Origin of the sequence: Chryseobacterium aahli, from assembly GCF_022699665.1 — a bacterium.
GTDB classification, from domain to species: Bacteria; Bacteroidota; Bacteroidia; order Flavobacteriales; family Weeksellaceae; genus Chryseobacterium; species Chryseobacterium aahli.
The window spans coordinates 1-57,671 of record NZ_JALDNB010000017.1 but is presented as its reverse complement, the minus strand read 5'-3'; the positions used below and the strand labels follow the sequence as shown (position 1 = coordinate 57,671).

Below are 57,671 nucleotides of genomic sequence, written 5' to 3'. Positions count from 1 at the left end.
TGATATCAGATCAGTCACTCAATTTAGGAATTATTTCAATGTTCCAAAAACAAAAGAATATTGATGAAGTTGTAGTAACCGGATCCTTGAAAAACAGTGAAGCCCGTGCATTAAATATGCAGAAAAACGCAATCAATATTTCAAATATCATCGCTTCAGACGGTATCGGAAAATTACCGGACAGAAATGCAGCGGAAACTGTACAGAGAGTTCAGGGTGTTTCGATCGAGCGTGATCAGGGAGAAGGAAGATTCGTTTCATTAAGAGGGCTTCCGCCATTCTGGGCTTCAACAACCATCAATGGAAACAAACTTCCGACTGCTGAAGAAGAAACCACCTCAAGAGCTACAGCATTTGACTTTTTCCCGACAGAATTGATTTCTTACGTTCACGTCAACAAATCGTTTACTCCAGATATGGAAGCAGACGGAATTGGCGGCGGTGTTAATTTTATCACCAAAACTCCTCCGATGAAAACCGAGTTCAGAGGGACTTTCGGAACAGGTTACAACGCAAAGTCAGATAAAGGAGTTTACAATTTGGGATTGCTTTACGGAGGAAGAACAAAAGATAAGAAATTCGGATACCTTTTTAATTTTTCGCATTTCATAAGAAACTGGTCAACGGATAATTTTGAAGCACGAAGAAGCGGTGACGAAGGGGTTTTCAGAATGGAACTACGTGATTACAATGGGGTAAGAAAAACCACTGGAGCGAATGCTGCTTTAGAATATGTTTTATCTCCAAAAAGCACCTTATATCTTAAAGGAATGTACGGAACTCTTTCTGACGATGAAACTCATTACAAACACAGAGTGAGATTCGATAAATTCAGTGCGGCGAACAACACGGCAAGAGTTGAGCTTCAGAATATTCACAATCTACTGATCACAGAACTGACTTCGGTTTCTTTAGGCGGAGTTCATCAGCTGAACAAAAGCAAAATCGACTGGGATCTTTCTTACTACAACAATCTTTTCAAATACGGAAACATTCCTGATAAGCAGAATAATTCTTATTATGTGATTAAATATACTCAAAGCGGTGTAGGAATCAATCCTGATTATATTTCAGATAAAGGAAACGGCCCGAGAGCCTACTGGAAAGCAGATGGCGGAAAACTAGATTTAAAAGATCCAGATGCATTATTTGGGTTTTACAGCAACCCGAATTTTAAGATGGATGCTTCTCAGATGAGGTTTACAGATTTGGAATTTTATAAAGTGTACGTTCAGGAAAAAGATAAAATCGTAGCAGGGTTCAACCACGAAATCAATGCTTCGGACAAATTAACTTTAAAGTATGGTTTAAAATACCGTGATAAAGAACGTAACGCCCGTTTCTCTGATATTTTCTACAACTGGTCAAGCGGAACTGCACCATTGCTGTCAGATTTCAATCAGCATATCACAACTCAACCTGGTGCCACAAAATACCTGAGCGAAATGAATGCAAATATCGGAAATACTTTTGGTCCGGTACTTTCAACAGGCGGAATGGATCAGTTCTGGTTTCAGAATCAGGGAAATTTAACCATCAACAAAACCGATTCGGAAGCGCTTGAATACAACAAAGCTTTGGGAAGAAATTTCGATGTTTTCGAAAAACATACCGACGCTTACGGTATGGGAACATATAAAATCAATGACAAAATAACCGTTTTAGGAGGTTTGAGATTATCCAACACGCATACCAAAGTAAAAGGTTATAACGTTGTTGAAGACGTTCTGACGCCAGTGGAAAATACCAAAAACTATCTTGCGGTTTTACCGATGTTGCACTTGAAATACATGATCAACGACAAGACCAATTTACGATTTGCAGCGACACGTACTTTTTCAAGACCCAATTTCGGAGACCTTACTCCGGGAGGGACATACAGTGAAGCCGATAATGAGTTTAAAGGTGGAAATCCAAACCTGAACCCGACCTACTCTATCAACCTTGATTTAATGGGTGAATATTACTTTTCCAATGTTGGGATTTTAAGCGGAGGTGTTTTCTATAAATCAATCACAGATCCTATTTTTCAGGACTCTTTTATTGGAAATTATAACGGAATCAATGGTGTGCAATTCAGTGCTCCGAACAACGGAAAAGCAGCATGGTTAGGCGGAATCGAATTGGGAATCAACAGAAGATTTGACTTCCTGCCAGGATTTCTTCAGTATTTCGGAACACAGCTGAATGCAACATTCATGACCTCTGAAATGGAAAAACCAAGCGGAAGAATGGTAAAACTTCCTTACCAAGCGAAAGAACTGTATAACATCCAGCTATTCTTCGAGAAAAAAGGATTCAATGCAAGACTGGCTTACAATCATAAAGGAAAATTTGCAGTAGAATATGCCGAAGAAGATCTTTACGATTCTTACTACGGAAAATACAGCAATCTTGACTTCGGAACTTCGTACCAGATCAACAAGCATATCACCATCTTTGCAGATGTCAACAACATTCTGAACAAACCTTTGATCTATCATTTCGGAAAAGATGAGCAAAGACCAGAGCAGGTAGAATATTACGGTGTGAGAGGAAATATAGGAGTTAAACTTAATTTCTAAAATGATGATGACCTCTCCATCAAAAAACAACACACTGAATGTAACTCTGAAAGCGGCCATCGCTGCTTTCGGGGTCTACTTCTGCATGTATGCTTTCAGAAAACCTTTTGCTGTAGCCTCATTCAGCAATTTAGAGTTTTTTGGTTTTGATTATAAAATCTTAATCATCATCGCACAAGCGGTTGGTTATTTTATTTCAAAATTTATCGGAATTAAATTCATTTCAGAACTGAAACCTCAGAAAAGAATTCTTTTTCTTTTGGTTTTTATCGGAATTGCCGAGCTTGCTTTGTTGGGTTTTGCAGTCGTTCCTGCGCCATACAATATTTTGTTCATGTTCATCAATGGAATTCCTTTGGGAATGATCTGGGGAATTGTTTTCTCTTACATTGAAGGACGAAAAACTACAGAAATAATTGGCTTATTTCTTTGTTCAAGCTTTGTAGTTTCTTCAGGAGTGGTAAAATCTGCCGGAAAATTTTTAATGGACAGTTTCGGAATTTCGGAATTCTGGATGCCATTTACAACAGGTTTGATTTTCATTATTCCATTAATCATTTTTGCCGTTTTATTGAATAAAATTCCAGCTCCGAATGAAGAAGATATTGCTTTGAAAAAAGAAAGAAAACCTTTGAGTGAAGAAGAAAGAATGTCTCTGGTGAAAAAGTTTTTCCTTCCTTTGGTTAGCATCACGATTCTTTACATTTGTCTGACAGTTTTAAGGGATTTCCGGGACAATTTCAGCCGTGAGATCTGGGATGAGATGAGCGGTAATGCAGATAGTTCGGTTTTCACTTTGACAGAAGTACCGATTTCAATTATGGTTTTACTGATTCTTGGCTTTATGGTCAAAGTAAAAAATAACAGGAAAGCCTTTGCTTACTATCATTACATTCTTTTTGGCGGAATTATTTTAGTGGTATTCTCCACGATTTTATTTCAAGGTAACATCATTTCTCCATTTTTATGGATGACGATTTCAGGTTTCGGAATGTATCTCTGCTATATTCCTTTTAACGGAATTTATTTTGACCGAATGATTGCCGCTTTCAAAATTAAAGGAAATGTCGGATTTTTCATCTATTTCGTCGACGCCTTTGGATATTTGGGAAGCGTTTCGGTACTGTTTCTGAAAAACTTAGGCTCGCAAGACCGCTCTTGGCTTCATTTTTATATTAATCTCAATTATATCATCGCAGCCACAGTTTTAATTTTTTCAATTATTGCTTTTTTAGCATTCCAAAAAAAATCAAGGTCAAAATCAAATGCTGAAGACGAAGAAACATCACAGGCAATTCGTTTTGATGCTTTTAAAATTTAAAATAATACATATGAATACTCAATATGATTTAATCGTTGTAGGTGGTGGAATCTTAGGAACCTTCCACGCTTATCACGCATTACAAAAAAACTTGAAAGTCGCTATTCTGGAAAGAAATTCTGTTCCACAGGGCGCAACCGTAAGAAATTTCGGACAGGTCGTTCCATCCGGAATGGACATCAAATGGCAGAATTTCGGAAAAGAAAGTTTAAATATTTATAAAGATTTACAGTCTAAAACTGATCTTACCGTAAGACAGAATGGTTCGGTATATATCGCTTCCAATGATGAAGAGCTTCAGCTGATTGAAGAATTGGCTCAAATCAATAAAAACAACGATTACGAATCGGTCATTCTTTCTAAAAGTGAATGCATTCAGAAGTTTGACGGTCTGAGATCTGATTACTGCAAAGGCGGATTGTTTTTCCCACAGGAAATCTCAGTTGACTCCAGTGAGATGATTGTAAAACTTCATCAATATCTGAAAACTCAGGAAGGTCTGGATATTTTCTACGATACCACTGTGGTAGAAACCACTGAAAATAATTCTCAATGTACTGTTGTGACTGCAGAAGGAAAGAAATTTCATTCTTCAAAAATCATCATTTGCGGCGGACACGAGTTTAAAACTTTGTACCCTGAAATTTTTAATGAAAGTGATCTGGAAGTCAGCAAACTGCAAATGCTTCAGACTAAACCGCAAGGAATTTATTCACTGCCAGGAAATATTCTCACCGGACTTTCCATCAGAAGATACGAGTCATTTACTGAATGTGAATCTTTTGCCAAAATAAAGGAAGGTGAAGACAAAAACTCATTTGAAAAGAAATTCGGAATTCACATTTTATTCAAACAGGCTTTGGACGGATCGGTTATTATCGGTGATTCTCATGAATATGCAGATGCAAAAAATGCAGATGATCTTGGTTATGATTTAAATATGGACATCGATGAATTTATGATCAATGAAGCTAAAAAAATAATCGATTTGCCAACCTACGAAATTCAGAGAAGATGGTTTGGCATTTATTCTCAGTGCAAAACCAAAGATATTTTCGAGCACAATGTATCACCCAACATTCATATAGTGACAGGTATCGGCGGAAAAGGAATGACCGGAAGCGGCGGTTATTCAAAATTTAATATCAATACAATTTTTTCTTAAAAAATGAACATACAATTATTGGTTCTGGATATGGCCGGAACAACGATCGATGAAGACAATGTAGTGTATAAAACACTTACAAAAGCCGTTAATGACTATGGTTACAAGGTAACTTTAGATAAAGTGCTTGAAATCTGTGCCGGAATGGAAAAAGCTGAGGCTATTAAAAATTTACTCGAAAATATCGGCGGAAATACGGAAGATACTGAAGCCATATTCGAAAACTTTTCTGATGAATTGGCTCTTGCTTATAACAATCTCAACGTAAAACCCATCGCTGGAGTTGAAGAATTTTTGTTAAAAGTAAAATCTAAAGACAAAAAAGTAGTTCTAAATACCGGTTATACTCAGAAAATTGCTCAACAATTGCTTACAAAACTCAACTGGAAAATTGATGTTCATTATGATGCGCTGATTACTGCCGACGATGTTTCTGAAAGCAGACCAAGTCCTGAAATGATCATCCTTGCAATGAAAAAATTCGGAATTACGGATCCAAAAGAGGTTTTGAAAGCCGGAGATTCAGCCATAGATATTCATGAGGGAAAAAACGCAGGTTGTGGAATGACCATTGCTGTTCTGAGCGGTGCACAAACCAGAGCACAACTTGAATTGGCATTACCCGATCATATTTTAAACAATCTTTCAGAAGCTGAACATATCCTTTTTTAATTCCTTCAAAGAACTGGTTACAGAGGTATTTCTGTAATCAGTTTCATTCAATTTAAATTAAATCTTTAAAATAGTTATTATGAAAACAAAACTTCTTTCTATTTTGGTGATGACCGGCGCATTAATGACCGCACAGACTAAAAAAGTTCTTTTTATCGGAATAGACGGCTGCAGGCCAGACGTGATGATGTCGTCCAACACTCCTAACATTCAGGGATTATTGCCGACTGCAGTTTATTCTTTAGATGCCATTACATTAGCACCAACCATCAGCGGAAACGGCTGGAGTTCTATGCTGACAGGAGTGGGTCTAGATAAGCACAACGTACCGGACAACAATTTCACCAATCCCAACTATGCTAATTATCGTGATTTTTTAACCAGAATTGAAACATACAATTCTAATTTGAGAACTATGTCTTTAGCTCACTGGGCACCGATTAACAACAATATCATCAATACTGCTGATGTAAAAACAAACTTTTCAACAGATCTTGCAGTAAAAAATGCAGCAGTTAATGCACTTCAAAATGACAATCCGGATGTACTTTTCGTTGATTTTGACGATGTGGATGGTGCAGGACATTCATACGGTTTTACTTCAGCTTCATCGCAATATGTGAATTCTATTCAGCTTACAGATACTTATATCGGTGAAATTCTTACCGCAATGAAAAACAGAAGCACTTATAATAACGAAAACTGGCTAGTGGTAGTCACTACCGATCACGGTGGAGAAGGTGCTTCACATGGAGGTGGAAATCTTACAGAAAGAGATATTTTTTCAATCTATTCCAATCCATCTTTCACCGCTCAGCAAATCAGCAAAACTCAAAGCCAAAACACCCCAACATATAACCGTCTGAATTTCCCTGCTGGGACGTATGCAAAGCCTTCAGTTCAAAGCGGTTTTAATTTCGGTGCCAGTCAGGATTTCACCATTGAATTTTGGGTGAAACCAAACGCCAACTACAGCAGCGACCCAGTATTGATTGGAAATAAAAACTGGAATAGTGGAAATAACAAAGGTTTTGTAATTTCAGGATATTCAGGACAGACCTTTAAAATGAATATTGGCGATGGAAGTAACAGACTCGATCTGACTGGAGGAAAATTGGTAACAAACCAGTGGAAACATATCGCTGTAACGTTCGACAGAGACGGTCTTGCGACAATGTATGACGATGGCGTTCCTGTAACTGTTGGGAAAATGAATAATATCGGTGACATCACTTCAAATTTACCATTAACCATCAATCAGGACGGAACCAATACTTATGGTGTTAATTTGGCTGCTTCTTACAAAGATGTAAGAATCTGGAATGCAAAATTATCGAATGAAGCTATAGTTCAATGGGCAAACCAGGATGTTACAAGCTCGCATCCTTTTTACTCTAATCTTTTGGCAAATTATAAAATGACTGAAGCGTCAGGAAATACTTTGACAGATTCAGGACCATTAGGTAATAATGCAACCATTACCGGATCTCCGACAAGAAATCTTCAGACATCAGAAACATTTACCATTCAAAACTACCTGAATACACCAAGACAGACTGACCACTTCCCTACTGTGCTCAATTGGTTATGTATTCCGGTGCAATCTTCTTGGGGAATTGATGGGGTAAACAGAATCCCTGTGTGCAATACAGCAGTACTTTCTGTTAATGATGCTGAGAAAAAACAAAACGAATTGGTTATTTACCCAAATCCGGCGAGTAATGAAATCAATATAAGATTTAGTTCACCTGATAAAAAACTGACATTAAATATTATTGATGCAAAAGGAAGTATTGTTTCTGTAAAGGAATTATCATCTTCAAATTCTCAGTACAATCAAAAAATAAATACTGAATTTTTATCTGCCGGAGTTTACTTTGTTCAGATAAAAGGTGACAAAACTTCTTTTTCAAAATCTTTTATAAAGAAGTAAGTAAAATCTGATTTTAAAAAAAATTGTTACAAATAACACCGCCAATAGAATCTATTGGCGGTGTTTTAATTAATTTCCAGAGGCTTTTTATTTTAAAATAATTTTTTTTAATATCGTTATTTTGATACCATTCAAAAATTAGTAAAATATTTTTATCTATAAATTTTATTTAAAAATTAGAGAATTATGCAGAAGCAGGACGGCCAACCGATGTATTTATTCCATGAAAATTATTGTAAGTACAATATAAATCTGTAAAATAAACATCAGCTTCCATTTCAGAATTTTCTGTGCTCATGATTAATTTATGCTCTTTGGGTTCAGATTTTAAGGTAACAGTTTTTCTTTGTTCAATATCTTTAACACAGTTACAATGCTGATGATCGTTTGCCTGATGATCAGATAATTTTAAAATACGAACCTCTGTATTTGATAATTGAGTATTTGATTCGAAGGAACACTGATTCAAAGTAAAATATGGTTCGCCGTGATAAAAATAATGGTCGATAATTTCCGGGTGATGACAATCTTCTTTTTTCACCGGAGTTGCTGCATAATATCCGTTACATTCTGTACAAAAAGCCACTTTAACATTGATCGATTCCATATTTTTTTATTTTTTTGATGTGCTTTTACTATAACAGAATTTGTGCCATACAAACCGTATTCAGAAGAAAAAATTCTAATATTTGTGAAAATATTTTTATGAAATATTTAGAGTCAATAAACATGTATGGGATTGGGGAAAAAGCAGCAACCACGCTCCCACTTAGATTGACCTGAAATAAAAATCTGACTTGATATAAAACGAAATAAGTCACGCAAAATGCATGACTTATTTCGTTTATTGTAGTTTGAAAATCTACTTATTTAGCTTCAAAATACACTCTTCTGTTGGCTCTGTTTTTCCATTCAGGGCACTTTGTTGCAGGATCGCACTCAGGATATTTCAAATCTTTTTTACCTCTTCCTTGTGCATCTAGTTTTGTAGATTCTACTCCATTTTTAATCAGATAATCTTTCACACTATTGGCTCTTTTTTCAGATAAATTCTGATTGTAGTTTTCAGAACCTCTTGTATCTGTAGTACCGATTACAGTGTAAGCACCATTTGAAGAATTAATGTAGTTCACCGCATTATTCAAAATTGGAGTGTTTGATGGTAAAATTCTGTCTGAATTTAAATCAAATTCAATTCCGTCTAATTTTGTTTCTGCCTCCGTCACAGCACCTGAAGTTGTTGTAGGACATCCGTTGTTTTCTACAGGGCCAGGAACCGTTACACATTTGTCATACAGGTCGATTACTCCATCTAAATCAACATCTAAAGCAACACCAGATCCGTCAACTCTTGCACCTGCAGGAGTATCTAGCTGTCTGTCCCAATCATCACAAACTCCGTCATTATCATTGTCACCACTCTTACAAACTTCTACATCTTCGTTTTTAGCAGCTAACACATCAAGTTTGTAATAAATTTCCTGTAAAGGATCGTGCCACATCAAATGTGAATCGTGTTTTCCTAATTTCAAAGACAAACCTAAGGTTGCATTGAAGAAATTATCCGAAACCTGATCTTCTCTTTTGTTGATAGTACTGTACTGCGCACCACCACCGTCAAACTGGTCATCAGTAGTTACCACATACATTACTCTCCCTTCAAGATCTAATCTGTTGTTGATTTTATATTTTAAACCTGCACCAGCCTGTCCGAAGAAAGAATTTAATTTAAATGGCTTTACTTCAGTCATTAATCTTTGTCCGAACTCATCTTTCTGATATGCTTTGTATGCTAAAGTTCCAACACCTGCATAACCGTGTAGAGCCCATCTGTAAGGAGATTTATTATCAACACGTCTCATTAAATTAGAAAAATTAATATCTCCTAAAATAGAAATCGCATCATATTGAGTTCTCGCACCAACCTGTCCAGTCACTGAAGCATTGGCAGGAGCTGCATCTTTCGTATTGAACCAGCCCTGTCTTGTTTCTCCTCTGTCATATTGAAGATTAATTCCAAAAGCATGCGTGATCGCCTTATCAATACTCACATAAGCAGAGTAACCAAATAGGTTTTTACCGTTTCCGTTTTTAATAGACGTCAAATCTGCAGACTGCATCAAAGGTACACCGGCACCGAAAGATACTGCCCAGTCATTGAATCTTTTCGACTGTTGAGTAAAAGGACTTACATTGGAAGAACCGGATGTAAATGTATTAGGATATTCTCCGTTTGATACTTTCAGGCTGTCTTGCGCCATCATTGAAGCAGGCATAGCTAACGCTAATGAAAAAATTGCTAAACTTAGTTTCATATTATTTTTAATCGTTAAAATTTAATTATTAAAGTATTGCTACTTTTAAAGTTATTGGAATATCAACTATTCCAAAAGTGTCTGCTGCAGGACTTTTTTCGTACGTCCCTACTTACTTTCAACTTGCATGCCAAGAAATTAATTATGTTAAATTATTTTAACTAAAAAACGAAAACATTACTTTAGAAAAGTGTATATCATCAAGTTAATCTATCTGACTCTAAGAAGATTATATGACTAAAAACAATGCTATGTAATAAATATTAATATTTTATTAAATACAATATGAATTTTTACTGTTTTTAAAAAATTTCAATATCAATCAGGAATCACCTTCAAAATTTTCATTTAAATATAGAAAAGAATTACAATCTCACCGTAAAAAACTGATATTTCCCCCTGCTTTTTTCAGTGCTAAAAAACTTTCAGATGTTATTCTTTCTGCGAATACTACTCTGAAGTGATGACTGTAGGCATCGCTATGGGTAAATGTAAATCCGGAGTAAAAGCAATTCGCTCACGTTCACAGTAAGCCGTAAATTTTTCCATATCCACGTTCTCAGGAAGTTCACCCCAAATGCTGTAACCACCCATCGGCCTGTGAAAGTAGGAAGCTTCAGGAAAGTTTGCTTTTAAAGTATTCAATATTTCTACTGACTGAATTTCCAATTGTCTTCTCAAAGTACGAAGGTGCCTGTCATAAATATTTCCATCTAAAATTTTAATCATTAATTCCTGATAAATGGGAGCAACAGATCTTCCTAGAGAGAATTTTAATCGCTCCGCCTGCGTAAAAAACCGCCCTGCATTCAGCCAGCCTAAACGAATTCCGGGAGCTAAAGTTTTAGAAAAAGATGAATAGGTCATTACCCAACCGTTTTTATCAAATTGATGAATCGTAGAAGGTCTGTCCCCTTCAAAATAAAGATCTCCATAAATATCATTTTCAATAATCGGAATCTGATAAACATTCGCCATCAACGCAAGTTCTTTCTTAGCTTCATCAGACATCAAAATCCCGGTCGGATTATGAAAATTGGGAGTGAGTACGACGGCACGAACATTATTTTTATTTAAAATATCCTTCAAATAATCTACATCAAATCCCGTTTTATAGTGCACAGGAATTTCAATTATTTTCAGTTTTAAATTCGATATTACTTCTAAAGCAGAGAAAACACATGGACTTTCCACAGCGATCACATCTCCCAACTGCGTAACTGAAGCCAACGCAATATAAAGTGCCTGCAATGCACCATCGGTAATAATAAGTTCTTCAGCATTCATTGAAGAGCCATACTTTGAAGCACGAGAAGCAATCTGTTGTTTTAAAATTTCCGATCCGTTTGTGGGATAATATCTTAAAATTGATGCACCTTTTTCCCGAATTACTTCCTGCATTTTCCTTAAAATCAATTTTTGAGGAATAAGCAAATCATTTGGAGCCGTTGCATTAAATGATGACTGTTCAGAAAGTTTACCCGCTTTTGAAGTCAGCTTTAGTTTTTTATTAAAATCTGAATCTCTTACAACTTTCGGAAATTTTGATAAATAATCAGGAATCGCATCATCATGTTTCAAACTTACAAAAAATCCGGAGCGAGGTCGATTTTCCACATATCCTTTCATGACAAGATAATCAAACCCACTTTGTACCGAGCTGGTACTCAGCTTAAATTTCTCTTTGATTTCCCGAACTGAAGGCAATCGATCACCTGAACTGAAAGTTCCGTTTTTAATCTGTTCTTCGATTACTGATGTGAAAATTTGATATTTATATTTCTGCATTTTTGAAAACCATCTGTTCTGAACAAATTTATGAAATTTAAACCTGTACCGATTCATTTACCCTCAACTGTACTGAAATAAACATCCGCAAATGCTTAGCTTTGAAAAAAAATAAAATGGAGATTGTTTCAAAATTTGTAATCGGGTCAGACCAGGGAATGGATGAATTTTTTGACGTTAAAAAAGCTTTCATCAGAGAATCATACAAAGACATCATCACTTCAGAAGAGATCGAAAACTACATCGCAGAAAATTTTGATCAAAGGAAAATGATTAATGTTCTCAATGATTTTTCCAATCAATTAATTATGGTTTTTGCAGATCAAAAACCCGTTGGATATTGCTTTTTCCAAGGTGGTTTTTCTTATCCCGATACGAAAGAAAATCAAAAAATGACAGCAATCACAGAATTTGCAATCCTTCCGGAATATGATTTACCAGACGTAAAAAATGCTCTTTGGAAGAAGGTAAAATCTGCCATTCAATTCACCGACAGCATTTGGATGAACATTAATGATAACGATGCTCAACTAGTTTTTTTTAAAGATCAGCAATTTGCATTTGTCAAAAAATCAATGTCAGAACCGTTCAATCTTCCATCATCAATTTATGAACTTGATTTAAAGAAATAAAAGATTATTCATTATAAATCCACATCAACACCGGTTTTTGAGATTTCTGAATGATAGGATCTAATTTCCGCATTGCATTATTAGAAATTGTAGGGCAGCCCCAACCTTCCGGTGAACCTTTAGGATATGTTTCATCATCACTCATCAGATTCCAGGAATGAAAAACAATAAACCGTTTTAAAGCATTATTATTGGTTTCTTCCAAACCGTGCATCAGATATTTGACGTTGATTCCCCAATCGCTGTGGCCTCTGCCTGACAATTTGTATTTTCCCAGAGATGAAAGATGACTTCCGTCTTCATTGCTGAATGTCGGATTGTCTTTCGATTCGTCACCGCTCCACGAATTGTTTCCACAACCATGACCAACCAAGTATTTTCCTGAAATTTTATTTTCTTTAAAATCCCAAACCACAAAACGCTTCACGCCAGAATGAAGACTCATATCAATCAATATGCAGAAATCTTCACTCATTTTCTTGTTTTTGCAAAATGCTGATGCTTCCTGTGCTTTCTTTTTTGTCTTTATGGAATCTAACTCAGGCTTTTGGATATCTTCAACTTTATCTCTTTGAAAAATATTAGTGACGACAGAATCTTTCGCCTCATTTTTACAAGCCGAAAAAACCATAACTAGGAAAATGAAATAAAAAATTCTCACTCGATTATTTATAATGTAAGAAAATTCCGTAATCTGTTGGCGTCCACCAGGCTGCTTTTTGTCCGGCAGCTTTCAGCGCATCATTTGCCCACGTATTGCAGGTGTTTAAAAAGCTATAACTTCCCTGCGCATCATAAAACGCATCGTTATCGCTGTACACTGCTTTTGTAGGAATCAGGAGATAATTTCCGCTGGCATCTTTATCAAATTTAGCATCGATGAATTTTACCAAATCTAAGTATTGCTTTTTACTGATCATTATTTTTTTGCAGTCGGAAGCTTCGGTCATTGTTTTGTAGAATGACGTATGCATGGCAGATTCGCTCATCCAAAATGCAGCTTTTACTGCCGTTGAAAATTTCAGGTCTGCCCAAGTGGGAGTGTCGAGATAAAAACCTTTGTCGCCCCAACCGATTCCTACATAATTATAATCAGTTCTCTTTGAGGTTGTATTTTCAAAAGGTATTTTAGAACTCCAATCGTACAAATCGTTCTTAACAGGCATCACAATATCCGTATGAACACCGTTGGTATAAATGTAAATGGGAATTTCTTTTTTCTCGCCGTCATCTTTTGCAGAAACTTCGATAAAAGGAAGCAAGTATCCCAAAAGACAGTATACAACAACGATTCCCAGGATAATTCCGATGGTTTTTAAAATATAAATCAATACAACTTTCGCACTCATGTCTTTTGAATATAATTTTAATAAAATTTAATTTTCAATTTTTCGTAAAAGTATTTGTTTTATTCCGAAATATCAGTAAATTTAAAGAACAAACACTTGGAAATATGAATAAAAACATGAAATCCCAGAAAAGATTTAAAGTAAGAGTAAAAACAGCTCCCAAAAGAACCCAAAAAAAACGTTGATTTTCTTAAAGATATTCTCTTTTTGAAAGTCATTTTTTCTTTTGTAGAAAGGGCTTTTTAAATTTTCACGAATTAAAATCTTCTGTTTCTTTAAAATTGAACTTTTAAGGAATGGTGAATTACCCACTTTATTTTTGGAAAGTAAAATTTCCAAACAGATATTTTCACCTTTAGATTTTATAAAATTAAAATATCGTGATCTTGATTTTTAACGCAAAGAGCGCTAAGATTTTTTAATTACTAACTGTTTTAAGGCTCGCAAAGGCGTTTCACTCAGCAAAAAACACAAAGGCATTTTAAATACAACAGATAAATAGAATTTCACTTTAGTTTCTCTGAAGACTGATTCAAAAACTCAATATTTCTTTTCAAACCTGCAAATTTCGTCCGCTTAACAGGTGATTTTCTGAAAATTTCGGAGAATATTTCTTGAGTCAACTCTTTCCATTCTCCTTTTTTGAAATTCTTTAAAGCATCATTAGGTTTAAATTTTGTCTGAAAATTCGGTGCAGAAAAACGGTTCCACGGACAAACATCCTGGCAAATATCGCAACCAAACATCCAGTCTTCCATTTTATCTTTAAATGAATCAGGAATTTCATTTTTTAGTTCGATAGTTGCGTAAGAGATACATTTGCTTCCGTCAACGATTTTTTCTGAAACAATTGCATCTGTGGGACAAGCATCAATACATTTCCTGCAGCTACCGCAATGATCAGTTGTCTCATGATCCGGAATTAAATCTAAATCACAAATAATTTCGGCCAAAAAATAAAATGATCCGCTTTGTTTCGTAATAAGATTGGCATTTTTCCCAACCCAGCCAATTCCTGATTTTTTCGCCCAGCTTCTTTCTAAAACAGGCGCAGAATCTACGAAAACCCGGAAACCAAAATCACCGATTTCATTCTGCAATTCAGCAACCATATCGCGAAGGATTTCTTTTACCACTTCATGATAATCTTCGGCATACGCATATTTCGAGATTTTAAAATTCTCCAGCGTTGAAATTTTCTCTTCAGGAAAGTAGTTGTAAGAAAGTGAAATTACAGATTTTGAACCTTCTACCAACAATCTCGGATCAAGCCTTTTGTCGAAGTGATTTTCCATGTATTTCATTTCGCCATGGTAGTTATTCTTGAGCCATTTTTCAAGATGTCGAGCGTCTTCTTCCAGAAAATCTGCTTTGGAAATTCCACAATTTTGAAACCCAAAACTTTTAGCTTTAGACTTGATTAATCGTGAATATTTTTCGGCTGTTGAATTCATAGATTTCGCATTGCAAAACTAAGATTATTTTATAAATTTGTTGAAGTTTGGATGTGTGAAAAAAGTTCACCATCTTTTTTAAATTTAACTTAAAAGAAAGCAATATTATGTCATTAGCAGAAGTATTAAAATCAGGAAATTATGCATTAATCGACGTTCGTGAGCCAATGGAATTGGAAATGGACGGAAATATAGAGGGCGCTCAAAATATCCCGTTGGGTGAAGTAGAAGACAGAAAAGAAGAAATTTTATCAATCGACAAACCTGTTGTTTTATTCTGCAGAAGCGGAAACAGAAGTGGAAAAGCTTTAGATTTTCTACAGTCTCAAGGTTTAGAAGACGGCTACAACGGCGGCGGATGGGCTGATTTGAAAGCACATTTAGAAGCAAATCAAGGAACTTTTTAAGTTCCTTTTTTTATATCTTTAAGTATGAATTTAAGAGATTATTTTTTTCAACTTTGTTCACATTTCAATCAAGACAAAATGCTGATTGAGAATTTTTGGGTTGAAATTGAGAAAAAATATGCTAAGAAAGGAAGACATTATCACAATCTGAGTCATTTAGAAAATATGTTTTCTGAATTGGAATTGGTGAAAGATAGAATTGTAAACTTTACTAATATTTCGTTTTCAGTTCTTTATCATGATGTAATTTATGATGCAAGTTCAAAATTGAACGAAGAAAAAAGCGCAGAATTTGCAAAGTTAAGACTTGAAAAATTGGGTTTAAATAAAATTGATATTGAAGAAATTTCAAAGCAGATTTTAGCGACAAAATCTCATCATAAATCAAAAAGTAATGACACTAATTATTTGCTAGATGCTGATTTATCAATTCTTGGAAAGGATATTGAATCCTATGTAAAGTACACTGAGCAAATCAGAAAGGAATATTCTATTTATCCGGATTTTCTATACAAACCGGGAAGGAAAAAAGTTCTGCAGCATTTTTTGGAACTGGAAAGTATTTTTAAAACTGAATATTTCAAAGCTAAATATGAAAATCAGGCGAGGAAAAATATAGAATTTGAAATCGGGCAATTATAAATTTTGGCTAAAGCCCATTGATTTTAAACTAAGAAGGCGGACTAAAGTCCGCTCCTATTGATATTTTTAATCGTTTGAAAATAAGAACCACCCCGTCAAAAATTCCTTCAGAATTTTCGCCACCCCTCCAGAGGAGGGGAATTGGGACTTCCTAATTTTAAGTTTATTAAAACTTAGGCATTTTAACATCTTCAAACTCTTTCAAAAGATTCGCAAAAACAGTTTCCGCAGGCAAAACCTCATCAATCAAAGCTGAAACCTGGCCGATTTCCAATTCGCCTTCTTCCATATCACCTTCAAACATTCCTTTTTTTGCTCTGGCTCTTCCTAAAGCGGCAACCAGTGATTCAGAATTTCTTCCGACGTTATAAATCTCCTCCAGCTCGTTAAAGAATTTATTTTTAACCATTCTTACAGGCGCCAATTCTTTCAAAGTAAGATGTGTATCACCTTCATTCAGTTCTGTGATTTTCTTCTTCCAATTATCATGAGCACTTGCTTCCACTGTTGCAGCAAAACGGCTTCCAATCTGAACTCCGTCAGCGCCTAAAATCATGGCAGCTTTCATTTGAGAACCGAGAGCTATCCCACCGGCTGCAATTAACGGTTTAGAAATATGTTTTTTAACGTTGGGAATCAGGCAAAAAGTAGTCGTTTCATCTCTACCGTTATGACCGCCCGCTTCAAATCCTTCGGCTACGACAGCATCAACTCCTGCATCTTCGCACTTCATGGCAAATTTTGTTGATGAAACAACGTGAGCAACTTTCACTCCCTCCTTTTGTAATGTTTCTGTATACGTTTTAGGACTTCCGGCTGAGGTAAAAACTATTTTTACACCTTCCTCTAAAATGATATTGATAATTTCTTCTAAATTCGGATATAGCAAAGCGACATTTACTCCAAAAGGCTTATCGGTAGCTTTCTTACATTTCTGAATATTTTCACGCAAAATATCGGGATACATACTCGCAGAACCAATTAAACCCAATCCGCCACAGTTTGAAACTGCTGATGCTAATCTCCAGCCTGAATGCCAAATCATGCCGGCCTGAATGATAGGATATTGAATATTAAAAAGTTCGGTAATTCTATTTCTGCTTTCCTGCATCTCGTGAAGTTTTTTAGCTGAATTGAAATCTATAAAATTGCTCATATTGTAAAAATACTAAAAACTCTTGTTTTGAAAAATAAAAAACTAAACTGATTATTTAGATTTAAAACCACTTAAAGTTTCATCAATCAACGGACTTATTTTTAAAAAATCCCAAGCTAAATCAATGATATCACTTTGAATTTCTTCAAGATTCAAAGTGATCCAGCCTTCCATTAGAGTTAACGGACCAAAATTCACATCTACATTTTCCCAATCTCCCTGATATTCAATAAATTTATTTCTGAATTTCTCAGCAAACTTTCTACTTGAAATTTTATAACCTTTCAGTTCACGAAGTTTTAAAGCATGAATATTATAATATAGCTTTCCTTCTTTAATCGTTTTATCATTTACCCAAACCGAAAAAAATATTCTGCTTTTTGAGTTTAATGGAGAATTGAAATTATTTGACCATTCAGGTTTATAAATTTTCAATGTAACGGATTCTAAAACTTTTTCAACAGATAATTTCAAGCCCAGATCATTAAATTGCATGAAGAAAATATCTTCTACTGCTTCTTGAAATTTTTGCTGATAAAAATTATAATCCATCAATGTTACATTTTACTCAAAAATAAAAACTTTTAGAGAATTTCTGCATAAAAAAACCTTCAGATAATTCTGAAGGTTTTGATTTTATTTTTTCATTGCTTCTTTCTTCCAGTTTCCTTTAAAATTACAATTGTCATAACGACCGTCGATAGAAATAAAGGTTGTTGAAAGTTTTGAATTTACAAATTTTTCAACCATTTCGGCCTGTTTCTTACGCAAGGCCATCTGCTTGATTCGGTCATAATCGGTTTCTAAAGTAATCTGGTGAGAAGGAATAACATCTTCGATTTTCACAATCTTCACCACACTTCTGTCTCTGTCATCTTTATCATCGAAAGCCGTAGTGATATCTCCTTTATTTAAACCTGCCAATTCGTAGCTTATTGTTCCTGGAATACTTTCTCTTTCAATTTTGTTTGAACCATCGCCACCAGGAATTATACCTGCGTTGAATTTCGTTCTTTTATCGTCAGAAAATTTAAATGAAGCATCCTTAAAAGTAATTTTTTCAGCCAAGATTAAACCTCTGATGCTGTCTAATTTCTTTTTAGCGGTAGTAATTTCTTCAGCAGTAGGCGTCGACTTTAAAAGAATGTGTCTTGCGTCATACACTTTACCTGATTTTTTCACCAACTGAATGATGTGATATCCAAATTCAGATTCTATAGGATCAGAAATTTCACCTTCCTGTAAGTTTAAAGCAGCTGCTTCGAACGGTTTCACCATCTGACCTTTGAAAATATTCTTCATCAAACCACCATTCGCTGCAGAAACCGGATCTTCAGAATAGATTCTTGCCTGGCTTTCAAAACTTTCTCCACCAGCAATATCTGCTTTGATTTTCTTCAGCTTATTAATCAATTCATCCTTGTGAGCTTCAGTCAGTTTAGGATTCATTACGATTTGCGAAAGAGAAACCTCATCTTTAATCTCAGGCAATTGAGTCTTAAACATATTATAAAAATCTGTTACTTCGTTAGGAGTAACGTCAGCTTTTTCAGTAATTCTCTGATACTTTGCCTGACCGTAATACGTATCTGTATCTATCTTTTCGATAGCATTCTTCATCTCATATCCGGTTCTGAATTTATAAGCTGTCAACATCGCTTTTTCGTCAGGAAACTGAGAAAGCAATTGATTGTACTTCGCATTTGCACCCTCTTTCATTGCCGCAGAACGGTTTTCGATCAGCGTGTCTTTTTTAGCTTCAAAAACAAGAAATTTGTTATTGATCAGATTCTCCAAAAAGTCACATTTATCAGTGGTACCAGCACCTTGCTGTTTTCCGTAATTCATCTGCTCCTCAACATCAGATTCAAGCACAATTTCATTGCCTATCACAGCCGCAATACCGTCGATTAATTGACCCGGCTTTAGCTGAGCATTTACTTTTGTTGAAAACAACAAAGTAAAAATCCCAAAAAGAAAAGCAATTTTTAATTTATTTATCATTTTACTATTTTAAACGAGTTGCAAATTTATAATTCTTAACGAATTACACTCAATTTTTTATTATAAATATTTCTTAAAAAGAGTTGTTTTATTACAACTCAACAGTAAAAGTCGTCAATTCTTTGAATTGATTGATTCTTTCCAGCATATCAGCCTCATTTACTTCCTCTATTCTTTCTGTTCCGAATTTTTCTACGGTGAAAGATGCCATCGCAGAACCTACGATCAATGCAGACTTCATTGTTTCAAAATCGAACTTACCTTTTTTAGCTAAATATGCAGCAAAACCTCCCGCAAAAGTATCTCCAGCACCCGTCGGATCGAAAACTTCTTCCAATGGTAGCGCAGGAATTGCAAATATTTTACCATCATGGAAAAGAATCGCTCCGTGTTCTCCTTTTTTGATGATGACAAATTTTGGTCCCATCGTATGAATTTTCTTAGCAGCTTTCACCAAAGAATATTCACCTGAAAGCTGTCTTGCTTCTTCGTCGTTGATGCTGATCACGTCAGTTTTAGCAATCATATCTTTCAAAATATCCAAAGCAGAATCCATCCAGAAATTCATTGTATCTAAGATGACCAGTTTTGGACGCTGATTCATTTTTTCAAGAACTGACAATTGAACTCCAGGGTGAAGATTTCCTAAAAGTAAAATCTCCGCATCTTGCATAGATTCAGGAATTTTCGGGTCGAAGTTTTCAAGAACGTTCACTTCAGTTGCTAATGTGTCTCTTGTATTTAAATCATTATGGTATTTCCCAGACCAGAAGAAAGTTTTTCCATCTTTTACGATTTCTAATCCTTCAATGTTGATATCTCTTTTTGTGAACATATCAAGATGCTCTTGCGGAAAATCTCCTCCCACAACAGAAACAATTCCAGATTTCACGCCCATCACTGATGAGGTAATCCCGATATACGTGGCAGCTCCTCCTAAAATCTTATCTGTTTTACCAAATGGTGTTTCTATTGCATCAAACGCAACACTTCCTACAACTAAAAGTTTCATATGTATTTTATATTTTTTTTAAGGTCATATGCAATCTAGCGATGTCATATGTATTTTCTTATTTTTTTTAATGTCATATGTAATCTTAATGACTATATATAATTATAAAGTTATTTTTAATATTAATTTTTCCATTCAAAAGTATCCAGCATGTGCATGATATCTTTTTTGATATAATCTACTGCCGGCGCTAAAGAATCTGGTTTTGGTCTTGTATCGAAATATAAATAGGCAGTTACAAAATGCTTTGTACTGTCTGTGGCATAAAACTGAAGATTAGACGCAGTTTGCCCTTTTAGCTCATAAAAATTTCCATAAACTTTTCTTTCAGGATACTGAAAAAATTTAGTGTCAATCGAACTTGCCTTTATGGTATGCTTATACACCATTTTTTCAGACTCTCTTACATGGTCTGCAAAATCACCTTTCACAGGAAAATAAGTGATAAATACTTTTGCCTTCATCTTTGGGTAATTCATGTAATACCAACAAGGTTTTTTGGCATCCACAATCTTAGCAAAATCTGAATATTCAAAAGTATATGCACAATTTTTATCAAATTTCTGATATTTCGGTGTGGGATATTCTAATCTCAATTCACCATAAGGTTTCGGTTGAGTCTCTTTCTCACAAGAAATTAAAAGCATTGAAGCAAAAATAAAAATGACTTTTCTAATCATTTTGCAAAAATACAAATTACATTTTAGATTTTAGGACACAAATTTCACCATTTCAATGAGTTTTGAAATTTGATTTGATAAGAATTTTATTTAAACGCAAAGTCCGCAAAGTTTTTTACTACTAATTGTTTTTAAGTCTGCAAAGCCGTTCCACTTAGCAAAGAAAACAAAGTTTATTTTTCTAACTTTATAATCCTGACAGAGCCAAATAACAGAACAGTTATATTTTCAATAATGTAAACTTCCAAGATCCATATTCTTAAAGAATTCTATATGCTGTATGATAATTTTGAATATAATTTTCTAAAGGTTTTGGAAACGATTTGTCGTGAGAACTTTCAACATTGGTGATAATATATTTATTTTCAGTAATAAACTTTTTCCAAACTTCTTCTGAATCTACCTCAACATTAAATATTTCTATACTTAAGTTCTTATGAGTCAATTTATGATTAATGGTTTTTGCACTTTTAATAAAAGGAATTAATGATTCAGAAATCTCCAGCGGAAATTCAAACAGCTTTTTCCAGATAAAATCATCTTTTCTCTGTTGAATTAAAAATTCTCCGTTTCTGTGAACGAAATAGTATTTTAATCCTAAGTCCTGCGCCTTTACTTTCTTTGTTTTTACAGGAAATTCTGAGATTCTATTTAATGAAAAAGCTAAACAGTCATCATTTAGAGGACATTCTCCACATAAAGGATTTCGGGGCTTGCAGATTTCAGAACCTAAATCCATCATCGCCTGATTAAAATCCCCGACATTTTCAGGCATAATTAAATATGACAGTTCTGAAAAATAATTGAACGCTCTTGAATTCGAAACATCAAAATCATCCGTAAAAACCCGACTCAAAACTCTGTAAAAATTCCCATCAACCGCAGGCATTTTTCCATTAAAACAAATACTTGAAACTGCTGCTGCTGTATATTTGCCTACCCCTTTTAGTTTCAAAATTTCTTCGTATTCAAAAGGGAAAACTCCGTTGTAATCATTGATGATTTGTTGCGCAGCCTTGTGAATGTTAATTGCTCTTGAATAATATCCTAGACCTTTCCAATATAATAAAACTTCATCTTCAGGAGATTCCGCCAATGTTTTCACGTCCGGAAATCTTTTGATGAAATTATTGTAATGATTTAAGCCCTGAACAATTCTAGTTTGCTGAAAAACAATCTCACAAATCCAAATTTTGTAAGGATTTTTTGTATTTCTGAAGGGTAAATCTCTTGCATTTATATCATACCACTTCAAGAGTTTGGTTCCGATATGAAGAAAGTCTGATGTTTTTTTGTTCTTTTCCAAAAAGCCGTCTCATTTTATATCTGCAAAGATAATTTATTATTTGTGGTGTTTTTATGATTTTAAATTTGATTAATTGAAAGAGAATGGAAGAAATTTGAAAGAAAGATTCAGTGTTTTAAATTAAAAAGGTGTCGCTCCTACGGAGCTCAGTCTACCTTGGCTGCTACGTGTTCTACAAACATTTCGCTCCTACGGAGCTTGCTTTGGCTCGGTTATTACAAATGTTATGCTCCTACGGAGTTCATTGCTTTTTAACTATATTTCTACAAACATCTTTCTCCTACGGAGCTGTATACTGAAATAAAAAAGAAAGTTTTAAATTCAAGTTAAGCATTCAATTCTAAAAAAATTCTACAAAAAAACCGATGCTTTTGAAACATCGGTTTAATTATTATTTTAGCGAAAATTAATCCTGGATATATTCAGCATCCCACTCGTTACCATCATCACCTTTGTGACCGTCAAGCTTAATTACAAAACTTTTAGTCGGGAAATAAGGAGTCAAACGAATGTCTAACCAAACTCTGTCTTTATTCACTTTATCCTGCTCGAAACGAACAATTTTGAATTTTTCAATCAGTTTGTCAGCACCTTTAATACCATCTAAGAAAGTCACGATTTGTTTTCTTAAGTCGTCTTCGTTTTTAGCATTCCAATTTTCGAAGGCTCTTCTGTTTAGGAAATCTAATAAAACTTTAGTCACATAATCGAATACACGAACTACAGAATACGTCTGAAGACCGATGTTATCTCCTGTAAATAATGTTTTTGCAGAGAATGCCATGATTTTGCCATATTCGTTCACCATTGGTACAAGACCCATTTTTTCCAACTGAGAAATTTCACTTTTCTTCAATTCGAATTTTACAGCGTCTACTTCGTTAATGTTACCATGCTTTTTACCGGCGGCAACTTGTGACATTAGAGTTTTATGAATCTTTCCTGCCAATGAAGTTGAAGGCGGAAGTTCTACGTTCTCTTCTTCACCTACTTCTTCAGCTCTTCCACGACCAACTAGCCAGTTACAAGTCATAATCACATTACTTCTGTGCAATTCACCGCCTGTAAGATTTGCTGAATGAAATAGATCTACAACATCATCCGGCTTATCCAAATTAGCAAAATCGGTAACCATCATAACTTTGTTTTCGTTACAGATTTTTGCCCATTTTTCAATCACTTTATTTGATCCCAAATATCCCGGAATCGCAAGAATTGAATAGTTATCTCTTAAATCTAAACGATCGTAATATTGCTTAAATTCTTCGGCAACTGCATCAATAAATAAAGGATTATCTAAGTCTGACATCTGCTCTAAAGTCGCATTCACAATACTAACGTTATCAACTTTATCTAATTCTGTATTTTTATAAAACTGAGCAACCGTTCTGTATGAAGTTTCTAATTGACGAGCTGCATCAAGGCTATTCTTTAAATTTGTTTTTAAATTTTGATCTGCTGCCAGCGCTTTTGCTTTGCAGGTATCTGCCATTTTCTCTGCAGGCTCATTTGTACTTAAAAGTTCAACCCAAAGATTGATTTTCTGAAGCAATTCTTTTCTTTCGTCAGTTTTATTGGCATCATTCAAGAAAATTTCTTTTCTTGCTTTTCTGGTTGGGTTCATATTGGCAATTCCGTCTACGACAGATTCTATAAAGCCAAAGCCTCCAATTTTATTTAGTTCTTCAACAGGATTTCCTTTCGGTTTACCGCCTTGTTGCTGTTGATTATGTTGTTGGCTTTCTGCAGCCTGCAATTTGCTATCCATAATATTTGTGTAGGTTCTTTGGGTTATTTTTCAAGTTCTTGTGCCACATCCTTTAATGCTTCAATAAAAGCAGCTCTTGTGTTCTCATTTTCCAGCATATTGCGAAGAATTTTATTGGTTTTCAGCTGACGTACTATTTTGTTGTACTGCTCCTGCTCCATGCTGAGCTTTTGAAGATAATCTGATTTCTGAACAAGATTTTTGGGAGTAAAGTCTGCAAGATTTTGAAAGCGGAATTCTTCTTCTACTACATTTCCGTCTTCCGTCTCGTGCTGTACAGCAACTGAAGGCTGAAAATGCCTGAAAACATCATCTACGGTTTTTAGACCTGTTACAATTTCCGGAACATAAGTTTCATCTGTGGTAAGCTGACTTACAATAAGAGATTTGTTTTCCTGAATTTCCTGAATAGCTTCATTAGCGTCGACCTTGACTTCGTTTCCGCCAACACCATAATTAAACATTGCCATATTATTATTATTTTGAGATTGTTGATTTTGGTTTGGATTAGCAAATTTATGACCAATCCATTGTTTAAATTTATAAAAAAACTGTAACATACAAAATTTTGTAATGATTTTTCTTTAAATAAATCAATTTATGGATGATAATTAAATGATTGTTAATACTTTTTGGTGTCACTAATCTATGAAAAATAAATAAGAAAACGCACCTAAAGATGCGTTTCTCATATTAAGATTTTAATAATTCTTTACCAGATTTTAATTCTTTCTGCGGGTGCTTTGTAAAGCTTATCTCCGGGTTTGATATCAAATGCTTTCATGAAGCCATCCTGATTGACCAAAGGCCCAAAAGCTCTGAAGTATCCCGGTGAATGCGGATCTGTTTTCACCTGATTCATCATGTATTGGTCAGTAGATTTTGTTCTCCAGACTGTTGCCCAGCTCATGAAAAATCTTTGATCTTGGTTAAATCCAGAAATTAATCCGGGATTTCCTTTGTCTTTAAGATACATTTGAAGTGCATCGTAAGCAACCGCTACTCCACCTAAATCCCCAATATTTTCACCGCTTGTAAATTTACCGTTAACAAAACTTCCTTTTACGGGTTCGTAAGCGTTGTACTGAGCTGCTAATTGACCAACTTTTGCATCGAAGTTTTTACGATCCTGCTCTGTCCACCAATTATTTAAATTTCCATCACCATCGAATCTTGACCCGCTGTCATCAAAACCGTGGGAAATTTCGTGACCGATAACCGCTCCGATCCCACCAAAATTAACGGCTGCATCAGCTTTTGGATTGTAAAAAGGAGGTTGAAGAATGGCTGCAGGGAAAACGATTTCGTTATTTGAACCGCTGTAATAGGCGTTGACCGTTTGAGGAGACATTCCCCACTCTGTTTTATCAACAGGCTTTCCTACTTTTTCTAAGCTTTTCTGATATTGCCAAGCCGAAACATTCTGTAAGTTTGAATATAAAGTTGCGCCTTGAGCCGGAGCTTCCACTTTTAGTTGAGAATAATCTTTCCACTGATCCGGATAAGCAATTTTCACTGTGAATTTAGACAGTTTTTCCTGAGCTTTTACTTTTGTTTCAGGAGACATCCAATCCATATCATCAATGTGAGTTTTGAATGATTTTAAAATGTAATCGATATACATTTCCATTTGCTGCTTAGATTCCGGCGTGAAATATTCGTCCACATATAATTTTCCGAAAGCTTCACCTAAAACACCATTTACCAAAGCTAAGCCTCGTTTATTCATCGCACGCTGTTCTTTCTGACCCTGAAGATATTTAGAATAAAAATCAAAGCGGATATTGTCTAAACGATCTCCCAAATTGCTGGCATTGCCATTAACTACATGATATTTCAAATAATCTTTCAGCAACGGAAGATTTTTTTGATTGATAAACTGATCCATATTTTGGTAATATTTCAGTTCACCAACGATTACTTTATCTGTATTTACTCCTGCCTCTTTAAGGTATTTTGCAAGATTTACATTTTTTACTAACCCTGAAAGTTCAGATACATTTTTTGGATTATATCTTAAATTAGCATCTCTGTTTTGTTCTAAAGTCAGTAAATAATTTGCCAATTGCTTTTCAAAATCTACAACATTCTTTGCTGCGGCATCAGAATTTTTATAACCTAAAACTCCAAATAGCTGTGCTACGTATTTTTGATATTCCGCTAAAGTTTTTGTGTTGGCTTCATTTACTTTCTGGTAATAATCTCTTCCTAAGCCAAGATCTGGACCGCCAAGATAAACCGCATTCATTTTAGAATTTTTCATATCTGCGCTCACTCTCCATCCATAGAATGAATTATCACCCAGCTTAGTCGCTTCTAAAAGATATTTCTGTAAATCATTAACGTTTTTAATTGCATCAATTTTTGCTAAATCTCCTTTGATTGGATTTAAACCGTCTGCATTTCTTTTGCTGACATCCATGAAAGATGCGTACAAATTCTGAATTTTCTGACCTTCTGATCCTTCAGCATATTTTTCCGTTAAAATTTTATTTAAAATACTCAAAGATGCATCATCCACATTTTCTCTCAACGCATTGAAAGACCCCCAACTCGCTTTATCTGAAGGAATTTGAGTTGTTTTGACCCAATTTCCGTTGACATAACTGAAGAAATCATCCTGCGGGCGAACCGTTTTATCCATATAAGACAGATTGATGCCTTCTTCTTTTATCTCTTCTTTCACCGGCTCTGCAGCTACCGCTTCAGTTGTTTCTACTTTCGGTGCTTCAACAGTTTTTCTCGTTCCACACGAGTTTAAAAACACAATACCTGAGAATGCAAGTACTGCAATATTTACGTTTTTCATTAAATTAATTTTGAATTGTAATCAGTTTGATCAAATATAGGAATTTATGTTAAATGAGAATTAAAGATTATTGTTTTTAAATTATTTAAGCTCATAAAAAAACCGCTCATTTCTGAACGGTTTTGATTATGATTACCAGATTTTAATTCTGTCTTCCGGTTTTTTGTATAATTTGTCACCAGGTTTTACATCAAACGCTTTGTAGAAAGCATCTACGTTGGTCAACGGACCGAAACTTCTGAAATATCCAGGAGAGTGTGGATCTGTTTTTACTTGGTTTACCATATATTTTTCACTTGATAAAGTTCTCCAAACGGTTGCCCAGCTTAAGAAGAATCTTTGATCCTGAGTATAACCACTGATTACTCCAGGGTTTCCTTTATCTTTCAAATACATTTGCAATGCATCATAAGCGATATTTACACCACCTAAATCGGCAATGTTTTCACCATTTGTGAAAGTTCCGTTTACGAAAGTTCCTTTTACAGGCTCATATTTATCGTACTGAGCAGCTAAAGCTTTAGTTGCTTTTTCGAAATTGGCTTTATCTTCCGGAGTCCACCAGTCAACTAAGTTACCTTCTGCGTCAAACTGAGCACCAGAATCATCAAATCCGTGGCTGATTTCGTGACCAATAACCGCACCGATTCCACCGAAATTAACAGCTGCATCAGCTTTAGGATTAAAGAAAGGTGGCTGAAGAATCGCAGCAGGGAAAACGATCTCGTTATATACCGGGTTGTAATATGCATTTACAGTTTGTGGAGTCATTCCCCATTCTGTTTTATCTACCGGCTTTCCGATTTTTGCTAAATCTTTATTGTACTGCCATTCAGAAATATTCTGAAGGTTTGAATATAAATTCCCACCTTTAGATTCCGGAGTGATATTTAATTTAGAATAATCTTTCCAAGTGTCTGGATAAGCAACTTTTACTGTAAATTTATTCAGTTTAGTCATTGCTTTTTCCTTAGTTGTAGAAGACATCCAAGCCAAACCGTTGATGTGCACTGCGAAACTTTTCTTTAAGTAATCAATCAATTCAACCATCTGAGCTTTTGCTTCAGCCGGGAAGTATTTTTCAACATATAATTTACCGAAAGCTTCTCCCAAAGAACCATTGATTAATTCATACCCTCTTTTGTTTAAAGCTCTCTGCTCTTGCTGACCTCTTAAATATTTACCGTAAAAAGCAAATTTAGTATCACCTAATTTTTCGCTCAAATAAGAAGCTCCACCGTTGATCATGTGAAACTTCAAATAATCCTTAATTACAGGAAGATTTTTAGCATTCACTAATTGATCAAAGTTTTTGTAGTAACCCAACTCACCAATGATTACTCTGTCGGTGTTTACTCCCACTTTTTTAAGATAAGAAGCAAGGTCTATATTTTTCACCAAAGTCGAAAGCTCAGCAATCGTTTTTGGATTGTACTGAAGTGTATTGTCACGACTTTGCTCGTTTGTTAGTAGATTTTTTGCGATGCTTTTTTCGTAGTCTACAACACCTTTTGCAGCTGCATCAGCGTTTTTGTAGCCTAATTCTTTCAACATAGAAGCTACATACTTTTGGTATTCAGCCAACGCCTCAGTGTTTTTAACATCAACTTTCTGGTAGTAATCTCTACCCATTCCTAATGAAGCGTCACCCAGGTAAACTGCATTCATATTAGAATCTTTCAAGTCAGAATACACGCCCCAACCGTAGAAAGTGTTGTCGCCATCTTTAGTTACAGCCGTTAAGTAATTCTGTAAATCTGTAAGATTTTTGATAGCATCAATTTTATTGATATTTTCCTGAATAGGCTTGATTCCGTCTGCATTTCTCTTCTCCATATTCATATAAGTCGCATACAAATCCTGGATTTTTTTACCTTCGCTTCCGTCTGCAAATTTATCTTTCAGAAGAGAATTTAAAATCGTCATCGAATTGTTGTCTGTATCATCAGCCAATTTGTTGAAACTTCCCCAAGTTGGTTTATCAGAAGGAATTTTAGCAGTTTTCATCCACGTTCCACTCACGTAGTTGTAGAAATCATCTTGTGGACGAACAGATTTATCCATCAAACTGATGTCTAAACCTTTATCTGCTGCAGTTGCTGTTTTGGTAGATTTAGCTTGAGCGTTCAGCGTATTTTGTGAACAAATTCCTGCCAATAAAAACAAAGAAAGCGTTAATTTTTTCATTGTAATAATAATTTATACTATAAGTATATTGAATTTAATTTTTGTTACGGTAAAGTTAATTTATTTTAAGTTGCAAATGTTTGATTCTTTATTTTGAAATTAAAATCCCTACCAAATCCTGAATAATTTTCTGCGAGACAAAATAAATAAAATCCTGCCTGTCTAAATGCGGAAGATGAAGTTTGAAAGTTTCAGATTCGTTGTTGACATTTATTGTGTAATACACCAAGCCTACATCTTTGCCATCCTCTCCTTTTCCCGGACCGGCAACTCCTGTCGTAGAAAGAGAAATATCCGATTTAAATAAATTCTGACAACCATCCGCCATTTCACGCGAAACTTCTCTGCTTACCACAGTAAATCTTTCAATAGTACCTTCTGAAACATGAAGAATATCTGTCTTTTTTTGTGTTGCGTAGGCGACTACTCCACCAATGAAATATTTAGAACTTCCCGGATTTGAGGTGAGCATTTGTGCTAAATGTCCGCCAGTACAACTTTCGGCTGTTGAAATTGTTAATTCTTTCTCGCTTAAAATCTCCCCTAAAATCTTTTCAATTTTATCTTCCGAAGTTGCAATAATATTTTCTCCGATAATTGGAAATAGCTTTTGAATTTCGTCTTCCAACTGAATTTGCAATAGATTTTCATTAGTTCCTGTTGCCGTCAGCCTTAGTTTTACTCTGGTCCCGACAGGAAGATAAGATAAGGCAAGGTTTTCCGGTAAAGCCAATTCCCACTCTTCAATTTGGTCTGCTAAAATACTTTCAGGAATTCCTACGACAGAAACGATTCTTGTGGATATATAATTTAAATTAAATTTATCTTTTAAATAAGGCACAATCTGGTCTTTAATCAAAGGTTTAACTTCGTAAGGAACGCCCGGCAAACTGAAAGACAATTTTCCGTCCTGCTCCATCATCATACAAGGTGCCGTTCCGTAATGATTTTGAAAAACAGTAGATTTTGTTGGCACAAAAGCTTGTTCGCGATTTCTTTCCAGAATTTCTATGCGGCCGCGTCGTTCCATGTATCCTTTCAGATGTTCAAAAGTTACCTCATCCAAAGCAATTTCATCATCGAAAAATTCAGCCAAAGCTTTTTTAGTTTTATCATCTCTTGTCGGCCCCAAACCTCCGGTTGTAATGACTAAATCTCCCAATTCGAAAGCAGATTTCAGAGTACTTTTAATAATATCGATTTCGTCTGAAATAGTGAAAATCTGTACCACTTTGACTCCAATATTTTTAAGTTCAGTTGCGATAAAATTTGAATTGGTATCGACCGTATTTCCTGAAAGAATTTCGTCACCAATGGTGATAAGAACTGCGTTTTGCATGCGTTTAATTTTGAATAAATTCCCTACAAATGAAGTGAAAATCTCTGTAGTGAACAAAAGAAAATGATTTTTTATATCTTTGATTTGAACTGTCTACAACTATAATAAAGATTATGACTAAATATGATGATGCTTCATGGCATTATGGCGGAGATTTTCCGGAAGGACTTCCCGAGAAAAATGGCGCTACACACACGGGAATGTTTTTGAATTGGTGTATTAACAATGATTTGGTTTCGGAAGAATTGAAAGAAGACTCCGAAGATGAAATCGGAAAATTAAAACGAAGAGAAATCACCGGTGCCGACTTTGTTATCGATGCTCTAGATGGAAAGTTTTCTGAATATGATTTGAATGATTTAGGAAACGCCTTTGCGAAAGATTATTACGTTGATGAAACCGATTTCGGGGATAAATTCAGTTCATTTGCGACAGATTATATCAATATCTTTGATTCGGTAGCGGAAGAAAATGATTTTGAATATGAAACTTTTTATCATATTGAAGATACTTATGAAAACTATGATTTGATGAAGCAAGTTATTGATCATCGTTTTTTGGAATGGAAGGAATACAAGAGCTTGAATTAAAACATAAAGTTTGTCATTCTGAACGAAATGAAATGGAGTGAAGAATCTATTTTTTAATTGTAGAGATTCTTCCTTCGTCAGAATGACAAGCTTTATGTTAAATTATTTTTGAGATTGCTTCGTCGCTTCGCTCCTCGCAATGACTAATTATGCTTTACCCAAATTAAATCATTCGTATTATAACCCAACTTTTGTGCTTTTGCTAAAAATCGTTCTCTGATACTGTTTGGGATTTCTTTATTTCTCGACAAAATCCAGATGTATTTTGTACTGTTTCCTACAACTAGGGCATTTTGATAATCGTCATCAATGTCAATCACATTATAACCTGCCCAAATCGGTTTGAAAAACGAAACCTTTAATCTCGCTTCAGACTTGTCATTAACAAATCTTGCCTCACCGATTGATTCTTTCCATTCTTTTTTGACGTAATCATAGCCTCGGTTTTGAACCTGAATTGTTCCGTCGGAATTGAGTGAATAATTGGCGGTGACATTATCCATATTTTTCTCAAACTTGTAGTCGAAACGTGCAATTTCGTACCATTTTCCGAGATATTTTTCTGAATTAAAATTTTTGACTGCTGTTGCGCCTTTTGGAATTCCGACAGAACAGGAATTGAATATTAAAAATCCGATAATCCCTAAAGAAACGGGAATAGCTATTTTGTGTAAGGTTTTCATGTTGAAATATTTTATTGGTATAAAAATTCAAAAATGATGCCTTTCAATATAATTTCAACATCGAATTGCAGTAGCCCGACTTGAACGGAGCTCTTTTTGTGAAACAAAAAAGCGGGAGTGGAAGGCGGAAAAGCTGCCAAAAAATCATGAAAAAATCTTCAGAAACTGATCTTTAAAACTTCCGGAAACTTCGATTTCAGTATTATCAGAGAGAGTTGCTGTTCCGCTTTTGTGGTATGATTTTACAAACCCAGTGTTGATAATGTGCGAACGGTGAACTCTTACAAAAGGATTCTCCAGCAAGTCATCGAAATGCTTTAAAAACCTGCAAACCATTTTCTTTGAACCGTCTGTAAGATAGACCTGCGTAAAATTTCCATCTGCCTGAAGTCGTACAATATCTTCTGTTTTTACCACATCAAAACCTTGCAAAGTCGGAAGAATCAACTGTTGTTTTTCGGGTTTTAACTTTAAGTTTTCGAGGAGAATTTTGTTTCGGTTTAACTCGTCTTTCTTTTCTAAACTTTCAGCCACTATATTAACCGCCAAAATCAATTCCTGAATATCAATTGGTTTTAAAATATAATAACTCGCAGATTTGTTTAAAGCCTGAAGCGAATATTGTGAAAAAGCTGTGATGAAAATCGTTTCGTAAGAAAATTCTTTAGTCGCTTCCAAAACATCAAAAGCATTTCCGAAAGGCATTTCAACATCCAGAAAAACGAGTTGAGGTTGCATTTCTACTATCAAAGGAACGGCTTCTTTGATGTTTTCTGCCTCACCCAGAATCTCAATTTGCGGACAGTATTTTGTGAGATAATTTCTAAGAACTTCTCTTGCAATTTTTTCGTCGTCTACAATTACTGATTTTATTTTCATCTTTTTAGGTTGAGGTTATTTATACATTCCTTTAGAAAACTTTAAGGTTTTGTAAGAAATCTTTGAAGTTTTATTTTCACTGCATTCGCCATTAATTTCTTTACTGATCGTCTTTATACTTTCAGTTTTAATTTTAAGATTGGCAAAACCATTTGTTTTCACCTGATCTAAAATAATGACTGAATGATCTTCTTCAAATTCCCCAGAGCAATTCATATCCCATTCTCCGCCGTATCTTCTCAGGTTATAACCCTCAAGAACTTTCTTTAAGGTTTTACCTTCCGGATAGTACATTGAAATATCTGAAGAAGAATACGGATTAGGACCGCTGCTTCCTCTGTAGTTTGCAGAAATACCAAACGCACGAGTCGTTGAATTTAGATTATAAAGTCCTGTATCAATCGTAAAACTTTGTAACATAATTGCATCTGAGCCAAACTCTATCGGATCTACATACTTGTTTGTAATCTTTCCATCAGTGTTTGTAATCAAAATCGTGTTTTTAACAGAAAAACCGTCAGCTTCAAGTTTTCCTTGTAAAATAGGTACAACAATGATATACGAATCTTCAGCGTTCGGCATTTTCTTTTCCGTGTATAATTCGTTGTGAACTTGGGAAGAATTAAGCTTTAACTGATCCAAAACTTTTGCATATCTCGCATCATCATATTCCTGTGCAGAAAACAGTGTTTTAAATAAGACACAGAAAACGAATACTAATTTATATTGCAATAATTTCATAATAACTCATTTAGAAATTCATTATAATTTTTACAAAAACACCATTTTCAGAATCTTTTACAGAGCACGAAATATCTTTTTTATACAAATCATTCAACAGCGCAATTCTTTCTAAAGTATTTTTCATTCCGCGGCCTTTTCGGGTTTTCTGATGTTCGGTTTTTTGCTTTTTGCTTTCTTCAATTCCGATTCCGTTGTCTTCGATAAAGATGTTTAGAAAATCATTATTTTTTTCAAATTTCAAGCTTAAAAATCCTTTTTCTGTTCTGTATCTTAAGCCATGCCAGATTGCATTTTCAAGAAACGGCTGTATCAACATACCGGGAACTTTTAAACTTTGGGTATTTAAACTTTCGTCAACCTCAATTTCATAATCAAACTTATCCGCAAAACGTGTTTTTTCTAAAGCCAAATAATTCTGAAGCAAATCCAATTCCTGCTGAAAAGGAATAAAATCTTCTGTAGAATTTTCCATCACGCCACGCATGAGTTTTGAAAACTTGGTTAAATATTGATTGGCTTCCAATTCGTTATTTGTTGCAATAAAATGATTGACAGAATTTAAACTGTTAAAAATAAAATGCGGATTCATCTCACGGCGAAGCGACTGCAAAGCAATTTTTTTGTTTTTGATCTGAACTTTTTTTAAAGTTCTGAAAATGAAAATTATTAAGCCTATTAAAATTATTAAAGCTCCAATCAGGCTATAATTGAAAATATTTTTCTTGCGAATCAACTCATCTTTTAGCTTCTTTTCCTGCTCGAGCTGTGAAATTCTTTGCTCTGTATCTTCGAGAATTTTGTTATCAACCAAACTTCTGTCTTTAGAAACCAAATCAGGTAATTTCCCTAGAAAATCACGGTATAATTGCACAGAAGCATCGGTGTTTTGAGAAATCGCATACAAACTATCGAGTCTTTTAACGCTTTTTTGCGCTTCAAGCGTATGACCTTTATTTAAAGCAATATCGTAAGCATTTTTTAATAAAACTATGGCTTCCTTCGGATCATTTTTTTTAATGTAAATATCTGCAAGTTCTTGGATCTGCTCAACTTTTTTCCGAGAATTATCTTTTACAAAATCTTCTTTTAAAACTTCTTTTTTAGCTTTAATGGCCTTATCAAAATCTTTATTTTCAACATAAAAATCAGTCAGTTTTTGATTAATTGCTAGGGCCTGCTGTGGTGCATTATCTTTAGAAATTTTGTAGGCATTTGTGAAGTTTTCTTCCGCTTTGGGAATATTTTTTTGTTCAATATTCACTTCTGCCATTTGGCTGTAACTTGCCGCTAAGTCTGAATTTTCATTTTCCTTTCGGCTAATATCGATATTGTTTTGAATGGCTTCTGCCTTATTTTCTACAACCGGCGACGATAATCTGGAAGCGTCATTGGCATTTAATACTCTTTTCGATTTAGAATATCCAACATTTGAGGCTTGTTCATAATTACTTACCGCTGATTTCAGTTTGTTTTGATTTTCCTGCGATTGAGCTAATTTCCGGATTACTTTTTCGAGATTTTTTTTGTCATTCAGTTTTTCATAAATACCTTTCGATTTTATAAAATACTCTTCACTTTTTGGAAAATTTCCATTATTAAAGTAAGTTTCACCAATATTGTAATAAGAGTCGGCTTCCGCAGATTCGTCTTTAGTATCCAATGCTTTTTTGAGCTTTGAAGTTTCGGCTACAATTTCTTTCGTATCTCTGCTGCTTTGCGAATACAAATTATTCACAGAAAGCAGCAAAAAAATAAATGTAAAAAGCCTGATTAAATTCATAAAACAAAGATATACATATAATTGATGTTCAGAAAATGATTCACCAAGTGAAAAGCAAGGTCTGCCAAGTTTTAACTCAAAAATTTTAATCCCGTTCTAAAGATTGCTTTTTTTATCTTTGAAATCTAAATTAATCATGAAATAAATGAAAAAGAAAATTTCTATCGTCTTTCTGTTGTGTTTTGTAATCACCAATTTTTATTCACAAACTTACATTCATAATGTTACCGTTGTAGACGTTATCAACCAAAAGCTTATTCCGAATCAGACCGTAGTTCTTACGAAGGAGCTGATCTCAGAAATTAAACCTTCAAAGAAAATAAAAATTCCTAATAATGCTAAAATCATTAATGGTGAAGGCAAATTTTTAATTCCCGGGATGACAGATTCTCATGTACATTTTTTCCAAAGCGGAGGTTTATATACAAGACCGGATGCATTAGATCTAAGAAATCAGGTATCGTATGAAAAGGAAATTTCGTGGGTCCACCAAAATATGGAAGATTTTCTGAATCGATATTTAAAATTAGGAATTACTTCTGTAATTGATGTGGGATCAACTTATAGCTTTTTATCTCAAAAAAATTCGCTTCAAAAAACGAACTTACCTACGGTTTACATGACAGGGCCTTTGTTGACAACCTACGAACCAGAGGTTTTTAAAAATCGTGGCAAAGACGAGCCTTTCAAATTGGTTTTAACAGCAGAAGATGCCAAGAAAATGGTTCAGGAACAGCTTCCCTACAAACCTGATTTTATAAAAATATGGTACATTGTAAGTGGAGACAAAAAAGATCTGGAAGCGAATGCCAGAAAATATGAAGCAGTTGTAAAAAGCGCTATTGATGAAGCTCATAAAAACAATCTGAAAGTGGCAGTACACGCTACAGAAAGAATTACAGCACAAATTGCAGTTGAAAACGGGGCAGATTTTCTTGTACACAACATTGAAGATGAGATTGTTCCGGATAGTTTTGTGAAATTATTGAAGGCAAAAAAAGTTATTTTAAATCCTACTTTGACTGTTGCAGGCAATTACTACAAAACTTACGGACAAAAGAATCACTACAATACTTTCGAGCTCAATAATTCAAATCCTGAAGCCATTGGTTCTATTCAAGATTTAAAACATTTGTCAGGTTCTTCTGATTCTGCGATTGTAAAAAGATTGAAAACGAGATTTAATCTGCCAAAAATGGATGTTTATATCTCAAAAAAAGATTCAATACAAACCATTAATCTGAAAAAATTATCAGACGGAGGCGTAACTATTGCTGCCGGAACAGATGCCGGAAATATAGGAACTCAACATGCAACCTCTTTTATTTCTGAACTGAACGCCATGAAAAAAAGCGGTATGAGCAATTGGCAGGTTTTACAGTCGGCAACCATTAATCCGGCAAAAATTTTTAATAAAGAAAATATTTCAGGGAGTATTTCTACAGGAAAAATTGCTGATCTGGTTTTATTGAATTCAAATCCCGTAGAAAATATTGAACATCTTACCGAAGTAAATCTTGTTTTCAAAAACGGAGAAGCTATAGATTTTGAAAAAACAGTCAAAGAAACTCCGGAAATGTTGGTTCAGAAACAAGTAAATGGTTATAATGCAAGAAATATTGATGCTTTCCTTGAACCTTATTCAGAAAATGCAGAATTGTATATGTTCCCCAATCAACTTATCAGCAAAGGAAAAGAAGCCATGCGAAAAGATTATTCGAGTATGTTTAAAGACCTTCCGGAGTTGCATTGCGAAATTAAAAACAGAATCGTAAACGGTAATTTTGTAATTGATCAGGAAAGCGTTTCAGGTATGAGAAAAGGGAAAAAAGTAGAAGCTACGGCGATTTATGAAATTAAAGATGGCAAAATTATCAAAGTTTATTTTTTACCATAGTCATTTTTCTTTATAAAAAATTAAAGACAATTCTTTTCGGAATTGTCTTTTTTTGTTCACCAAGTGAAAATACAAATTCACCAAGTTGGTTTCAAACTGCTTTAAAAGGCAATTAAGTTTGCAGTATAATTTAAACTTAATTATCATGAAAAATTTATCCTATTTAGTTCATTTTGTCGTGTTATTGTGCAGCTCTAACATTCAATCTCAGACCAAATTAATATCCTATAAAAGCCACAGCGGTGATATGAAATATTTTGAAAAAAGTATTGTAGAAGACCGTTACAATACAAATTATTCTAATCTTGGAGTTTTGCCAGAAAGGTATGTAACCAATTCAAAATTGGATAGTGTCATTATCATTGACGACAAAAAAAGCATCATTGTAACTTCAACATATTGCAAAACCCGAAGAAGCGAAACCCCAGAAAAATGGAAACCAGGAAGAGATACCGTTTATAATCATGCAATTTTTTCTAACGAAAATATTGATAACGTAAAAAAAATACTTAAAGAAAATTATAACTTTCAAAACGATATAGATAGTACCGTTTTTCTAAAATACGATAAGAAAACGAAAGAATACAAGCCAATTTCCACGAAAAAAATAATCAGAAAAGCTGAGGTCAATAGCTTCAAATCAAAAGAGGAAATATTGTATTTGTTAGTTCTAAGCATCGCTGTATTTGCGTCTGTATTTATTTATAGAAAAAATCACTAAAAGCTTACAATTATGTGTAGTAAATCAATTATTTTAAGAAAACTCACTATTTTTCTTGGTTGTTATTTTCTACAATTTATCCTTTTCTTTCCGTTGAATTTTTTAAGTGATTTGCAGTTAAAAATTACTTATTTCATATTTGAAGATTTTACTCGATTGGTTTTAGAACACTTCTTCAATAAAAAGATCATCAGAATAGATTACAGTTCAGATAGTTATTCGATGTTGGTTTTAATCATTATTTTACTTTTTACATCGGTGATTTTGAGTTTTTTGATAAAGAAAAAATGGGCAAAACGTTTTTTATTGACAACAGAATATATTTGTGTGATATACATTTCTATTATTTTAATAAAATATGGCATCGACAAAATTTTTAAAACCCAATTTCCGGAGCCTGAATCTAATATTCTGTTCACAAGATTTGGAAACTTAGATAAAGATATTTTATTCTGGAGTACAATAGGAACGTCTAAAATTTACAACACGATTATCGGATGTATTGAATTTTTGTCAGGAATTCTATTGTTGTTCAGACGTTTTCAGTTTTTGGGATTGTTATTTGCGATTATATGTTTTACTCAAATATTGATTATCAATATTGGGTTTGATATTTCCGTAAAATTCTTTTCCTTCATTTTACTTTTAATGAGCATCTTTTTGGTAAGAAAAACCGGGTGGGAACTTTTTCTGAAAATTATTAAACTTCCGAAAGAAACTTTTCTTAACCAAACTTCATTTCTTCCGTATAATTTTTTTTTAAAGATTGTGATTTTAGGAATTGTATTTATTAAAATTGGAATGCAGTATTTGGATGAAAATTTTCACACAGATGACAAAATTAATTCCATACAATTAAAAGGAGCTTATCAGATCATTTCTTCCGAAAGTCCATATCAATATGTATTCTTTCATAAAGACCAATACTTGATTTTTATGGAAAAGTCTTCGGAAAAGATGACCGCATTTCATTATGATATTTCTTTTGACAACCAATTGATTCTTGAAGATAACCAACACAACATTTCAAAGCATTTATTATTGATGAGTAAGGAAGATAGCTCTATTATTTTTTCATTTAATAATCAATTGATCAATGCCAAATCAGTTAACCATAAAAAGATGAATGTGTTACAAGAAAAATTTCATCTATTGATAGATTAACCGTTAATCGCAGCAAATATTCTTTCACCAAGTGAAAACCTCAGTTTACCAAGTTTCCAAAATTTCAGTTTCTATTCGTGGTAATTTTACTTTAGAAATTTAAAATAAAACATTATGAAATTGAAACACCTTTTATTAGTAGGAATCTTTGCAGCAGGAAGTTTGGTGAATGCGCAGGAAATCAAAAAAAACGCAATTGAAGTAACGGGAGTTGCCGAAATGGAAGTGGAACCGGATGAAATTATTTTTAACATTGGAATAAAAGCCGACAACAAAAATCAATTAGCAGACAACGAAAAGCTTTTATTTGAAACTCTGAAAACCAACGGAGTAAAAAATGAAGACATCAAATTCAAATCGATGTATCAGAATTTGTATTCGAAAACAACAAAATTCACAAAGAGTTTTCAGTTTAAAGTAAATGCAAAAACCAATGTGAGTAAGCTTTTTGAAGATTTGAATCAAAAATGGGTAAGCAATCTGAATATTGCCGAAATTAAAAACACAAAAATTGCAGATTTCAGAAAAACGGTTAAAATCAATGCATTAAAAGCAGCCAAAGAAAAAGCAGATTATCTTTTGGAAAGCATCGGTAAAAAAACAGGAACGCCTTTGGAAATCACTGAAATTGAAGACTACATGAGCGACTCTGTAATGCCGGTAGCCTACAGAAGCAAAATGGCCAACGTACAAATGGAAGCAGCCGACCAAAGTGTTGATTTTGCTTTTGATAACATCGAAAACATTAAGCTGAAATTCAGCATCCAAACAAGATACGAAATTCTTTAATGGGTGAAAAGACAGTCAGAAATGGCTGTCTTTTTTTGTCTGAAAACTTTCACCAAGTGAAAACCTAAGTTCACCAAGTCTTCAAATTTTTGGTTTCTAATCGGGGTAATTTTACTGTAGAACTTTAAAATAATAAACAATGCGACACTCTATTTTTATATTCATGTTTATGGTTTCGTTTTTTAAATCTCAGGAAATTAAAAAGGAAATCGACGTAAAACAAGCTACTGTATTTTTGCACGGAGCAAAAGTTTTCGGAAGCACGAACGTTACTCTTCAAAAAGGAAGAAATGTGGTTAAAATCATCAATCTCCCGAATGATTTGGATGAAAATACGTACAAAATTAATCTTGAGAAAAACACAACCCTTTTGTCTATCACTCCACAAAGCAATTATCTTAAAAATGATGAATTGACGGATGGAGAAAAAAAACTGGATGATGAAAGAAAAAAATTTCAGAGACAAGTCAATTTATTAAATATTCAAATTAAAAATCTGACAGGCGAACAAAATATCATTAATGATAATCTTAAAGTTTCAACGAACGATAAATCGACTCCACAGGAACAACTGATTAAACTGACAGAATTTTACAGAAAAAGAATGCTGGAAATCGACAATCAGGCTTTTCTTCTGAATGAACAAAAAACTACCCTTGATGAAAGCATTGCAAAAATCAACAAACAATTTGCCGAAGAACAGACTCATAAAAATACCAACACAAAAGAATTAATTCTTGAAATTCTTGCTGAAAACGAGATGAATCTCAATCTCGGCGTAAGTTATATCGTTTCTAATGCAGGCTGGGTTCCGTCTTATGATTTGCGAGCTTTATCTACTAAAAAACCTTTAGAAATTGTCTACAAAGGAAAAATTTATCAAAAAACCGGACAAGACTGGAATAATGTGAAACTTTTTGTTTCCACTTACAAGCCTTCTTATAACCAAAACAGACCTATTTTATCACCGCTTTATGTCGCTGAATATACAGCTTATAATAATGAAGATGTAAAAATTGGATATGCTAAAAAAGCAGTTTCAGCTGAATCAAATTCTTATCAAATGAGAGCAGAAGTTGCTGCACCAAGCCAGATTCCTGTTGCAACGGTTTCTGATAATCAGATGAATATTTTGTATGAATTAAAATACAATCAAACCATCGTAAGTCAGGAAAAAGAGCAATATGTAATTCTGGATAAAAAAGAGGTAGATGCAACGTATAAATATCACACCGTTCCGAAGCTGAACAATCAGGTTTTTTTAATGGCATTTGTGAAAAACTGGCAGAATTTAAATCTTATTTCGGGAGAAGCTAATATTTATTTTGAAGATAATTATATCGGAAAAACCAATATCACAAGCAATTATGTAAAAGAAGAATTCCCGATTTCTTTGGGTGTTGATGAAAGAATTGTTGTTAAAAGAATCAAGCTTGAAGATAAAACTTCACAGAAAACGCTGAACTCAAATAAATGGGAAACCGAATCTTATCAAATAACCGTAAGAAATAATACGAAAGAAAATATCGAACTGGAAATTCTTGACCAGCTTCCTCTAAGTGAAAATTCAAAAATCACGGTAAAATCTTTAGAAATCGGCAACGGAATTTATGATGACAAAACCGGAAGCATCCTTTGGAACAGAAAAATCAATAGCGGAACTTCAGATAAAATCAATTTCTCTTATGAAGTAAAATATCCTAAAGACATGCAGATTCAGTACTACAGCAGATAATTTTAGAATAAATCAAATCTTAATTAATCATTAAAAACATACAATATGAACACTTTAAAATTTTTAGCATTAACAACAAGTACAGTTGCTTTTTTAAGCGCAGGAAAAATTTCTGATATTCGTTGCAGTAACAAAGCCAACGACAGAGAAGTGATGGAAAGTAATATTTCCCAAGAGCCGCAAATAACGTTTTCAAAAGATAATAAAATTCAAGTCGCATTGCTTTTGGATACATCAAATAGTATGGATGGCTTAATCGATCAGGCGAAATCAAGACTTTGGAATATCGTGAATACTTTGACCACTTTGAAGTATAACGGACAAGCCCCACAAGTAGAAATTGCCCTTTACGAATATGGAAATGATGGTTTGAAAGATGAAAATTACATCAGACAAGTTACTCCGCTTACTCAGGATTTAGATCTGGTTTCAGAAAAACTTTTTGCCCTCAGAACCAATGGCGGAAGTGAATATTGCGGTGCAGTAATTCGTGATGCATCAACCAATCTGAAATGGGACGGGAACGAAAAAAGCATGAAGCTGATTTATATTGCCGGAAATGAAGCGTTTGACCAGGGAAAAATTAATTATAAAGAAACAATTTCTGGTGCAAAGAAAAAAAACATTTACACCAACACCATTTTCTGCGGAAGTCGTGATGAGGGAATTCAAACCTTCTGGCAAAACGGAGCGAGTCTTGGAGACGGAAAATTCTTCAATATCGACAGTGACCGAAAGGTGATTTATATTGAAACGCCTTATGATGTGAAAATTTCTCAATACAACTCTAAATTGAATGACACCTACATTTCCTATGGAAGCCGTGGCTCGGAAATGAAAAGCAAACAAACTACGCAAGATTCAAATGCTGAAATGCAGTCAGCTTCAAATGCTGTTGAAAGAGCGGTAAGTAAGTCAAAGAAAAATGCTTACAAAAACGATCATTGGGATTTGGTGGATAAAGTTGAGAAAGATAAAAGCTACATTTCGTCCATCAGAGAGGAAGAATTACCTTCTGAACTGAAAGGAAAAAGCAAAGACGAAATCAATAAAATTGTAGCGCAAAAATCAGCCGACCGCGATAAAATTCAGAGAGAAATTGAAGTTCTGGCAAAGCAAAGACAAACTTTTATCGACTCTGAAATGAAAAAGCGAGGCAATGCTGAAGGTGACGATTTAGGAAAAGCAATTGAAAAATCTATTGTAGAATTGGCGAAAAAGAACGGATATAGTTTTTAGGTTGAAATTCAGGATTTTTAGATAGATTCAAACTCTAGTATCACAACAGGATGAACTATACAATCCTGACACTAGATAAAACTTAAATAATATTTTAGAAATGATGTGAATGTTAGTATTGTTTATCAGTTTCGGGGTTCGGCAAAGCCGAACCCCGAAACATTTATTTTAAAACTATCTTCCAAATTTAAAATACTCAGAAAGTTTATGCTTTTTTCCTTTCATAAAAGCAGAGGCCATTTCCATTCCGGTAACAGAGAAAGTAATTCCATTTCCGCCAAAACCTAACACAAAATACGAGTTTTTAAATTTATCGTGAGTTCCAATGTATGGAAGTCCGTCTTTTGTTTCACCAAAGGTTCCCGCCCAGACAAAATCGGTATAAAAGTGATAATCGGGCTTTATCCTTTTCAGATTTTTGAGAATCTCTTTTTCTTTTTTATTTAATAAAGAATCACGTTTATCGGGGTCAGAAAAGTCTTCGTCACCGCCACCGATCAAAAGTCGTTCATCATCGGTTGTTCTCATATAGATGTAGGGATCATCGGTATTCCAGACGAGCGTATGTTCTATATTTTTAAATTTATCGTTGTCGATTTCAGAAACAACAGCGTAAGTACTTTTCAGATCAACGAAATGTTCTTTAATCATTGTTGAACTTTCGTAGCCTACACAATAAATGATTTTTTTAGCTTTAATATTAAACCCATCAGTTGTCAATGCTAAATTATGATCACGCAAATATTTCACCGATTTCATTTCAGTTTTATCAAAAACTTTTAAACCTTTATTCACATTAAATCTTAGTAGCTCGTGAGCAAATTTGAAGGCATCAATACTTGCGCCTTGCTTCGACAAAATTCCGCCATAAGTATTTTGGAAACCAAATTTTTCTTCAATATCTTCAAATCCGAGCCAAGTTACTTCAAATCCAGCTTGCTTTCTTGCGTCATATTCTTTTTCAAGCCAAATTGCATCTTTCTTTTTCGAGGCAAAATATAGTGACTGTTTTCTTTTAAAACCCGAGCGGGCTTTTATTTCTTTGGTTAATTTTTCAAGGTCATCTATTGATTTTGAACAGGCTTTATAACTTTCTACTGCCCCTTTTTCACCAATCATTTCAATCAATTCATACAATGGAGTATCTATTTCGTATTGCAACATCGATGTTGTGGCAGAAGTACTTCCGTTGCAAATTTCACGTTTATCAATCAAAATAGTTTGGTATCCGTCTTTTATCATTTGATGGGCGATGAGACTTCCTGTGATTCCGCCACCGATGACAAGAACATCACATTCTTCATCAGATTTTAGAGATGGATAAGAAGAAACAAGGCCATTTTTCAAAAGCCAGAAAGGTTCGTTAGATTTCAAGTCCATAGAAATTATTTTTCAAATTACAATCAATAATTGAGCCTTAAACACATTCATTCTTTAATTATGGTTTAATTATTGATCATTTAAAGCTAACCAAAACCATTTAAAATATAAATTATGATCACGATTATTAATGATGCACCGGAAAATGTAGCTGCATTCAACGCAACAGGCGATGTTACGAAAGAAGATTTTGAAAATCTTGTCATTCCTTATGTGAAAAATAAAGTGGAACAGTTCGATGAATTAAATTATCTCCTTTATTTGGATACAGATTTGAGTAATTTTACAATGGGAGCTTGGCTTCAGGATGCGCTTTTAGGAATAAAAAATCTTTCAAAATGGAATCGTGCAGCAATTGTAACCGACAAAGAAGGAGTACAAAATTTCACGGATATCTTCAGTGTTCTGATGCCCGGAGAATTTAAATCTTTTCCAAAAGAAAACTTGTATAACGCCTTATATTGGTGCCAAAACGGAAATGAAGTTGAAGATTAGAAAACAAAAAGAGAAGCAATTGCTTCTCTTTTTTTATTGATCACAGGTAACACATTCAGTAATAATTTCCTTTTCGGCAACATTTGATGAGCGATACATATAAAAATAAATGATACTGATCACTAAACCAATAATCGTCATCCCCACTCCCACAAGCGAAGGATAATTGTAAGGCAAGCCATGTTCTAAAGGAATTCCTCCCAAGAAAGCGCCCATCGCATTGGCAATATTAAATGCAGCCTGCATAAAAGCGGCAGCCATCATTTCACTTTTTGGTGCAGCTTTCATCATCATGATATTAATGGGTGCAGCAACCGACATTGAAAGAGCTCCACAAATGAAAGTTAAAACCAAAGAAACACTTTGATATTCTGAAAGGAAAAATACTCCTGACAAAGAACACATCATCAAAAACAGCAATAACACACATGTTTTTTCCGGACCTAATTTATCTGAAAGAAAACCTCCAGCTAAATTCCCGACAACCATTCCGCCACCGGCAAGAATCATGACGTACGCCATATGACTGCTTTCAATTTTCGAAACAACGGTCATCAACGGTGTGATGTAGCTAAACCATGTAAATAATCCTCCAAAACCGATAGCCGTAATTATTAAAACCAACCATGACTGTTTGCCTTTGAGGAATTTTAATTCTTCTAGGAAATGACTGTCTTCCTTTTTCTCCATTGCTGGTAGCCAAAGTTTTAAAGCTAATAAAGTAGCCAGACCAATCACTCCAACGATCGCAAAATACCAACGCCAGTGGAATGCATGTCCGATGTACGTCACCAAAGGAACCATTGCTAAATTGGCGACCGTCAATCCGGTAAACATCAATGAAATATACAATGCCTCCTTCCCTTTTCCCGCCATTCTTGATGCCACCACAGTTCCGACTCCAAAAAATGCTCCATGTGGTAAACCAGACATAAATCTGATAATTAACATCGAATTATAATCTGGAGCTATAGCTGATAAAGCGTTAAAAATGGTAAAAATCACCATCAAAACAAGCAACACCTTTTTGGGTGGAAATTTCACAGAATAACCAATTAAAATCGGCGCTCCAATCACTACTCCCAAAGCATACGCCGCAATTAAATGACCAGCTTGCGGAATGGTAATCTGCAACGTTTTTGCAATATCGGGAAGCAATCCCATTATCGTAAATTCTGTCGTTCCGATTGCCAAACCACCGATTGCTAAAGGCAAAATTCTTTTATCAAACATCTCTTCCTATTTCAAAGTGCAAAATTCGGAAGAAATAATGGTTGTTATTTGTTCTGAAATGATTAATTATTGCTTTGTATTGACAATTTTAAATAAATTTGCATTAATTATTAATCAAAATAGAACCTTATGAAAATCCAGAAAGAAATCATTGAATTTGAAGAGGGTAAATCTTTCAAAATTTTCGAACCATCTATGAAGCATTGTTTTTTCTGGCACTATCATCCTGAAATTGAACTGGTTTATGTAGAAGCTCTCAACGGAATTCGTCATGTAGGAAAAGATATTTCCGGTTTTATGGAAAGTGACCTTCTTTTAGTAGGTTCGAATGTTCCGCATCTGAATTTTGATTACGGAATTAAAACTGAATACAAGCAGGTTGTATTGCAGCTTAAAGAAAATTTTTTGGAGGAAATGATTCTTCCCGTTCCTGAATTTGATGATATTAAAAAACTTTTAGACCGCTCCTATCTCGGATTATCCTTTTTCGGAGAAACGAAAAAAATCGTTGCAAAAAAGCTTCATTTAATCAAACAAAAAAATCCTTTTGAATCACTCATCGCTTTAATGGAAGTTTTGCAAATCCTTTCTCAATCAGATGAGGTTAAAGAGTTAAATAAAGAAGATACACGGGTAAAATGGTTTTTAAATGATAAAATCAGAATGGGAACTATCTACGATTACATTAACGAAAACTACGATAAAAATCCAAACGTAAATGTGATTGCTGAAATGGTAAGTCTCAGTACACCTGCATTTTGCAGATATTTTAAAAAACAGACCAACATGACCTTTACAGATTTTGTGAACAATTACAGAATCAATCAGGCAAAAATGCTATTGCTTCAGAACTTATGCGTTTCAGAAGTTTCTTTTCAGGTAGGTTTTGATAGTCTTTCTTATTTTAATAAATTATTTAAAAATAACATCGGAGAAACCCCGACCGCTTTCAAGAAAAAACACTTGAATAAAGTTGAAAGCTAATTTTGAACATTGACAATTCCCCCCCAAAGGAGGGGTGGATAAATTTTCAGTGAAAATTTAGACGGGGTGGTTTTAAATCCCATATTTATCTATCTCATAAAAGAAGTTTAAGAGGATTCTCCAGTCACTTTACCCCTTCATAAAAAATCGCTCCAAAAATTGAAGCGATTTATATTTTTAATGAATGTGTTTTTCTGCGTGGTAAGAACTTCTTACAAGAGGCGAACTTTCAACATGTCTGAAACCCAAGCTTCTCGCAAAATCGCCGAATTCATCAAATTCTTCAGGAGTAATGAATTTCTTCACAGGCAAATGTTTTTTTGTCGGCTGTAAGTACTGTCCCATCGTAATCACATCTACATTGGCATTTCTAATGTCTTCAATTGTTTGAAAAACCTCATGTTTTTCTTCACCCAAACCAAGCATCAATCCGGTTTTAGTTCTGTTTTGTCCTGCTTCTTTTAAGTATCTTAAAACCTCAAGGCTTCTTTCATATTTCGCCTGAATCCTCACTTCTCTAGTCAAACGTTTTACGGTTTCCATGTTGTGAGAAATCACTTCAGGAGCTACATCAACCATTCTGTCCAAATGTTTTGTCAATCCCTGAAAATCAGGAATCAACGTTTCCATTGTAGTTCCCGGAGAAATTCTTCTTACAGCATTTACTGTTTCGCCCCAAAGGATTGATCCCATATCTTTTAAATCATCACGATCAACAGATGTTAAAACTGCATGTTTGATCTTCATTAATTTGATTGAACGAGCCACTTTTTCAGGTTCGTCCCAGTTCACATCCATTGGTTTTCCGGTTTTTACACCACAAAATCCACAGCTTCGGGTACAAATATTCCCCAAAATCATGAAAGTTGCTGTTCCTTCTCCCCAACATTCTCCCATATTCGGGCAGCTTCCACTTTGGCAAATTGTATTTAATTTATATTTATCAACCAACGTGCGAAGTTCTCTGTAATTCTTTCCGGTAGGAAGTTTTACACGAATCCATTTTGGTTTTTGAACGGTAGTATCCTGAACTAAATTCTCCATTTATTTCTAAAATTGACTTCAAAGTTAAGGATTTTTTTATCGAAACAATCAAAGACTGGCATTGATAGAACAGATAATTTCGTAAATTTAAACCTTATTATTTCCTATGAAGACTACATTTTGCTTTCTATCTATTATTTTCAGTACGTTTTGCTTTGCTCAAAAAGAATTTCAGCCGAAAGGTTCTGAAATAATTCAAACTGTTGACGATGATCTGGATGGTGATAAAATCCCTGAAAAAGTGATTGTTTACAATACAAAAGATACAACTGATCTGGGAAATATCCGCGAACTTCAGATTCTGAAAAAAAGTAATGGAAAATGGACCATCCTAGAAAAATCAAGAAACGCAATTCTTGAAAGCAGAGGCGGCGGAATGATGGGAGACCCTTACCAAGATATGGAAATAAAGAAAGGTATTTTGGAAATCACTCAGGCAGGGGGAAGCAGTTGGAAATGGGGTTATACCGACAAATACAGGTTTCAGAACGGTCAGTTTGAACTGATTGGATATGATTCTACTTACGGAAAACCTGAAGAATATTTTTCGAGTGTAGAATTTAATCTTTCAACCGGGCAGCTTAATTTCGAAAAAGAAGTTGAAAATACTGCAGAGTATGGAAAATCTAAAAAGGAAACTTTTATTAAAAAAGGAGTGAAAATTAATCTTCAAAATAGAAACTTGGAGGAACAGAGAAAAATTACGCTTCCACAGACGAAGGAGGATGTTTATTTTTAACGTAAAATATACTGACTGGGAGCCTTGTCAAGGTTTAAAACCTTGACAAGGCTTTTTTAATTATCCTCAAACTCGTTATTTTTCAATAATTCAGCGAGAACTTTTTTAGCACGCATGACACGTACTTTCGTATTGGCGACAGAAATCCCCAATTCTTCCGCAATTTCTTTGATGCTTTTTTCTTCAAAGAATCTTAATTTGATAATATCCTGATAGTTACCATCCAAAGATTCGATGGTTTTGATGATTTTCTTTTGCTCTTCATCAGAAATCATCAGTTCTTCAGGAGATTTTGCATAATGATTTTTTACTTCATCTAAATTTTCTGTAGGGTCTTGATTTTCTCTGCTTTTTCTCCGCCAAAAATCAATAATTGTATTTTGAGCAATCGTCAGAATCCAGGTTTTAAATTGAAAATGAGGATCGTACATATCCAATTTAGATAAAACTTTTGAGAAAACATTGACAGTGATTTCATCGGTATCATTTTCGTCATGTACTTTTTTCATCACAAAAGAAAAAACATCTACCCAAAAAACATTGATAAGTTTTGTCTGAGCTTTTTGATCTTTTTCTTTTGCTTTTTGGATGAGCGAAAATAATTGTTCGTCTTTCATTACTAACAAATTTATTAAAATTAAAAGATTAAAGAATTAAAAAATTTAAAGAAATTGAATTTAGAGATTTAAACTTAGTTGCAGAACAAGTCTGCTTATTTCACATTCTATATTTTACTTATCTTTGCACCTTAAATTTTAAACAAAAAATAATGAACTCTTTTATTGAAGAACTGAAATGGCGAGGTCTTTTTTCTGACATGATGCCCGGAACCGACGAACAACTGAATAAGGAGATGACCACTGCCTATATCGGGTTCGATCCTACCGCAGATTCTTTACATATCGGAAGTCTTATTCAGATTAAGATTTTGGCTCACTTTCAGCAACACGGTCACAAGCCGATTGCTTTGGTTGGTGGTGCTACAGGGATGATTGGAGATCCTTCAGGGAAATCTGCAGAGAGAAATCTTTTGGATGAAGAAACACTTTTACATTATGTTGATTGTCTGCAAAACCAACTTTCAAGATTTCTCAATTTTGAAGGAAATGAAACCAACAAAGCAGAACTAGTGAACAATTACGACTGGATGAAGAAAATCTCATTCCTTGATTTTGCTAAAAATGTTGGAAAAAACATCACGGTCAACTATATGATGGCGAAAGATTCTGTGAAGAAGAGACTTTCCGGAGAAGCTGGTGTTGACGGAATGAGTTTTACTGAATTTACTTATCAATTAATTCAAGGATATGATTTCCTTCATTTATACCAAAATAATGGTGTAAAACTTCAGATGGGAGGTTCTGATCAGTGGGGAAATATCACCACAGGAACAGAATTAATCCGTAGAAAAGTACAGGGAGAAGCTTTTGCTTTAACGGTTCCTTTGATTACGAAAGCTGACGGTTCGAAATTCGGAAAGTCTGAAAGCGGAGAAAATTACTGGTTAGATAAAAAGAAAACTTCACCTTATAAATTCTACCAATTTTGGTTGAATGCAACCGATAGTGATGCAGAAAGGTTCATAAAATTCTATACGTTCTTAGGACAAGAAGAAATTGAAAGTTTAATTGCAGAACATCAAACAGATCCTGGCGATAGAAAATTACAAAAGAAACTAGCTGAAGAAGTTACAGTTTGGGTTCACGGTAGAGAGGAATATGAAAGAGCTTTGAAAGCTACTAAAATTCTTTTCGGAAAATCTACTGCTGAAGATTTAGCAAGTCTTGACGAAGAAATTTTCTTAGAAATTTTTGAAGGTGTACCTCAGAAAGATGTTACAAAAGCTGACGTTTTAGGAATCAATATTGTTGATTTACTTTCTGAAAAATCAGGGTTTTTAAAATCTAAAAGTGAAGCTACAAGAGAGTTGAAAGGAAATGCAATCTCTGTAAATAAAGAAAAAGTAAATGAAGTGTATACTGCCAATGAAAGCGATTTAATTGACGGTAAATTCTTATTACTTCAAAAAGGAAAGAAGAATTATTTTATTGTAAAAGCAATATAATATTTCAATCCATATCAAAAAAAACCGCCGATTGGCGGTTTTTTTATTTTATTTTTTAAATTAATTACAACTCCAAAAAGCTGTAATCAATAGAGGCGTCTTTTGTTCCTACTCCCGTTGCGGTGTCAGATTTTGCAACCACACCATCAACGTATAATGTAACGATTAATTGAGAATCTGCATTTGTAAGAAGTGCATTTGCATCTAAATTAAGTTGAGACTGGCTTGAGTTTACGAAAAATTCGTCGCTTGCCCAAACAAGACCTGGTGTATCAAAATTAGTATTTTGGCTTACTCCAACCTGAGTAACGATAGTTTTAAATACTGGTATTGCTGTTCCTGTACCTTTTACCAATTTTGCTTCAAACTGTACAAGGTGATCTTGAAACTCGTCTTCGTCATCATCTTTACAAGAATTCATAACAGATACAACAGAAAATAATGCGACTACCATTAATGAAAGTCTATGTAAACTTTTTGATTTGTAAATTTGCTTCATTTCTCCAAATAGATTTTTAATGTTTCAAATATAGGATTTTTATCAATATAAAAATAACTTTTATGTAAAATTTCCAATAAAAAAATACAATCAATAGCAATTCAACAAAAGACCTATAGGCAATTTCATTGTGTTTGTTCTCATTATGACACTTACTATTTTTAATTTAAATAAATCATTATTAATTATCTTTGCTCTATCAATCGCTTAGATTTAAATTAATTTTTACAGCGACTCCATTTAACAATAAAAAATAGATTCTTAGTATATGAATTTAGATTACATCGTCAGAGAGCCGGAAAACATTACTCCCCAAACCCCTATTCTCTTTATGCTTCATGGTTACGGCAGCAATGAGCAGGATCTTTTTAGTTTTAGAGAAAGTCTTCCCGCTGACTGGATTCTAGTAAGTTTCAGAGCTCCGAGAGAAACTCAGTTTGAAGGATATTCATGGTTTGATATTGATTTTAATAATCCTGAGCAGTTTATAGACATCGACCAGGCAAAGGAGGCATTGGAAACCGTTTTGCAGAACATCATGGCCATCACCAACAAATACGGACTTACGGATAATAAGACACATCTTTGCGGATTTAGTCAGGGTGGAATTTTATGCTACAGCTTAGCTTTAAAATATCCTGATCTTTTTAATTATGTTGCATGTTTGAGCAGTTATCCTGAAGAGAAATTGCTGACAGACATTGTAAAAGACAAAAAAAAGCTGGAGAAACTTCGGTTTTTCGTTTCCCACGGTACTGACGATGCCATTATTCCTATGGAATGGGGAAGAAAAGCTGCAGATCTGCTGTATGATTTGAGCTGTTATTTTACTTTCAGAGAATACATGAGCGGCCACGGTGTCAACCAAAAAAATTATATCGATTTAATGGAATTCTTTTCAAAATAAAAGGATTTCTTTAATCATTTTTAAACATTCTCAACAATTTGAGAATGTTTTTTATTTTTAATTCAATTATTTTAGTAATTTAATAAGATGAAATTAATGTATTTTTTATTCATTTGTATGTTCAGCGTTTTTGCGAATGCTCAAAATAGCTTTGAGATAAAAGATGCGAAAAAAATAGTCATTCCTTTTAAGCTGATTAATAATTTAATTTTCATTCCGATTACAGTAAATGGTGCCGAACTTACTTTTATGTTAGACACTGGAGTTGCCGAAACCACCATTTTCAGTCTCGAAAACAAAGAATTAAAACTTTCACCTTTAGAAAAAATGAAATTTTCCGGACTTGGAGGAAGTGCTAGCATTGAAGGTTTTAAATCTGATCACAATATTGGCAAAATAGGAGAACATTTTGTCAATACTTCTTTTACTCTATTTATTATCTTGGATCAGGATTTTAATATTTCATCTCACGTCGGGATTCCTGTCAATGGTATTATTGGATATCATTTTTTTAAAAATTATCCTGTTGCAATAGATTACAGTTCGAAAAAAATCACAGTTTACAACAATGATGATTTATTCAAAAAAAGAATTAAAAAATTTGATGAATTACCTATTTCCATCGAAAGGAATAAACCTTATATTTTTGCTGATGTAGAAATGACCAACGAGAAAAAAAATTCAAAGCTTTTGATTGATATGGGAAACAGTGATGCCATTTGGCTCTTCCCTATTTTGATTAAAAATTTCGTTTATAATCGACCGAATATTGATGATTATTTAGGAAGAGGATTTAATGGCGATATTTTTGGCAAAAGAAGCCGTATCCACAATTTTTATTTGGGAGATTTTATATTTGAAAAACCTTTGACCGCAATGCCTGATGAATTTTCTATTCAACATGTCAATTTGGTTGTTGAAAGAAAAGGTTCTATTGGTGGAGATATTTTAAGGAGATTCACGACAGTTTTTGATTACAAAAATCAAAAATTATATTTGAGAAAAAACAAAAATTACAATGACCCGTTTCACTTCAACATGAGTGGTTTAGATTTTCAACAAGATGGATTGCAGTGGGAAAAAGATTTGGTTAATCTTGAAAGTAAAAACAGACAAAGCAATTCTGCAGAATCAACAATTATAAGTAATACATTACAATACAAATTCGTGCTAAAACCTTTCTTTTCGATTGCCGGAGTTAGAAAAGACTCTCCTTCTGACAAAGCGGGATTAAAGAAAGGCGATCAACTTATCTCTATCAATGGAAGAAAAACAGCTGATATGACGTTGCAGAAAATCATGGAAATGATGAAATCTGATGAAGGCAAAACAATTAATATGGTTATTATGAGAAAAAATCAGGAACTTCGCCTTAGTTTTACATTAGAAGACCCAATACCATATCAAGATTAATATGCAAACAGAAGAAACCACCTTAGACAAAATAAGAAATCGGCCGAGATTCAAAATGTACACCCATTTGAGTAAAGAAGCTTATGCCGAAAATCTCAAAAAATATTTGGCTGAGCATAAAGGTGAGTTTTCAGGAAACATTAACAAAGAAATGGCTACCATCTGTGTAGAAACCGTATACAAACAATATTGGCAGCCTCAATTATCTCTTCGTACAGAAATTGAAGATGACCAAACCGTTATCAGAGGAGTTTTCGGGCCAAGTTCTTCGGTCTGGACATTTTTCATGTTTCTCTACTTTCTATTTTCAATTCTCTGGATGACATTTTTTACCATGTACTACGTTGAAAAACAAATTAAAAGTTTTGAATATCCTTGGGCTTTAAATGCTTCATTCGTCATGCTGTTCTGCATTGCCGCAACATATGCTGCAGCAAGAATAGGACAAATAAAAGCTAAAGATGAGATGAAAAAACTCAGGAAGTTTGCTGAAGAATCGACCTTACATCATGAAAAGAAAATTTAGTTGGTAGCTTCCGGTTCTACAGCTGGAGCTGTAACTTCAATCACTTTTGATGCTTTGATAGAATCAGAAACTTTTTCTCTATTGGTTTGCTCTTTTACCATTTTTTCAACATGAGGTTTGATCAAATTGGTCATCTCTTCAACAGAAATGTTGTTGGCATTTGGATCGTTTAAAAGATTTCTCCAAGGTTTTCTTTTTCCCCATGGATAGTCACCAAAAACAATTACCGGTGTTCCATTGGCTTTTGTAGTTGCCCCACCTGGATTTAATATCCACGTATCAGCATAGCTGTATAACCAAATTGCATCTTTCATCAACAATCTCAAACAAGAATGTGAAGCAGGATAGCCAGGAAGGTCATACTGATGCCATCCAATCCCGTGAGTATTATGAATATTAAAATTATAAGGCAATTTCCACTCGCTTTTTACCGTAGATATAGCCAATTTCTTCTTCCAATTAGCAAACATTAAACCTCTTGTCGTTTGCGCTGTTTTTTTACCCATACTTGTCGGCCCCCATTTCACCAACGTTCCATTTGAATAAACTCCATAAGCCTGAATCGGGTAAGAGAAAACGACAAACTTTTTCACTTCGCTCAAGACATCAAGCTGCATCGGAAAGGGAGAATACGCCATCAAAGTAGTATCAATCTTTGCTGGAACAACTAAAGTATCAGAATTCCATTTACTTTTAGAATCTAATCTGTTGAGTGCTAAAATTGCATAACGTTCCCTTTCGGTATATTTTTTACTAAAAATTGAATATAAAGAATCTCTTAGCTTCTTATCTTTCGGAATAGCAAAAGCATTGTAAAAACCGTTTTCCTGCATTGCAGGTGGTACAGATTCTTTTATTTCAGTTTTTGTAGCTACTGAGTCTGATTTCTTTTCGTCTGATAAAGTTCCTGAAGATGTACTTTGTGATTGGTTGTCTATTTTTTCGTTATCTTTCTTACATCCAGTAAGTAATAATGCAAAAAATAAAGTGTAGAATAATGATTGTTTCAAAAATAATTTTTTCATAAATAAATAGAGGTCATTGAGTTTGTACTAAAGATACAAATATCAGACCTAAAAACATTTAAATCAGAAAAAATATTTCCCTAAGTAATGTACTTAATTGAGATTGAAAAATTTAGAATAAGAATAAAAGAATTTAGATTATAATAATTTATTGATTTTAGCATAACTTAAGGCTTCAGCAATATTGTCGACTTCAATTTTTTCAAAGAGTTTTTTACGATGGAATTTAACAGTATCTGCAGTAATAAAAAGTTTCTGAGCAATTTCATTGATCTTGAGCCCACCAGCATAAAGACTCAGTATTTCATATTCTCTAGGCGAAAGTTTTTTCTTTTCTTTCTTGATCCATTTAAGTTCACTTAGATCATATTCAAAAGTCTCATCTGAATTTTCTTTGCTAATAAAAACATTACCTGAAGACTGATTATTTGAAAGCGAAACCATGCACATCGCTTTCCATATTTTACCATCATTGGTAAGGAACAGCGGGGTCAGTTTATGGTTAATCAGAACAGAATTGTTTTTCTCATTGATGATGTGGAAGTCATAAGAAATTGTGTGGAGTTTTCTTTCTTCTAAAGGTATATTTTCGTAAAAATTAAATCCAATTTCGTTAATTTTTAGAAGCAACTCCAAATCTTCGGGGATGACGTTTTTAAAATAAAATTCATAGCCCAATTTCAGGACTTCATCCGCTGACTTTCCACATAAAAACAAAGGGTTATCGGAAACATATTCAAATGATTTTTTCTCGTAATCAATAATATAGAAACTCTGATAGGTTATTCTAGAAAATGCTTTAGCAGTTTCCAAATAATCATTGATTTGATTGTAATCAATCTGTGAACTATTATTGATTACATTTTTATCATTAAAGAATTTATTGATCTCTTCCATATTTTACCAAAAGCCATACTACCCGAAAGTGTAGTTTTTATGATTATCAGGCAAATCTACACAAAAGTGTAGGGCTTTACAACAGTCACAGTGATACCTTTACAAAAAAAATCATCAGACATAGAATTAATATTAACTTAAAAACTTTTACAATGAAAAGCTCTTACTATTATTCACTATCCATCATTTTTGTTTTGGTCTTTCTTTTATCTTCGTTCGAAAGAGGTAGACATACCTACAGAAATTTATGGACAATACCTGCACAAAAAAATTTAAAGATTAAAAATTCGCGCAAAGAAAATCTTGAAGTAGTTTTATACAATACATCTAAAACTGAAAATCTAAAGTATGTTAATAGCAAAAATGAAGTAAAAGATTTACCAAAAAATGATTCTGTTATCACAAAAATCAATTTTACTAATGAATTATATATCGTCAACAATTCTAATGAAGAAGGTTTTTTTAAAATAAAAATCCTAAAAAACAGCGGAAAAATAAAGGCACAAATTATAGATGATATAAAAAAGTAATTTGGCTAAAAAAAACTACTAACCACAATTACCATCAGCAATGATGGTAATTTTTTTTATGTTATCAGCAATCATGCAATATTTAGATATAACTGTACTTAATTAATTTTTCTCTTTTATTGGGAGCTACATCCAGCTCTCCACTGTATCTTTTTTGTGCCCGTGCTTTTGCCGGATAACAAAAAAGGATGCCGTTTCGATCTGGGCTATGGATGGCAACATAATTAGATTATCTGTGAAAACAATCATCTTTTTTTCATTTTCAAGACTATTACTTGATGGTTGATGGTTGATGGTTGATGGTTACGCAAAATTACATATTGTAACACTATTTTAGGACTAGTGGAGATTAAATTATTTCTCATCAAAATTTGGAACGAATTGTAAAAAACAATCAATAATTTTTCAATAATAATATTCACTTTCAAAAAAGCCGCAGAGCGGCGGACTGTCAATAGAAGAATATGAACAAAAGCTCACGAGAAGTTGAAGCTCCGGAGGAGCGACTTGTAAATTCTGTGCAGCATTTACAAATGAGGAATAGATAGCATTCCTACGGATCGCATTTCTTATCTTATTAGCTTTTCTACACAGATATTGATCCTACGGAGCAAGAGCACGGATTATCTGATTTAGTTATCAAATCTTGAATATTCAAAAGTAAACTTTGAATACTAAGTTTTCATCCCAAAACACTAAACTATTTTAATTTCCATCAACTTCTTTATCCTAAACTAAATCTCACATCTCGAAACATCGCATCGCGAGCCTTGAAGGTTAAACTTGGAGTTGACTTCGTTGAGTTTATATCAAAAAAAATCCTCAATCAAGTAAATGATTGAGGATTTTAAAAAAACTGGCGGCGACCTACTCTCCCGCTTTCGCAGTACCATCGGCGCTGGTGGGCTTAACTTCTGTGTTCGGAATGGGAACAGGTGAGCCCCACCGCTAAAACCACCCTAAAGGTTGTATATGGTTGTCAGTTTTTGGTTGATTGTTGATGGTATAATACTATCAACTGTCAACTCTTTACTGTCAACTGTTTAATCGATAAAAATGTTCACAAAGAGAGAACCTTGATTGCGCAATTAAGCGTTGCCAATTAGGCTATAAATCTACGGGTAATTAGTACTACTCGGCTATGCTGTTACCAACTTTACACCTGTAGCCTATCAACGTCGTCATCTCCAACGACCCTTAAAAGATGTCT

The 57,671-nt window shown here is 34.1% G+C and carries 51 protein-coding genes and 2 rRNA genes (1 of these 53 running past the window's edge); 23 read left to right on the top strand and 30 right to left on the bottom strand.

Annotation, left to right across the window (positions count from 1 at the left end):
* From MQX03_RS20210 to MQX03_RS20190, 5 genes are all read left to right on the top strand, one after another.
* On the top strand, positions 1-2,564 hold the 3' portion of the coding sequence (locus MQX03_RS20210) for a TonB-dependent receptor (RefSeq protein ID WP_242805435.1). 262 nt of this gene lie to the left of the window's left edge; 2,564 of the gene's 2,826 nt are visible here — the last part of the coding sequence; its start codon lies off the left edge, out of view; the stop codon is at positions 2,562-2,564.
* 7 nt (positions 2,565-2,571) lie between these two features.
* Positions 2,572-3,885 carry a DUF5690 family protein gene (locus tag MQX03_RS20205; protein ID WP_394801767.1) on the top strand — a complete coding sequence of 438 codons (1,314 nt, stop codon included), beginning with the start codon at positions 2,572-2,574 and terminating at the stop codon, positions 3,883-3,885.
* Between the two features lie 10 nt (positions 3,886-3,895).
* Entirely contained in the window at positions 3,896-5,050 is a 1,155-nt protein-coding gene (locus tag MQX03_RS20200; RefSeq protein ID WP_242805431.1) for a TIGR03364 family FAD-dependent oxidoreductase, read from the top strand.
* 3 nt (positions 5,051-5,053) lie between these two features.
* Complete coding sequence (locus MQX03_RS20195) at positions 5,054-5,722, top strand: HAD-IA family hydrolase (RefSeq protein ID WP_242805429.1); 669 nt, start codon at positions 5,054-5,056, stop codon at positions 5,720-5,722.
* Between the two features lie 79 nt (positions 5,723-5,801).
* Positions 5,802-7,655, top strand: a complete 1,854-nt coding sequence (locus MQX03_RS20190) for an alkaline phosphatase family protein (RefSeq protein WP_242805427.1) — start codon at positions 5,802-5,804, stop codon at positions 7,653-7,655.
* A 184-nt stretch (positions 7,656-7,839) separates the two neighbouring features.
* Here the strand turns inward: MQX03_RS20190 and MQX03_RS20185 are convergent, their stop codons facing one another.
* The 3 genes from MQX03_RS20185 to MQX03_RS20175 all read right to left on the bottom strand — a co-directional run bounded on the left by MQX03_RS20185 (position 7,840) and on the right by MQX03_RS20175 (position 11,758).
* Positions 7,840-8,262: a hypothetical protein gene (locus tag MQX03_RS20185; RefSeq protein WP_242805425.1), complete on the bottom strand. Its 423-nt coding sequence runs from the start codon at positions 8,260-8,262 to the stop codon at positions 7,840-7,842.
* 259 nt (positions 8,263-8,521) lie between these two features.
* A complete protein-coding gene (locus MQX03_RS20180) occupies positions 8,522-9,970 on the bottom strand; it encodes an OmpA family protein (RefSeq protein ID WP_242805423.1) in 1,449 nt (482 codons plus the stop codon).
* 450 nt (positions 9,971-10,420) lie between these two features.
* Positions 10,421-11,758, bottom strand: a complete 1,338-nt coding sequence (locus MQX03_RS20175; protein WP_242805421.1) for an aminotransferase-like domain-containing protein — start codon at positions 11,756-11,758, stop codon at positions 10,421-10,423.
* A gap of 101 nt (positions 11,759-11,859) precedes the next feature.
* On the opposite strand from MQX03_RS20175, the gene MQX03_RS20170 reads away from it, so the two are divergent.
* Complete coding sequence (locus tag MQX03_RS20170; protein WP_242805420.1) at positions 11,860-12,390, top strand: hypothetical protein; 531 nt, start codon at positions 11,860-11,862, stop codon at positions 12,388-12,390.
* 4 nt (positions 12,391-12,394) lie between these two features.
* Here the strand turns inward: MQX03_RS20170 and MQX03_RS20165 are convergent, their stop codons facing one another.
* The 3 genes from MQX03_RS20165 to queG form a co-directional block, all read right to left on the bottom strand.
* Positions 12,395-13,021 (bottom strand): murein L,D-transpeptidase catalytic domain-containing protein, encoded by a 627-nt coding sequence (locus tag MQX03_RS20165; protein ID WP_242805418.1) that lies wholly within the window; start codon positions 13,019-13,021, stop codon positions 12,395-12,397.
* Between the two features lie 34 nt (positions 13,022-13,055).
* Positions 13,056-13,739 carry a TIGR02117 family protein gene (locus tag MQX03_RS20160; RefSeq protein WP_242805416.1) on the bottom strand — a complete coding sequence of 228 codons (684 nt, stop codon included), beginning with the start codon at positions 13,737-13,739 and terminating at the stop codon, positions 13,056-13,058.
* Positions 13,740-14,245: 506 nt separating this feature from the next.
* Positions 14,246-15,193, bottom strand: coding sequence for a tRNA epoxyqueuosine(34) reductase QueG (gene queG / locus MQX03_RS20155; RefSeq protein WP_242805414.1), 948 nt, complete (start codon positions 15,191-15,193; stop codon positions 14,246-14,248).
* A gap of 107 nt (positions 15,194-15,300) precedes the next feature.
* Between queG and MQX03_RS20150 the strand changes: the two genes are divergently transcribed.
* On the top strand, positions 15,301-15,600 hold the full coding sequence (locus MQX03_RS20150) for a rhodanese-like domain-containing protein (protein ID WP_242805412.1): 300 nt from the start codon (positions 15,301-15,303) through the stop codon (positions 15,598-15,600).
* Between the two features lie 78 nt (positions 15,601-15,678).
* On the top strand, positions 15,679-16,242 hold the full coding sequence (locus tag MQX03_RS20145) for an HD domain-containing protein (protein WP_242805410.1): 564 nt from the start codon (positions 15,679-15,681) through the stop codon (positions 16,240-16,242).
* Positions 16,243-16,408: 166 nt separating this feature from the next.
* Here MQX03_RS20145 and MQX03_RS20140 read toward each other — a convergent pair whose 3' ends face one another.
* The 11 genes from MQX03_RS20140 to MQX03_RS20090 form a co-directional block, all read right to left on the bottom strand.
* The gene (locus MQX03_RS20140) at positions 16,409-17,398 is read right to left on the bottom strand and encodes an NAD(P)H-dependent flavin oxidoreductase (protein WP_242805408.1); all 990 of its coding nucleotides are present in this window, start codon (positions 17,396-17,398) and stop codon (positions 16,409-16,411) included.
* Positions 17,399-17,449: 51 nt separating this feature from the next.
* Positions 17,450-17,950, bottom strand: coding sequence for a hypothetical protein (locus MQX03_RS20135; protein ID WP_242805406.1), 501 nt, complete (start codon positions 17,948-17,950; stop codon positions 17,450-17,452).
* Positions 17,951-18,034: 84 nt separating this feature from the next.
* Entirely contained in the window at positions 18,035-19,402 is a 1,368-nt protein-coding gene (locus tag MQX03_RS20130) for a peptidylprolyl isomerase (protein ID WP_242805405.1), read from the bottom strand.
* A gap of 91 nt (positions 19,403-19,493) precedes the next feature.
* A complete protein-coding gene (locus MQX03_RS20125; RefSeq protein ID WP_129536485.1) occupies positions 19,494-20,414 on the bottom strand; it encodes a PfkB family carbohydrate kinase in 921 nt (306 codons plus the stop codon).
* A gap of 122 nt (positions 20,415-20,536) precedes the next feature.
* Entirely contained in the window at positions 20,537-21,094 is a 558-nt protein-coding gene (gldD, locus tag MQX03_RS20120; RefSeq protein ID WP_129536484.1) for a gliding motility lipoprotein GldD, read from the bottom strand.
* Positions 21,095-21,353: 259 nt separating this feature from the next.
* Positions 21,354-22,400 carry an A/G-specific adenine glycosylase gene (locus MQX03_RS20115; protein ID WP_242805403.1) on the bottom strand — a complete coding sequence of 349 codons (1,047 nt, stop codon included), beginning with the start codon at positions 22,398-22,400 and terminating at the stop codon, positions 21,354-21,356.
* Positions 22,401-22,806: 406 nt separating this feature from the next.
* Positions 22,807-24,168, bottom strand: coding sequence for a DUF5458 family protein (locus tag MQX03_RS20110; RefSeq protein WP_129536482.1), 1,362 nt, complete (start codon positions 24,166-24,168; stop codon positions 22,807-22,809).
* 23 nt (positions 24,169-24,191) lie between these two features.
* Complete coding sequence (locus MQX03_RS20105) at positions 24,192-24,728, bottom strand: type VI secretion system contractile sheath small subunit (protein WP_129536481.1); 537 nt, start codon at positions 24,726-24,728, stop codon at positions 24,192-24,194.
* A gap of 152 nt (positions 24,729-24,880) precedes the next feature.
* The gene (locus MQX03_RS20100; RefSeq protein WP_242805401.1) at positions 24,881-26,977 is read right to left on the bottom strand and encodes a M13 family metallopeptidase; all 2,097 of its coding nucleotides are present in this window, start codon (positions 26,975-26,977) and stop codon (positions 24,881-24,883) included.
* A gap of 132 nt (positions 26,978-27,109) precedes the next feature.
* Positions 27,110-29,164 (bottom strand): M13 family metallopeptidase, encoded by a 2,055-nt coding sequence (locus MQX03_RS20095; protein WP_242805399.1) that lies wholly within the window; start codon positions 29,162-29,164, stop codon positions 27,110-27,112.
* 88 nt (positions 29,165-29,252) lie between these two features.
* Positions 29,253-30,503 carry a CinA family nicotinamide mononucleotide deamidase-related protein gene (locus tag MQX03_RS20090; protein ID WP_242805397.1) on the bottom strand — a complete coding sequence of 417 codons (1,251 nt, stop codon included), beginning with the start codon at positions 30,501-30,503 and terminating at the stop codon, positions 29,253-29,255.
* A 113-nt stretch (positions 30,504-30,616) separates the two neighbouring features.
* On the opposite strand from MQX03_RS20090, the gene MQX03_RS20085 reads away from it, so the two are divergent.
* The gene (locus MQX03_RS20085) at positions 30,617-31,093 is read left to right on the top strand and encodes a DUF7832 domain-containing protein (RefSeq protein WP_242805395.1); all 477 of its coding nucleotides are present in this window, start codon (positions 30,617-30,619) and stop codon (positions 31,091-31,093) included.
* A 143-nt stretch (positions 31,094-31,236) separates the two neighbouring features.
* On the opposite strand, the gene MQX03_RS20080 is transcribed toward MQX03_RS20085, so the two are convergent.
* From MQX03_RS20080 to MQX03_RS20065, 4 genes are all read right to left on the bottom strand, one after another.
* The gene (locus tag MQX03_RS20080) at positions 31,237-31,776 is read right to left on the bottom strand and encodes a lipocalin family protein (RefSeq protein WP_242805394.1); all 540 of its coding nucleotides are present in this window, start codon (positions 31,774-31,776) and stop codon (positions 31,237-31,239) included.
* A 144-nt stretch (positions 31,777-31,920) separates the two neighbouring features.
* Complete coding sequence (locus MQX03_RS20075) at positions 31,921-32,655, bottom strand: LytR/AlgR family response regulator transcription factor (protein WP_242805392.1); 735 nt, start codon at positions 32,653-32,655, stop codon at positions 31,921-31,923.
* 15 nt (positions 32,656-32,670) lie between these two features.
* Positions 32,671-33,396: a PA3715 family protein gene (locus MQX03_RS20070; protein WP_242805390.1), complete on the bottom strand. Its 726-nt coding sequence runs from the start codon at positions 33,394-33,396 to the stop codon at positions 32,671-32,673.
* 10 nt (positions 33,397-33,406) lie between these two features.
* Entirely contained in the window at positions 33,407-35,179 is a 1,773-nt protein-coding gene (locus tag MQX03_RS20065) for a tetratricopeptide repeat-containing sensor histidine kinase (protein WP_242805388.1), read from the bottom strand.
* 145 nt (positions 35,180-35,324) lie between these two features.
* On the opposite strand from MQX03_RS20065, the gene MQX03_RS20060 reads away from it, so the two are divergent.
* The 6 genes from MQX03_RS20060 to MQX03_RS20035 all read left to right on the top strand — a co-directional run bounded on the left by MQX03_RS20060 (position 35,325) and on the right by MQX03_RS20035 (position 42,724).
* Positions 35,325-37,076: an amidohydrolase family protein gene (locus tag MQX03_RS20060; protein WP_242805386.1), complete on the top strand. Its 1,752-nt coding sequence runs from the start codon at positions 35,325-35,327 to the stop codon at positions 37,074-37,076.
* Positions 37,077-37,221: 145 nt separating this feature from the next.
* A complete protein-coding gene (locus tag MQX03_RS20055; protein ID WP_242805384.1) occupies positions 37,222-37,797 on the top strand; it encodes a hypothetical protein in 576 nt (191 codons plus the stop codon).
* A 12-nt stretch (positions 37,798-37,809) separates the two neighbouring features.
* A complete protein-coding gene (locus MQX03_RS20050; RefSeq protein WP_242805382.1) occupies positions 37,810-38,961 on the top strand; it encodes a hypothetical protein in 1,152 nt (383 codons plus the stop codon).
* Between the two features lie 114 nt (positions 38,962-39,075).
* On the top strand, positions 39,076-39,750 hold the full coding sequence (locus tag MQX03_RS20045) for an SIMPL domain-containing protein (protein ID WP_242805380.1): 675 nt from the start codon (positions 39,076-39,078) through the stop codon (positions 39,748-39,750).
* A 139-nt stretch (positions 39,751-39,889) separates the two neighbouring features.
* Positions 39,890-41,485: a DUF4139 domain-containing protein gene (locus MQX03_RS20040; protein ID WP_242805378.1), complete on the top strand. Its 1,596-nt coding sequence runs from the start codon at positions 39,890-39,892 to the stop codon at positions 41,483-41,485.
* A gap of 45 nt (positions 41,486-41,530) precedes the next feature.
* A complete protein-coding gene (locus tag MQX03_RS20035; protein WP_242805376.1) occupies positions 41,531-42,724 on the top strand; it encodes a vWA domain-containing protein in 1,194 nt (397 codons plus the stop codon).
* Positions 42,725-42,898: 174 nt separating this feature from the next.
* On the opposite strand, the gene MQX03_RS20030 is transcribed toward MQX03_RS20035, so the two are convergent.
* Positions 42,899-44,104 carry an NAD(P)/FAD-dependent oxidoreductase gene (locus MQX03_RS20030; RefSeq protein WP_242805374.1) on the bottom strand — a complete coding sequence of 402 codons (1,206 nt, stop codon included), beginning with the start codon at positions 44,102-44,104 and terminating at the stop codon, positions 42,899-42,901.
* A gap of 114 nt (positions 44,105-44,218) precedes the next feature.
* Here MQX03_RS20030 and MQX03_RS20025 point away from each other — a divergent pair, with 114 nt between their 5' ends.
* Complete coding sequence (locus tag MQX03_RS20025) at positions 44,219-44,599, top strand: SpoIIAA family protein (protein ID WP_129536468.1); 381 nt, start codon at positions 44,219-44,221, stop codon at positions 44,597-44,599.
* A gap of 33 nt (positions 44,600-44,632) precedes the next feature.
* Here MQX03_RS20025 and MQX03_RS20020 read toward each other — a convergent pair whose 3' ends face one another.
* Positions 44,633-45,832 carry an MFS transporter gene (locus MQX03_RS20020; protein WP_242805372.1) on the bottom strand — a complete coding sequence of 400 codons (1,200 nt, stop codon included), beginning with the start codon at positions 45,830-45,832 and terminating at the stop codon, positions 44,633-44,635.
* A 129-nt stretch (positions 45,833-45,961) separates the two neighbouring features.
* Between MQX03_RS20020 and MQX03_RS20015 the strand changes: the two genes are divergently transcribed.
* A complete protein-coding gene (locus MQX03_RS20015) occupies positions 45,962-46,816 on the top strand; it encodes an AraC family transcriptional regulator (protein ID WP_242805370.1) in 855 nt (284 codons plus the stop codon).
* A gap of 177 nt (positions 46,817-46,993) precedes the next feature.
* Here the strand turns inward: MQX03_RS20015 and lipA are convergent, their stop codons facing one another.
* Positions 46,994-47,860, bottom strand: a complete 867-nt coding sequence (lipA, locus tag MQX03_RS20010) for a lipoyl synthase (protein ID WP_055983032.1) — start codon at positions 47,858-47,860, stop codon at positions 46,994-46,996.
* 106 nt (positions 47,861-47,966) lie between these two features.
* Between lipA and MQX03_RS20005 the strand changes: the two genes are divergently transcribed.
* Positions 47,967-48,599: a hypothetical protein gene (locus MQX03_RS20005; RefSeq protein ID WP_242805368.1), complete on the top strand. Its 633-nt coding sequence runs from the start codon at positions 47,967-47,969 to the stop codon at positions 48,597-48,599.
* Between the two features lie 56 nt (positions 48,600-48,655).
* Here the strand turns inward: MQX03_RS20005 and MQX03_RS20000 are convergent, their stop codons facing one another.
* A complete protein-coding gene (locus tag MQX03_RS20000; protein WP_129536465.1) occupies positions 48,656-49,216 on the bottom strand; it encodes an RNA polymerase sigma factor in 561 nt (186 codons plus the stop codon).
* 152 nt (positions 49,217-49,368) lie between these two features.
* Between MQX03_RS20000 and tyrS the strand changes: the two genes are divergently transcribed.
* The gene (gene tyrS / locus MQX03_RS19995) at positions 49,369-50,664 is read left to right on the top strand and encodes a tyrosine--tRNA ligase (protein ID WP_242805366.1); all 1,296 of its coding nucleotides are present in this window, start codon (positions 49,369-49,371) and stop codon (positions 50,662-50,664) included.
* Between the two features lie 64 nt (positions 50,665-50,728).
* Here the strand turns inward: tyrS and MQX03_RS19990 are convergent, their stop codons facing one another.
* Positions 50,729-51,163 (bottom strand): hypothetical protein, encoded by a 435-nt coding sequence (locus MQX03_RS19990; RefSeq protein ID WP_129536463.1) that lies wholly within the window; start codon positions 51,161-51,163, stop codon positions 50,729-50,731.
* 268 nt (positions 51,164-51,431) lie between these two features.
* Between MQX03_RS19990 and MQX03_RS19985 the strand changes: the two genes are divergently transcribed.
* The 3 genes from MQX03_RS19985 to MQX03_RS19975 all read left to right on the top strand — a co-directional run bounded on the left by MQX03_RS19985 (position 51,432) and on the right by MQX03_RS19975 (position 54,009).
* Positions 51,432-52,070, top strand: coding sequence for an alpha/beta hydrolase (locus tag MQX03_RS19985; protein WP_242805364.1), 639 nt, complete (start codon positions 51,432-51,434; stop codon positions 52,068-52,070).
* Between the two features lie 96 nt (positions 52,071-52,166).
* Positions 52,167-53,483 (top strand): PDZ domain-containing protein, encoded by a 1,317-nt coding sequence (locus tag MQX03_RS19980; protein ID WP_242805362.1) that lies wholly within the window; start codon positions 52,167-52,169, stop codon positions 53,481-53,483.
* A gap of 1 nt (position 53,484) precedes the next feature.
* Complete coding sequence (locus MQX03_RS19975; RefSeq protein WP_242805360.1) at positions 53,485-54,009, top strand: hypothetical protein; 525 nt, start codon at positions 53,485-53,487, stop codon at positions 54,007-54,009.
* Here the strand turns inward: MQX03_RS19975 and MQX03_RS19970 are convergent.
* Together MQX03_RS19970 and MQX03_RS19965 are read right to left on the bottom strand one after the other, a co-directional pair.
* The gene (locus tag MQX03_RS19970) at positions 54,006-55,019 is read right to left on the bottom strand and encodes a L,D-transpeptidase (protein ID WP_242805358.1); all 1,014 of its coding nucleotides are present in this window, start codon (positions 55,017-55,019) and stop codon (positions 54,006-54,008) included. The two genes, MQX03_RS19975 and MQX03_RS19970, sit on opposite strands and share 4 nt — an antisense overlap.
* A gap of 153 nt (positions 55,020-55,172) precedes the next feature.
* Positions 55,173-55,931, bottom strand: a complete 759-nt coding sequence (locus tag MQX03_RS19965; RefSeq protein WP_242805356.1) for a response regulator transcription factor — start codon at positions 55,929-55,931, stop codon at positions 55,173-55,175.
* 152 nt (positions 55,932-56,083) lie between these two features.
* On the opposite strand from MQX03_RS19965, the gene MQX03_RS19960 reads away from it, so the two are divergent.
* Positions 56,084-56,461, top strand: a complete 378-nt coding sequence (locus MQX03_RS19960; protein ID WP_242805354.1) for a hypothetical protein — start codon at positions 56,084-56,086, stop codon at positions 56,459-56,461.
* Positions 56,462-57,315: 854 nt separating this feature from the next.
* Here the strand turns inward: MQX03_RS19960 and rrf are convergent.
* Both rrf and MQX03_RS19950 read right to left on the bottom strand, forming a co-directional pair.
* Positions 57,316-57,423: ribosomal RNA gene (rrf, locus tag MQX03_RS19955) — 5S ribosomal RNA — on the bottom strand.
* A gap of 142 nt (positions 57,424-57,565) precedes the next feature.
* Positions 57,566-57,671: ribosomal RNA gene (locus tag MQX03_RS19950) — 23S ribosomal RNA — on the bottom strand; the annotation flags it as partial.

What these genes read in the sequence shown, in the direction of transcription:
- MQX03_RS20000 (WP_129536465.1), bottom strand. Translation starts at nt 49,216, where the DNA reads ATGAAAGACGAACAATTATTTTCGCTCATCCAAAAAGCAAAAGAAAAA.
- queG (WP_242805414.1), bottom strand. Translation starts at nt 15,193, where the DNA reads ATGAATTCAACAGCCGAAAAATATTCACGATTAATCAAGTCTAAAGCT.
- MQX03_RS20080 (WP_242805394.1), bottom strand. Translation starts at nt 31,776, where the DNA reads ATGAAAACCTTACACAAAATAGCTATTCCCGTTTCTTTAGGGATTATC.
- MQX03_RS20200 (WP_242805431.1), top strand. Translation starts at nt 3,896, where the DNA reads ATGAATACTCAATATGATTTAATCGTTGTAGGTGGTGGAATCTTAGGA.
- MQX03_RS20025 (WP_129536468.1), top strand. Translation starts at nt 44,219, where the DNA reads ATGATCACGATTATTAATGATGCACCGGAAAATGTAGCTGCATTCAAC.
- MQX03_RS20005 (WP_242805368.1), top strand. Translation starts at nt 47,967, where the DNA reads ATGAAGACTACATTTTGCTTTCTATCTATTATTTTCAGTACGTTTTGC.
- MQX03_RS20045 (WP_242805380.1), top strand. Translation starts at nt 39,076, where the DNA reads ATGAAATTGAAACACCTTTTATTAGTAGGAATCTTTGCAGCAGGAAGT.
- MQX03_RS20040 (WP_242805378.1), top strand. Translation starts at nt 39,890, where the DNA reads ATGCGACACTCTATTTTTATATTCATGTTTATGGTTTCGTTTTTTAAA.
- tyrS (WP_242805366.1), top strand. Translation starts at nt 49,369, where the DNA reads ATGAACTCTTTTATTGAAGAACTGAAATGGCGAGGTCTTTTTTCTGAC.
- MQX03_RS20105 (WP_129536481.1), bottom strand. Translation starts at nt 24,728, where the DNA reads ATGTTACAGTTTTTTTATAAATTTAAACAATGGATTGGTCATAAATTT.
- MQX03_RS20085 (WP_242805395.1), top strand. Translation starts at nt 30,617, where the DNA reads ATGACTAAATATGATGATGCTTCATGGCATTATGGCGGAGATTTTCCG.
- MQX03_RS20140 (WP_242805408.1), bottom strand. Translation starts at nt 17,398, where the DNA reads ATGAGCAATTTTATAGATTTCAATTCAGCTAAAAAACTTCACGAGATG.
- MQX03_RS20055 (WP_242805384.1), top strand. Translation starts at nt 37,222, where the DNA reads ATGAAAAATTTATCCTATTTAGTTCATTTTGTCGTGTTATTGTGCAGC.
- MQX03_RS20150 (WP_242805412.1), top strand. Translation starts at nt 15,301, where the DNA reads ATGTCATTAGCAGAAGTATTAAAATCAGGAAATTATGCATTAATCGAC.
- MQX03_RS20145 (WP_242805410.1), top strand. Translation starts at nt 15,679, where the DNA reads ATGCTGATTGAGAATTTTTGGGTTGAAATTGAGAAAAAATATGCTAAG.
- MQX03_RS19965 (WP_242805356.1), bottom strand. Translation starts at nt 55,931, where the DNA reads ATGGAAGAGATCAATAAATTCTTTAATGATAAAAATGTAATCAATAAT.
- MQX03_RS20070 (WP_242805390.1), bottom strand. Translation starts at nt 33,396, where the DNA reads ATGAAATTATTGCAATATAAATTAGTATTCGTTTTCTGTGTCTTATTT.
- MQX03_RS19990 (WP_129536463.1), bottom strand. Translation starts at nt 51,163, where the DNA reads ATGAAGCAAATTTACAAATCAAAAAGTTTACATAGACTTTCATTAATG.
- MQX03_RS20020 (WP_242805372.1), bottom strand. Translation starts at nt 45,832, where the DNA reads ATGTTTGATAAAAGAATTTTGCCTTTAGCAATCGGTGGTTTGGCAATC.
- MQX03_RS19985 (WP_242805364.1), top strand. Translation starts at nt 51,432, where the DNA reads ATGAATTTAGATTACATCGTCAGAGAGCCGGAAAACATTACTCCCCAA.
- MQX03_RS20015 (WP_242805370.1), top strand. Translation starts at nt 45,962, where the DNA reads ATGAAAATCCAGAAAGAAATCATTGAATTTGAAGAGGGTAAATCTTTC.
- MQX03_RS20100 (WP_242805401.1), bottom strand. Translation starts at nt 26,977, where the DNA reads ATGAAAAACGTAAATATTGCAGTACTTGCATTCTCAGGTATTGTGTTT.
- MQX03_RS20185 (WP_242805425.1), bottom strand. Translation starts at nt 8,262, where the DNA reads ATGGAATCGATCAATGTTAAAGTGGCTTTTTGTACAGAATGTAACGGA.
- MQX03_RS19975 (WP_242805360.1), top strand. Translation starts at nt 53,485, where the DNA reads ATGCAAACAGAAGAAACCACCTTAGACAAAATAAGAAATCGGCCGAGA.
- MQX03_RS20175 (WP_242805421.1), bottom strand. Translation starts at nt 11,758, where the DNA reads ATGCAGAAATATAAATATCAAATTTTCACATCAGTAATCGAAGAACAG.
- MQX03_RS20090 (WP_242805397.1), bottom strand. Translation starts at nt 30,503, where the DNA reads ATGCAAAACGCAGTTCTTATCACCATTGGTGACGAAATTCTTTCAGGA.
- MQX03_RS20195 (WP_242805429.1), top strand. Translation starts at nt 5,054, where the DNA reads ATGAACATACAATTATTGGTTCTGGATATGGCCGGAACAACGATCGAT.
- MQX03_RS20180 (WP_242805423.1), bottom strand. Translation starts at nt 9,970, where the DNA reads ATGAAACTAAGTTTAGCAATTTTTTCATTAGCGTTAGCTATGCCTGCT.
- MQX03_RS20125 (WP_129536485.1), bottom strand. Translation starts at nt 20,414, where the DNA reads ATGAAACTTTTAGTTGTAGGAAGTGTTGCGTTTGATGCAATAGAAACA.
- MQX03_RS20030 (WP_242805374.1), bottom strand. Translation starts at nt 44,104, where the DNA reads ATGGACTTGAAATCTAACGAACCTTTCTGGCTTTTGAAAAATGGCCTT.
- MQX03_RS20135 (WP_242805406.1), bottom strand. Translation starts at nt 17,950, where the DNA reads ATGGATTATAATTTTTATCAGCAAAAATTTCAAGAAGCAGTAGAAGAT.
- MQX03_RS20035 (WP_242805376.1), top strand. Translation starts at nt 41,531, where the DNA reads ATGAACACTTTAAAATTTTTAGCATTAACAACAAGTACAGTTGCTTTT.
- MQX03_RS20160 (WP_242805416.1), bottom strand. Translation starts at nt 13,739, where the DNA reads ATGAGTGCGAAAGTTGTATTGATTTATATTTTAAAAACCATCGGAATT.
- MQX03_RS20110 (WP_129536482.1), bottom strand. Translation starts at nt 24,168, where the DNA reads ATGGATAGCAAATTGCAGGCTGCAGAAAGCCAACAACATAATCAACAG.
- MQX03_RS20205 (WP_394801767.1), top strand. Translation starts at nt 2,572, where the DNA reads ATGACCTCTCCATCAAAAAACAACACACTGAATGTAACTCTGAAAGCG.
- MQX03_RS20075 (WP_242805392.1), bottom strand. Translation starts at nt 32,655, where the DNA reads ATGAAAATAAAATCAGTAATTGTAGACGACGAAAAAATTGCAAGAGAA.
- MQX03_RS19980 (WP_242805362.1), top strand. Translation starts at nt 52,167, where the DNA reads ATGTATTTTTTATTCATTTGTATGTTCAGCGTTTTTGCGAATGCTCAA.
- MQX03_RS19960 (WP_242805354.1), top strand. Translation starts at nt 56,084, where the DNA reads ATGAAAAGCTCTTACTATTATTCACTATCCATCATTTTTGTTTTGGTC.
- MQX03_RS20060 (WP_242805386.1), top strand. Translation starts at nt 35,325, where the DNA reads ATGAAAAAGAAAATTTCTATCGTCTTTCTGTTGTGTTTTGTAATCACC.
- MQX03_RS20130 (WP_242805405.1), bottom strand. Translation starts at nt 19,402, where the DNA reads ATGATAAATAAATTAAAAATTGCTTTTCTTTTTGGGATTTTTACTTTG.
- lipA (WP_055983032.1), bottom strand. Translation starts at nt 47,860, where the DNA reads ATGGAGAATTTAGTTCAGGATACTACCGTTCAAAAACCAAAATGGATT.
- gldD (WP_129536484.1), bottom strand. Translation starts at nt 21,094, where the DNA reads ATGATTAGAAAAGTCATTTTTATTTTTGCTTCAATGCTTTTAATTTCT.
- MQX03_RS20165 (WP_242805418.1), bottom strand. Translation starts at nt 13,021, where the DNA reads ATGGTTTTTTCGGCTTGTAAAAATGAGGCGAAAGATTCTGTCGTCACT.
- MQX03_RS20190 (WP_242805427.1), top strand. Translation starts at nt 5,802, where the DNA reads ATGAAAACAAAACTTCTTTCTATTTTGGTGATGACCGGCGCATTAATG.
- MQX03_RS20065 (WP_242805388.1), bottom strand. Translation starts at nt 35,179, where the DNA reads ATGAATTTAATCAGGCTTTTTACATTTATTTTTTTGCTGCTTTCTGTG.
- MQX03_RS20050 (WP_242805382.1), top strand. Translation starts at nt 37,810, where the DNA reads ATGTGTAGTAAATCAATTATTTTAAGAAAACTCACTATTTTTCTTGGT.
- MQX03_RS20095 (WP_242805399.1), bottom strand. Translation starts at nt 29,164, where the DNA reads ATGAAAAAATTAACGCTTTCTTTGTTTTTATTGGCAGGAATTTGTTCA.